The sequence below is a fragment of the Paenibacillus sp. TCA20 genome, from assembly GCF_000732325.1.
Classification (GTDB): Bacteria; Bacillota; Bacilli; order Paenibacillales; family Paenibacillaceae; genus Paenibacillus; species Paenibacillus urinalis.
Map to the genome: position 1 here is coordinate 173,014 of NZ_BBIW01000002.1, position 57,671 is coordinate 230,684.

Annotated in this window: 51 protein-coding genes and 3 pseudogenes (1 of these 54 running past the window's edge); 5 read left to right on the forward strand and 49 right to left on the reverse strand. The window is 44.8% G+C overall.

The annotated features are described in order from the left end of the window. Positions 1–816, reverse strand: the 5' portion of a protein-coding gene (locus TCA2_RS04565; protein WP_047910394.1) for a LacI family DNA-binding transcriptional regulator. 174 nt of this gene lie to the left of the window's left edge; the window shows 816 of its 990 coding nt (coding positions 1–816); it begins with the start codon at positions 814–816; the stop codon falls past the left edge of the window. Positions 817–970: 154 nt separating this feature from the next. Here TCA2_RS04565 and TCA2_RS26040 point away from each other — a divergent pair, with 154 nt between their 5' ends. Then, positions 971–1,996, forward strand: coding sequence for a hypothetical protein (locus TCA2_RS26040; protein WP_052511736.1), 1,026 nt, complete (start codon positions 971–973; stop codon positions 1,994–1,996). Positions 1,997–2,461: 465 nt separating this feature from the next. Here TCA2_RS26040 and TCA2_RS04580 read toward each other — a convergent pair whose 3' ends face one another. After that, entirely contained in the window at positions 2,462–4,621 is a 2,160-nt protein-coding gene (locus TCA2_RS04580; protein ID WP_052511738.1) for a molybdopterin oxidoreductase family protein, read from the reverse strand. Positions 4,622–4,676: 55 nt separating this feature from the next. Continuing rightward, on the reverse strand, positions 4,677–6,695 hold the full coding sequence (nirB, locus tag TCA2_RS04585; protein ID WP_047910396.1) for a nitrite reductase large subunit NirB: 2,019 nt from the start codon (positions 6,693–6,695) through the stop codon (positions 4,677–4,679). A gap of 461 nt (positions 6,696–7,156) precedes the next feature. Here nirB (TCA2_RS04585) and TCA2_RS04590 point away from each other — a divergent pair, with 461 nt between their 5' ends. Further along, on the forward strand, positions 7,157–8,389 hold the full coding sequence (locus tag TCA2_RS04590) for a NarK/NasA family nitrate transporter (protein WP_047910397.1): 1,233 nt from the start codon (positions 7,157–7,159) through the stop codon (positions 8,387–8,389). Between the two features lie 121 nt (positions 8,390–8,510). Here TCA2_RS04590 and TCA2_RS04595 read toward each other — a convergent pair whose 3' ends face one another. The 11 genes and pseudogenes from TCA2_RS04595 to TCA2_RS04640 all read right to left on the reverse strand — a co-directional run bounded on the left by TCA2_RS04595 (position 8,511) and on the right by TCA2_RS04640 (position 15,706). Then, positions 8,511–8,933 (reverse strand): cupredoxin domain-containing protein, encoded by a 423-nt coding sequence (locus tag TCA2_RS04595; RefSeq protein WP_047910398.1) that lies wholly within the window; start codon positions 8,931–8,933, stop codon positions 8,511–8,513. 273 nt (positions 8,934–9,206) lie between these two features. Beyond that, positions 9,207–9,392, reverse strand: a complete 186-nt coding sequence (locus tag TCA2_RS04600; protein ID WP_047910399.1) for a hypothetical protein — start codon at positions 9,390–9,392, stop codon at positions 9,207–9,209. Positions 9,393–9,410: 18 nt separating this feature from the next. Next, on the reverse strand, positions 9,411–10,265 hold the full coding sequence (locus TCA2_RS04605; protein WP_047910400.1) for an SPFH domain-containing protein: 855 nt from the start codon (positions 10,263–10,265) through the stop codon (positions 9,411–9,413). 192 nt (positions 10,266–10,457) lie between these two features. Continuing rightward, positions 10,458–11,030: pseudogene (locus TCA2_RS27440) on the reverse strand (pectate lyase); the annotation flags it as partial. Positions 11,031–11,078: 48 nt separating this feature from the next. Then, a pseudogene (locus TCA2_RS27445) lies at positions 11,079–11,573 on the reverse strand (RICIN domain-containing protein); the annotation flags it as partial. Positions 11,574–11,766: 193 nt separating this feature from the next. After that, positions 11,767–12,294: a GNAT family N-acetyltransferase gene (locus tag TCA2_RS04615; RefSeq protein ID WP_047910401.1), complete on the reverse strand. Its 528-nt coding sequence runs from the start codon at positions 12,292–12,294 to the stop codon at positions 11,767–11,769. A 35-nt stretch (positions 12,295–12,329) separates the two neighbouring features. Continuing rightward, a complete protein-coding gene (locus tag TCA2_RS04620) occupies positions 12,330–13,019 on the reverse strand; it encodes an HAD family hydrolase (protein ID WP_047910402.1) in 690 nt (229 codons plus the stop codon). 20 nt (positions 13,020–13,039) lie between these two features. Beyond that, the gene (locus TCA2_RS04625; protein ID WP_047910403.1) at positions 13,040–14,065 is read right to left on the reverse strand and encodes an aminoglycoside phosphotransferase family protein; all 1,026 of its coding nucleotides are present in this window, start codon (positions 14,063–14,065) and stop codon (positions 13,040–13,042) included. Next, positions 14,062–14,526, reverse strand: a complete 465-nt coding sequence (locus tag TCA2_RS04630; RefSeq protein WP_047910404.1) for a DUF402 domain-containing protein — start codon at positions 14,524–14,526, stop codon at positions 14,062–14,064. The genes TCA2_RS04625 and TCA2_RS04630 overlap by 4 nt, the downstream gene beginning before the upstream one ends. Positions 14,527–14,545: 19 nt before the next feature. Further along, positions 14,546–15,073, reverse strand: coding sequence for a hypothetical protein (locus TCA2_RS04635; RefSeq protein ID WP_047910405.1), 528 nt, complete (start codon positions 15,071–15,073; stop codon positions 14,546–14,548). A 48-nt stretch (positions 15,074–15,121) separates the two neighbouring features. Further along, positions 15,122–15,706, reverse strand: coding sequence for a GNAT family N-acetyltransferase (locus TCA2_RS04640; RefSeq protein ID WP_047910406.1), 585 nt, complete (start codon positions 15,704–15,706; stop codon positions 15,122–15,124). A 358-nt stretch (positions 15,707–16,064) separates the two neighbouring features. On the opposite strand from TCA2_RS04640, the gene TCA2_RS04645 reads away from it, so the two are divergent. Then, positions 16,065–16,835, forward strand: coding sequence for an SDR family NAD(P)-dependent oxidoreductase (locus tag TCA2_RS04645; protein ID WP_047910407.1), 771 nt, complete (start codon positions 16,065–16,067; stop codon positions 16,833–16,835). Positions 16,836–16,885: 50 nt separating this feature from the next. Here TCA2_RS04645 and TCA2_RS04650 read toward each other — a convergent pair whose 3' ends face one another. From TCA2_RS04650 to nirB (TCA2_RS04745), 20 genes and pseudogenes are all read right to left on the reverse strand, one after another. Continuing rightward, positions 16,886–17,494: a TetR/AcrR family transcriptional regulator gene (locus TCA2_RS04650; protein WP_052511740.1), complete on the reverse strand. Its 609-nt coding sequence runs from the start codon at positions 17,492–17,494 to the stop codon at positions 16,886–16,888. A gap of 154 nt (positions 17,495–17,648) precedes the next feature. After that, a complete protein-coding gene (locus TCA2_RS04655) occupies positions 17,649–18,263 on the reverse strand; it encodes an AAA family ATPase (protein ID WP_047910409.1) in 615 nt (204 codons plus the stop codon). 200 nt (positions 18,264–18,463) lie between these two features. After that, entirely contained in the window at positions 18,464–19,591 is a 1,128-nt protein-coding gene (locus TCA2_RS04660) for a DUF2092 domain-containing protein (protein WP_047910410.1), read from the reverse strand. Next, positions 19,548–21,074: a HAMP domain-containing sensor histidine kinase gene (locus TCA2_RS04665; RefSeq protein ID WP_052511742.1), complete on the reverse strand. Its 1,527-nt coding sequence runs from the start codon at positions 21,072–21,074 to the stop codon at positions 19,548–19,550. Before TCA2_RS04665 ends, TCA2_RS04660 begins: the two co-directional genes overlap by 44 nt. Next, positions 21,071–21,808: a response regulator transcription factor gene (locus tag TCA2_RS04670; RefSeq protein WP_047910411.1), complete on the reverse strand. Its 738-nt coding sequence runs from the start codon at positions 21,806–21,808 to the stop codon at positions 21,071–21,073. Before TCA2_RS04670 ends, TCA2_RS04665 begins: the two co-directional genes overlap by 4 nt. Positions 21,809–21,975: 167 nt before the next feature. Next, positions 21,976–22,227 (reverse strand): annotated as a pseudogene (locus TCA2_RS04675) (NucA/NucB deoxyribonuclease domain-containing protein); the annotation flags it as partial. A 148-nt stretch (positions 22,228–22,375) separates the two neighbouring features. Then, positions 22,376–22,771 (reverse strand): DUF6508 domain-containing protein, encoded by a 396-nt coding sequence (locus tag TCA2_RS04680; protein WP_047910412.1) that lies wholly within the window; start codon positions 22,769–22,771, stop codon positions 22,376–22,378. A gap of 18 nt (positions 22,772–22,789) precedes the next feature. Next, complete coding sequence (locus TCA2_RS04685) at positions 22,790–23,275, reverse strand: hypothetical protein (protein ID WP_152557646.1); 486 nt, start codon at positions 23,273–23,275, stop codon at positions 22,790–22,792. Positions 23,276–23,307: 32 nt separating this feature from the next. Then, positions 23,308–23,790, reverse strand: a complete 483-nt coding sequence (locus TCA2_RS04690) for an N-acetyltransferase (RefSeq protein ID WP_047910414.1) — start codon at positions 23,788–23,790, stop codon at positions 23,308–23,310. A gap of 60 nt (positions 23,791–23,850) precedes the next feature. Then, the gene (locus tag TCA2_RS04695) at positions 23,851–24,375 is read right to left on the reverse strand and encodes a hypothetical protein (protein ID WP_047910415.1); all 525 of its coding nucleotides are present in this window, start codon (positions 24,373–24,375) and stop codon (positions 23,851–23,853) included. Between the two features lie 127 nt (positions 24,376–24,502). Beyond that, positions 24,503–25,351: an MBL fold metallo-hydrolase gene (locus TCA2_RS04700; protein WP_047910416.1), complete on the reverse strand. Its 849-nt coding sequence runs from the start codon at positions 25,349–25,351 to the stop codon at positions 24,503–24,505. 154 nt (positions 25,352–25,505) lie between these two features. Further along, positions 25,506–26,504 carry a phosphotransferase enzyme family protein gene (locus tag TCA2_RS04705; RefSeq protein WP_052511744.1) on the reverse strand — a complete coding sequence of 333 codons (999 nt, stop codon included), beginning with the start codon at positions 26,502–26,504 and terminating at the stop codon, positions 25,506–25,508. A gap of 224 nt (positions 26,505–26,728) precedes the next feature. After that, positions 26,729–26,968, reverse strand: coding sequence for a DUF3977 family protein (locus TCA2_RS04710; protein ID WP_047910417.1), 240 nt, complete (start codon positions 26,966–26,968; stop codon positions 26,729–26,731). A gap of 99 nt (positions 26,969–27,067) precedes the next feature. Then, positions 27,068–27,937 carry a serine/threonine protein kinase gene (locus TCA2_RS04715; RefSeq protein ID WP_047910418.1) on the reverse strand — a complete coding sequence of 290 codons (870 nt, stop codon included), beginning with the start codon at positions 27,935–27,937 and terminating at the stop codon, positions 27,068–27,070. A gap of 23 nt (positions 27,938–27,960) precedes the next feature. Then, entirely contained in the window at positions 27,961–28,329 is a 369-nt protein-coding gene (locus tag TCA2_RS04720; protein WP_047910419.1) for a glyoxalase superfamily protein, read from the reverse strand. Between the two features lie 23 nt (positions 28,330–28,352). Next, positions 28,353–28,823 carry an NUDIX domain-containing protein gene (locus TCA2_RS04725; protein ID WP_047910420.1) on the reverse strand — a complete coding sequence of 157 codons (471 nt, stop codon included), beginning with the start codon at positions 28,821–28,823 and terminating at the stop codon, positions 28,353–28,355. Positions 28,824–28,862: 39 nt separating this feature from the next. Continuing rightward, positions 28,863–29,756, reverse strand: a complete 894-nt coding sequence (locus tag TCA2_RS04730; RefSeq protein ID WP_047910421.1) for a serine hydrolase — start codon at positions 29,754–29,756, stop codon at positions 28,863–28,865. Between the two features lie 222 nt (positions 29,757–29,978). After that, positions 29,979–30,761: a uroporphyrinogen-III C-methyltransferase gene (gene cobA / locus TCA2_RS04735; protein WP_047910422.1), complete on the reverse strand. Its 783-nt coding sequence runs from the start codon at positions 30,759–30,761 to the stop codon at positions 29,979–29,981. After that, positions 30,758–31,072, reverse strand: coding sequence for a Rieske 2Fe-2S domain-containing protein (locus TCA2_RS04740; protein WP_047910423.1), 315 nt, complete (start codon positions 31,070–31,072; stop codon positions 30,758–30,760). The genes cobA and TCA2_RS04740 overlap by 4 nt, the downstream gene beginning before the upstream one ends. Positions 31,073–31,096: 24 nt before the next feature. Further along, positions 31,097–33,523 (reverse strand): nitrite reductase large subunit NirB, encoded by a 2,427-nt coding sequence (gene nirB / locus TCA2_RS04745; protein ID WP_047910424.1) that lies wholly within the window; start codon positions 33,521–33,523, stop codon positions 31,097–31,099. Between the two features lie 412 nt (positions 33,524–33,935). Here nirB (TCA2_RS04745) and TCA2_RS04750 point away from each other — a divergent pair, with 412 nt between their 5' ends. Further along, entirely contained in the window at positions 33,936–34,523 is a 588-nt protein-coding gene (locus TCA2_RS04750; RefSeq protein WP_047910425.1) for an ANTAR domain-containing response regulator, read from the forward strand. 21 nt (positions 34,524–34,544) lie between these two features. Then, positions 34,545–35,606, forward strand: coding sequence for an anthranilate phosphoribosyltransferase (locus tag TCA2_RS04755; protein WP_047910426.1), 1,062 nt, complete (start codon positions 34,545–34,547; stop codon positions 35,604–35,606). Positions 35,607–35,740: 134 nt separating this feature from the next. Here TCA2_RS04755 and TCA2_RS04760 read toward each other — a convergent pair whose 3' ends face one another. The 15 genes from TCA2_RS04760 to TCA2_RS04830 form a co-directional block, all read right to left on the reverse strand. After that, positions 35,741–38,296 (reverse strand): glycoside hydrolase family 2 protein, encoded by a 2,556-nt coding sequence (locus TCA2_RS04760; protein WP_047910427.1) that lies wholly within the window; start codon positions 38,294–38,296, stop codon positions 35,741–35,743. Positions 38,297–38,402: 106 nt separating this feature from the next. Continuing rightward, the gene (locus TCA2_RS04765) at positions 38,403–40,175 is read right to left on the reverse strand and encodes a hypothetical protein (protein ID WP_047910428.1); all 1,773 of its coding nucleotides are present in this window, start codon (positions 40,173–40,175) and stop codon (positions 38,403–38,405) included. A gap of 28 nt (positions 40,176–40,203) precedes the next feature. Next, positions 40,204–41,166: a sugar phosphate isomerase/epimerase gene (locus tag TCA2_RS04770; RefSeq protein WP_047910429.1), complete on the reverse strand. Its 963-nt coding sequence runs from the start codon at positions 41,164–41,166 to the stop codon at positions 40,204–40,206. 88 nt (positions 41,167–41,254) lie between these two features. Beyond that, the gene (locus TCA2_RS04775; protein WP_047910430.1) at positions 41,255–42,127 is read right to left on the reverse strand and encodes a carbohydrate ABC transporter permease; all 873 of its coding nucleotides are present in this window, start codon (positions 42,125–42,127) and stop codon (positions 41,255–41,257) included. A gap of 24 nt (positions 42,128–42,151) precedes the next feature. After that, the gene (locus TCA2_RS04780; protein WP_047910431.1) at positions 42,152–43,054 is read right to left on the reverse strand and encodes a sugar ABC transporter permease; all 903 of its coding nucleotides are present in this window, start codon (positions 43,052–43,054) and stop codon (positions 42,152–42,154) included. A gap of 83 nt (positions 43,055–43,137) precedes the next feature. Next, positions 43,138–44,739, reverse strand: coding sequence for an extracellular solute-binding protein (locus TCA2_RS04785; protein WP_047910432.1), 1,602 nt, complete (start codon positions 44,737–44,739; stop codon positions 43,138–43,140). Positions 44,740–45,099: 360 nt separating this feature from the next. Further along, positions 45,100–47,352, reverse strand: coding sequence for a helix-turn-helix domain-containing protein (locus TCA2_RS04790; protein WP_047910433.1), 2,253 nt, complete (start codon positions 47,350–47,352; stop codon positions 45,100–45,102). A gap of 336 nt (positions 47,353–47,688) precedes the next feature. Beyond that, a complete protein-coding gene (gene iolB / locus TCA2_RS04795) occupies positions 47,689–48,495 on the reverse strand; it encodes a 5-deoxy-glucuronate isomerase (RefSeq protein ID WP_047910434.1) in 807 nt (268 codons plus the stop codon). A gap of 22 nt (positions 48,496–48,517) precedes the next feature. Continuing rightward, a complete protein-coding gene (gene iolG / locus TCA2_RS04800) occupies positions 48,518–49,570 on the reverse strand; it encodes an inositol 2-dehydrogenase (RefSeq protein ID WP_047910435.1) in 1,053 nt (350 codons plus the stop codon). Positions 49,571–49,625: 55 nt separating this feature from the next. Then, on the reverse strand, positions 49,626–50,726 hold the full coding sequence (locus tag TCA2_RS04805) for a glycoside hydrolase family 105 protein (protein ID WP_047910436.1): 1,101 nt from the start codon (positions 50,724–50,726) through the stop codon (positions 49,626–49,628). A 30-nt stretch (positions 50,727–50,756) separates the two neighbouring features. Beyond that, the gene (iolE, locus tag TCA2_RS04810) at positions 50,757–51,653 is read right to left on the reverse strand and encodes a myo-inosose-2 dehydratase (protein WP_047910437.1); all 897 of its coding nucleotides are present in this window, start codon (positions 51,651–51,653) and stop codon (positions 50,757–50,759) included. Between the two features lie 57 nt (positions 51,654–51,710). Then, positions 51,711–53,648, reverse strand: a complete 1,938-nt coding sequence (gene iolD / locus TCA2_RS04815) for a 3D-(3,5/4)-trihydroxycyclohexane-1,2-dione acylhydrolase (decyclizing) (RefSeq protein WP_152557648.1) — start codon at positions 53,646–53,648, stop codon at positions 51,711–51,713. 20 nt (positions 53,649–53,668) lie between these two features. After that, positions 53,669–55,132 (reverse strand): CoA-acylating methylmalonate-semialdehyde dehydrogenase, encoded by a 1,464-nt coding sequence (locus tag TCA2_RS04820; protein ID WP_047910439.1) that lies wholly within the window; start codon positions 55,130–55,132, stop codon positions 53,669–53,671. A 65-nt stretch (positions 55,133–55,197) separates the two neighbouring features. Next, positions 55,198–56,181, reverse strand: coding sequence for a 5-dehydro-2-deoxygluconokinase (iolC, locus tag TCA2_RS04825; protein WP_047910720.1), 984 nt, complete (start codon positions 56,179–56,181; stop codon positions 55,198–55,200). 332 nt (positions 56,182–56,513) lie between these two features. Then, a complete protein-coding gene (locus tag TCA2_RS04830; protein ID WP_047910440.1) occupies positions 56,514–57,524 on the reverse strand; it encodes a LacI family DNA-binding transcriptional regulator in 1,011 nt (336 codons plus the stop codon). Positions 57,525–57,671: the final 147 nt, after the last annotated feature.

Below are 57,671 nucleotides of genomic sequence, written 5' to 3' on the forward strand. Positions count from 1 at the left end.
TCCGCTGATCGGAATATCATCAAATCCGACGATCTGCACATCCTCTGGAACTCTTCTGCCTCGTCTTACGGCTTCATGAATGACCGCAATCGCTGCCAGATCATTACTTGCAATAATGCCGTCCGTATAAGGATAAGTATCAAACAGATTCGTAGCCAGTTTATCTACGTTATGAAAAGAAAAACTTGAAGTCTGGATTACATGATATTCCATTCCCGCTTCCTCGAGAGCATGTACAGCTCCCTGATATCGATCCTGAGCCGGTTTGACATGAGCAGGACCCTGCATCACCGTAACTTCTCTACTGCCCCCGGCGATAATTGCTCCCGCGGCAAGTTTGCCGCCCTGCCATCCATCTGCATAAACCGAAGGCTTATCATGTGATGTTCGATCTAGGAATACGACAGGCAAGTTAATAGATGTGTACGTATGCGTATCCGGATTATTTGTGAGCGTGATTACGCCGACCACATTATTTTGAGTAAACGTTTGCAAATATTCCAGCTCTTTCTGTTCATTCTCATCACTGTTTCCGATAATGATACGGTAATCATTCTCTCGCATTTCATCTTCCACACCTCTTGCGATCTGAGGAAAATATGGATTCGTGATGTCAGGAATGAGCAGTCCGATCAGCTTCGACTTGCGTTTATATAAAGATCTCGCAACTTCATTCGGTGAATAATCCAATGCCAGGATGGCATCCTCTACTTTCTTACGTGTATCTTCATGTACATAACCTGCGCTATTGAGCACCCGGGACACCGTGGCCACCGATACACCTGCTTGACGCGCTACATCCTTAATTGTTGCCATCTCTGTCACCTCGACTATGTGTAACCGGTTACAGGTTTAAGATAACACAGTTTCTCACATGTTGCAAGCTCATAATGAACATCTATATTCTGCCATATTATTTCATGGTAAGATGGAGGTAAGCTTTAAGTTTATGGATAGGAGGTACAACGCCATGGGATTATTTAAAAAGATTACTTCCCTATTTGGTACAAATGAGCACAAGCCTAATCCGAAGAAGAGGATTGAAACGCCTGAATTTATCTACTCACATAACCTTCCCGAGCATTTAGGGATCATGTCATCTGTCCATTCACTGAACAGGTTGGCTGCCCGTCTTGAGGATGCATTAAACGATACATATATGAATCAGGTGAGAGACCGAGTCATGTCCAAGCATCGTTATACAGCCGAGAAATATAACTGGATGCTGCTTGAGCTTAAGCGATACTTTATTCTCTGCTCTGTACTCAAAAATGTGCCTATGTACAGCAACGATACAGATGTCATATGGCATGAAATGCTGATGTTTACACGAGACTATGAGGACTTCTGCCGGAAATTCACCGGTGATTTCATCCATCATCAGCCGCATAGTGTACAGCCAAGCGAAGCCGAGCGTGTCAGTGAGAGATCTTGGTACGATCTCCTATACAGTCGTCTCTTTATAATCTTTCCAGAGAACGAGCAATTATCCAGAGCTTTCTTCAAGCATCCTATAGAGGAAGGGATCCTCAGGAGAATAGAGCATGATCCGAACGATGCAGTGATAACCTCCAGACTAAGGGTAACCAATGATCTGGATGTGAAGCAGCTTCAGGAGGAGCTGCTGCTTACACTTAGCCATCAGATCAGAGAAGCTCACCTGCAATTGGATGATTTGTTAAGACAAGATACGTTGTCTGCAAAAAACCAACAGAAGACTTCACCGAATGTGTTACGAAGCAATGCAGCGATGGACCCTATCCTCTCTATCCTGCTCATATCTACGTCTACTTCTTACTTATTCGAGGAGGCTCCACCTTCTGAGGAAGAGCTTCGTAAAGCGCAAGATACCAGCGGTGGCGGCGGATGTTCCGGCTTCCACTCGAATGAACATGAACGATCCGACTCAAATACTTCTGACTTTTCACCAAGTGATACATCGGATGGAGGCTCATCGTGCGGAGGTTCTTCCTGCGGCGGCGGATGCAGCAGCTGAATTCTGCAGATACACATTTCTGTATTCTTGATATAGGCATCTATGTGAAGGTATTAAGGAGTGGTGAGATGATTGGAAATCTAGATAAGTTACTCTTTGTTCTCTGGCGAAGGATCTTTTCTCGATACACAATTAGTATCTACATGTCACACAATCAAGAACACTTCCAGAAAAACATTTATAAGCTAAACAGCCATCAGGTTGATTATAAGACACAAATAACAAATACCGGCTCCTCTGGAGTCAGTTTGGGCGGATTCTCCGCACAGTATGAAATCTTCGTAAAAAAAAGCGACATACATTTAGCTGAAAAAGTGATTAACCATTAAATAGAGCTTTACTCCATTAAATCTGTTCTCTAGAATCAAAGGCTCCTCTCAGCGGAATGCTGGAAGGAGCCTTTGATATTTTTATAAATGAGCTTCGTTATAGAGCCATACTGGATCAAGATGATTCACATTCGTGTTAATAGCTCATTTCGATTCGTACCGCTGTCGTTTTAAATCCCGGCATTTTACAAAAAGGGTCCAGCTCGCCGCGTGTGGCTCGATTCACATTTTGGACCCCTCCCCAGTGCATTGGTACAAATAAGGTATCCTTTCGGATCTGCTCATTGAAACGGCACCGAACCTGGAACTCTCCGTATCGAGAGGTGATTCTTACCCAGCTCTGTTCCTTAATCATATAGTGACGTGCCGTATCGGGATGAATCTCGACGAAGTTTTCGACCTGACGCGAAGCAAGTCCTGGACTCAGCCTTGTCTGTACTCCTGTCAGATAATGAGACAGCACCCGGCCATTCGTCAGCATAAGTGGATATTCTTTGGACAATCTTTCCTTCACCATTTCACTTTCTTCTGCTGTAAATACAGCTCTGCCATCAGCATGTGCAAACCGCTCTTCAAAAATTCTGCCGACTCCCTCTTCGTCTTCCGCAGGACAAGGCCAGTACACTCCTTCTTCCTTCCGCAGCCGATCATAAGTGATGCCATAATAATCGGCAATACCACCCTTACTGGCGATTCGAAGCTCGTTGAATATGTCTTCTGCAGAGGTATAGTCAAAGTATTTACCTTTATCAAGAGCTGCTGCAAGCTCCCGAAGAATCTCCCAATCATGCCTGCAATCCCCGGGCGGCGGCGTCACCGCTTCACGCAGGAGTACCCGCCCTTCCAGATTCGTGAGCGTACCCGTGTTCTCTATATATGAGCTTACGGGTAGAACAACATCCGCTAAGCGTGCCGTTTCGGATAGGAACATATCCGCCACCGCCAAGAAAGGAACCTTCTCCAGAGCTTCTTCGACGAGTGTAGCGTTAGGATTCGAAACAATGGGATTCGAGCCCATCACAAACAGCGCTTCAATTGCCCCTGTATGAACGAGCTCCATCATTTCGTAAGCAGATACTCCTTTTCTAGGAATTTCATCAGGTTCAACGCCCCACACAGAAGCGATGTAATTACGGTCCTGCTCATCCTCAATGGAGCGGTATCCAGGGAGCTGATCAGCCTTTTGACCATGCTCCCTGCCTCCCTGTCCGTTCCCTTGACCTGTGATTGCTCCGTACCCGCAGCCTTGACGGCCGATCTTCCCTGTCGCAAGCAGCAAATTAATAAAATGTCTGACCGCGAGGTGTCCGTCTGTCTGCTGCTCCACCCCTCTCGCCGTTAACACCATACCTGTCTTGGCCTTACCAAACATGTCAGCTGCAAGCTTCAAATTTTCTTCGGATACCCCGGTGTTATCTGTAATATAATTCCAATCGAGCTTATCCAGATATGCTGTCAATTGTTCATAGCCATTTGTTCTATTTGTAATAAAAGCCTGATCCAAGAGCCCCTGCTCCCTCAGCCGTTTCAGCATTCCGTCAGCAAGCAGCATATCCATTCCCGGACGTACAGCAAGATGAAGATCAGCCATAGCTGCTGTCGATGTTCTGCGCGGATCAATCACAATAATAGAAGCACCTTTTTCTTGAGCCCTAGTAAAATACGGCATAAGTGTAGGCTGGCATTCTGCAATATTGGTGCCCGCAAGTATGATACATTTTGCATGCTCAATATCAGCTAAAGGAAAGGTTAGACCCCGATCCATTCCAAACACCTTAGCTCCAGCGGATGCAGCAGCCGACATACAGAATCGGCCATTATAATCTATATATTTAGTGCCTATGCCAATCCGCGCAAATTTCCCGAGCATATATGCTGTCTCATTAGTCAGTGATCCACCGCCGTATACGCCGACTGCATTGCTAGGTACAGACTGTATCTTTCCCGCAATATACTGAATCGCTTCGTCCCAGGAAGCTTCCATCAGTTTACCGTCTTTCTTAATTAACGGGGACGTAATGCGTCTTGCACTTGTCGTATGCTGATGTGCATTCATGCCCTTGACACACATTCTTCCTTCGGAAGCTTTGTTCTGCATCCCTTTGGATTCTGTCACATACTGAAATAACCGGGGTGTCGATTTAGAGACAAGCTCACGGGATTCTACCGTGACCTCCGCTTTGCACTGCACACTGCAGAATGGGCATTGGGTCGTTGCATGATGTATTGCACCCTGCAGTACCGAAGCTGCTTCTTGATTATGATTTATTACTTCTGTAGAGCCTGCTATTTTCATGTTGCATTCCACTCCTTCCTTTTATCTCCACATCTATATCTATCATGTATATCGTTCATGCAAATTCCAGCAGCCTATGCTCCAACTCCATAACGCGTTCTCGAATGCTTCCAATCCCTGCGCGCTCAACCCATTCCCACGTTTTCTCGTTGAACCAGCCTTCGGTACTATAGAGCTCCACCGTAAACTGAGCAGCACGGATCGCCTCTTCTCTCGTGTCCGTAATACATAAGAGCTGTCCCTCTGTTACAGGATGCCTTGCATGACCACCTACGTAGATTTCGTATCCAGCGGGGCACGCCTGAACAGCTATATCATGCAGCAAGATCCCGAACACGGACTCTGCTTCCTCTGAGGCGGCAGCATAGATGGAAGAAGGAACCGGCTGCTCAGCGCACCAGCTTATAAATTTATCAAATGTATCGATCGGCAATGATGGATGCTCAGTTCCTTGCGATCGGTTTCGCTGTATGTAGTATGCAATCGTTTCTTCACAGGTCCGGCATCCATCTGTGTCTGTAGTTAAATCAATCAGCTCTCGTACTTCTGCTGACGATTCAGTGCCCGTCGTACTAATGAGCTGTATCAGCTCCTCGTGTCCGGTTGTCATGCAGGGGCAGATGCTCTGATCTGTAGCGGATTCCAGCTCCATGCCGCTGGTTGGCGCCGAAGCACCGGACAGTGTAACCTTCACAAGTGCCTCCAGCATGGGCCTGCAGCCACCACACGATCCGGATGCCTTCGTCTTCTGCTTTACTTCATCCGCAGTCGTAAGCCCATCCTTCTCCATGACCTTCACAATCGCAGATTTGGACACTTGATTGCAGGCACATACCGTCTCGCCTCCCGGCATCGCGGCAACAAGAGCTTCCATTCGGTTCTCACCAGCTGGTGCGGGCTTTATTGCCGCGAGCTCATGAGCATCTGCTTGACGTTTAATGTATCCGAGCATGGTCTGAGATTCGGTCGTATCTCCATATAAAATAGCACCAGCAAGCTTACCGTCACGTATCGTCACTTTTTTATATTTGAATTGCAGCCGGTCATACTCCTGAACTGCTATGCTGATATCCGGTCCAATCTCCCCAACAGAGAATAGATCGACACCGGACACCTTCAGCTTGGAATAGGGAATTGAGCCTTGATAGGCTTCGGTTTCCATATGACACAGCTTACGTGCCAGCACTCTTGCCTGATCGTACAGTGGTGCAACCAGTCCATAACAGATTCCCTGATGCTCGGCACATTCTCCGACTGCATAAATATATTTATCACTCGTCTGCATGTAATCATCAACAATAATCCCCCGACTCACGGCAAGACCACTGTCTCTTCCGATGTCCACATTAGGACTGATTCCTACGGCAAAAACAACCAGATCCGCCATCAGCTTGCTTCCGCTGGCAAGCCGAATTCCCTTTGCCCGGCCATCTCCAATGATTTGCACCGTTTGCTGTCCAAGCCGGAATTTCATTCCTTGCGCTTCCAGCTCCGTCTGCAGCAGTCCTGCGGACATCGGATCCAGCTGTCTATTCATCAAGTACGCTGCATTATGAATCACTTCCGTCTCCATCCCAAGGTTCAGCAGACCTCTTGCGGCTTCCAGCCCCAGCAGTCCTCCGCCAATAACAATGGCTTTCTTAAATTTCTTGGCGTATTCCATCATAAGAAGACAATCATCCATGCTTCGAAAAGCAATAACACCTTCCTGATCACTTCCCGGGATCGGCGGGATAAACGCTGATGAGCCTGTCGCAATCAGAAGATCATCGTAAGACAGCTTCATTCCAGAGGAAGTTTCTATCGTTTTTTTCTTCCGATGAATTCGTGTGACCTTCTCTCCCGTGTAAAGTTTAATCCCGTTCTGTTCGTACCAGGTCCAGTCATGAATAATAATATCTTCAAATGAAGTTCCGCCCTGAAGCACTTTGGACAATTCGATCCGATTATAGTTCGGCCTAGGCTCTGCGCCAATCACCGTTATTTCATAAAGCTCATGGTTTAATTGAATAATCTCTTCTATACATTTCATGCCGGCCATACCGTTCCCAACGACAATCAACTGCTTCTTCATCTAGTATTCCTCCATCCCATGCCTATCTCTGTAGAGAAACCACGATCTTTTATATAAGTGAAAAAGAACAAAAAAGCCCCTTTTTCATCATAAGAAAAAGGGGCTGCGCTGCCTCACGAAACAGCACTCCGTTGTGCTGAACTTATATATAAGAGAATATAGGATACCTGATCCTATGTCAATATTTTTAACACAAAATGCTTTCAAACGATTACTTTCATTTTTTTCAATAATTTGCGTTAAGTATCTTGACATATCGAATTTCAATTTCTATAATTCAGTGTACAGTCAGTCAAACAGAATACATAGTGATTCACAATGAAGTGAATCATGTGTCACGGCAATGAGGCCGCAGCTCGAACCCTTTTAATTAAGGGGCGAATTGCGGCTTTTTTTGATGCAGTGGAGATCCCTCTTCATGATGGGTCTGATCTATTAAAGATAAAAAGGGAGAGATTAGGATGGAGAAAAAAAGTTTCTGGAAAAGCGGGCATAACCCCACACTCTTCGGTGCATTTTTTTATTTCGACATCAGCTTTATGATCTGGGGCCTGATTGGTCCGCTTAGTGTTGTTATTGCAGGAGATTATCCGATGGATGCGGCGCAAAAAGCAAATCTGGTTGCACTCCCGGTATTGAGCGGCTCTATCCTTCGACTGCTCTTCGGGTATCTGACCGACCACATTGGTCCCAAGCTTACCGCGCAGATCGGGATGATCGTTACCTTGATTCCTTTAGTTCTCGGCTGGCAGTGGGTCAGCTCACTTGATCAGTTGTATGTTGTTGCACTGCTCCTTGGTGTAGCTGGCGCTTCCTTTGCCGCAGCACTTCCGCTGGCGAGCCAGTGGTATCCCAAAGAGCATCAGGGTCTGGCCATGGGAATTGCCGGAGCAGGTAACAGTGGAACCGTACTTGCTACTCTATTTGCCAACCGGCTTGCTACACATTTCGGAAGCTGGGAAGTCGTATTCGGACTCGCCATGATTCCCATCATCATCGTCTTTATCCTCTTTACGATCTTTGCCAAGAACAGCCCGAATCGTCCTGCTCCAAAGACCTTTGCTCAATATGCCCATGTCTTAAAACAAAAGGACGCACTGATTCTCTGTTTATTTTACTGTGTTACCTTCGGTGGTTTTGTCGGTCTATCCAATTATCTAACGATCTTCTTCAATACTCAATATGGGCTATCTGCTGTACAGGCAGCCGATATCGCAACTTTCTGTATTATTGCAGGCAGCTTCTTCCGGCCCGTCGGGGGCATGCTCTCTGACCGCTTCGGCGGAACACGTATTCTGACATTCCTCTATGCAGGAGCTGCTCTCATGCTGGTAGGTGTTTCATTCCTGCCTCCACTCCCGGTCGTCGTTGTGCTCTTGTTCATCGGCATGATGTGCCTTGGTGCGGGTAACGGTTCCGTGTTTCAGCTCGTTCCGCTGCGGTTCGGCGCCGAGATTGGTCTCATGACAGGAATTGTCGGTGCGGCCGGAGGATTGGGTGGATATGCGCTGCCGCTTCTTCTCGGAAACCTATACAAATCGGTTGGAAGCTACACCCCTGGATTCTTAATTTTAAGCGTCGTCGCTGCTGCCGCTTGTATTCTCGTGGTTACCATGAGTCTGCAATGGAGAAAAACATGGCTGCAGAAGCAGGGCAAGAAGACTGCTGCCATCGCTGCTGAAGTCAACGCATAGGAAGTCAACGCATAGATTATTGAATAAATAGGTGGACAACCAAAACTTTAAACAAGCTACAAAAAAAGAAGCAGTGATCTTATCCTAAGCGATAACGATAAGACACTGCTTCTTGCTATTGTCATTTAACGGTTAGTGTTCCAAAGGTCATATACATACCGCAATTGAAATTATAAGTTCCCGGCTCAAGTGTTGTATCCACGGTATAATAATTATCGCCTTTTTCCAAATATTGAAGCATATCAAAATCCTCTGAGACAAGGCTGGTAATATGAGTAAGGTTCGTCACCTTCTTAAAGTTGATCTTCGTTGGTACACCTTGCTTCACTTCGATATGACTAGGAGAGAACCCCTTATCATTAATTTCAACAGTTACAATCTCATAATTACTTAAATCCTCTTCTTCTTGTACGGTCTGTCCTCTATCCAGAGCAGATGGAACCATGCTGTTCCCTTGGAAGAAGATGATCAAACCACCTATAACAAGAATGGCTGCAAGCCCAATTGCCAGGAACGGCCAAGATTTCATTAGCTTTTTGTTCATACGTAAACAAGTCCTCTCGAGAAACTTCTAATGTATTGCTTTGCTTTATATGTTAAGGATAAACCATATTGTCAGTGAACTAAATGACCCTTTGTAGCTATTTCCTAACATTCTTTTGTCAAAATTATAAACATTATGTGAATGAAGCCTTGAAATGCGGAAAAGAGCAGCGTCATCTAAAAGACAGCTCCTCTTCTTCCTATTCCCTATTATATACGTAATTGTTAAGGCTTAACCTAACTGATGCGAAAGTCTTGTTACATTATACTCTTGTCACTCTTCGTTATTGTCAGTAATCCGCTTAGGGCCGGGTAGTCTCCCCGCATCTCTTAGAGCTTCTCTTAACAGAAACTCAATATGACCATTTACGCTTCGGAATTCATCAGCTGCCCAGCGCTCCAAAGCCTCATACGTAGCCTGGTCGAGGCGGAGAGGGAAGCTCTTCTTCTTACCTGCCATTAATACGGATGTCTCTCATTAATAAATGGTGCTGGTGTTAATGACCGGCTGGGCAGAACGATCAGAAACGACAGCAACAAGCAGATTATTAATCATCGCAGCTTTGCGTTCCTCGTCAAGTTCAACAGCTCCTTCTTTCTCAAGCCGTTCAATCGCAAGCTGTACCATTGTTACCGCACCTTCTACTATTTTCTCCCGAGCGGAGATAATGGCAGATGCCTGTTGTCTTTGCAGCATTGCACTTGCAATCTCAGTAGAGTATGCCAGATGTGTCAGGCGGGATTCACGCACGTTAACTCCTGCAATTTCCAGACGAGCCTGCAGCTCATTGGTGAGCTCCATGGCGATCTCTTCCGCATTGCTTCGCAGAGAGAATCCAGCTCCGTCTAGATTATCGTAAGCATATTTACTTGCCACATGGCGCAGTGCAGTCTCGCTCTGAATTTCTACAAAGGATTCATAATCATCAACCTCAAACAGTGCCTTTGCGGAATCCACGACAGAGAAAACAACTACGGCTTCAATCTCAATAGGGTTCCCTTCTACATCATTTACTTTGAGCATCGAGCTGTTGAAGTTACGGACACGCAGCGAAACCTTCTTCTGTGCTGAGAGCGGAATGGTCATATAAAACCCACTGTCACGAATAACCCCCATATACTTACCGAAAAATGTAAGTACCATCGCTTGATTCGGCTGGACAACTGTCATTCCCGTAGACAGCAAGACAGCAACGACAGCAAGAATGGAGCCATTAATATATCCTGCAGTTTCACCTGTACTAAAGGCAAAGACTCCTGCAGCGATTAGCACAAAAACTACAAGCAGACCTACAAATCCATTTACACGAAATACTTTTTTCTCCTGGAACAATAAACATCACCGCATCTCTCTACAATATTGTTTTGATATATTTATGATATCACTTTTTACTTTAATTGTAAACCAAACTTATGAATTAATACATTATTGAACATAAAAAATGGAACGCTTCTGTGTGTTAGAAAACGTCCCATTCTTTATTCGATCATATCATTTTATAAAATGCATTACTGCACCTATTATTTAATACTCCGTGTTATTATTCTCATATACATTCTTCACGTTGTACCATTTCTGACCGACATTCGAATAGATTGTATTCGTCATAGATACCGTACTGGTTGTGCTATCTGTTCGGAATATCGATTCATCCATATTGGAGATGTCAGAGCTATCAATAAAGACTTCAACTTTAAAAGTAGATCCTCCAACTTGACGGATGAGCTTTCCTGCATTGCTTGAGACAAAGTTGTATACATTCAACCGACCAGGAGCATTTAACATGATGACCTTGTCTGCTCCGTTGTAAGCTGCTCCACCGTTCAGAGTAACCGTTCCAGAGCTCTTCAGAGTGAGTGCATCTTCCCCAATGTCCTCCCAGACAATATTGGCTAAGTAAGCGTTACCATATACGTGAACACCATCCGCTGCTGGAGCACCAATCACAACATTTTTCAATGTTGCTCCATTCTCCAGACGGAACACTGGATCTTGTCCCTCATCCTGACTGCCATCACCTAGTGCCGATCCAGCGACATAGCGCCGTCCGAGCCCATCAAATACTTGTCCTGCTTCAACGACAATCGTCGAATTTACGGTCGTTGTTCCATTCGGTGATACTTTGACCAGCTGCCATTGCTGGTTAGGATTCCCTGTACTTGTCCACTGTACGACATTTGCTCCATCGGCAGTCGAATGATTATATACCTCAAGAGCTTTGCCTGAATGGCGGTTGATCAACTGAACGTGTCCGTCAATATCGACCAATCTCCAGTGCTGATTATAATTCTGTCTAAAATTCTGCCATTGTACTACATTTCCACCGTCTGCTGTAGACCAGCCTAATACTTCAAGAGCACGGCCACTATTCGCATTAACCAAAGAATAGTAACCGCTTCCAACACTAACAAAGCGCCAATACTGATTGTCCCCATTTAGATCAGCCCACTGCACCGCATTTCCGCCGTTGTCATGTGAATACTCGAAGATTTCAAGCGCCTTGCCACTGTTGCGGTTAATCAACTGATAAGTTGCATTGTTTGTGATGCTTGCCGCCTCAGCCGGCTGATGTGGAATAAACAGAGAAGTTGCAATAAGCGTTACGGATGCCAGAACTGAGAAGAGTTTTTTTCTAATCATCGAGACACCTCCTATTATTTTCGAATAAATAAATCGAACGCCTGCAATCTCCTTTCTTTGGATAATTGAAACATTATCAATATAACATACAATTAAACAATTATGGAATATATATGAAACGTTTTCGAAGTAATATCTCTAAAAAAATTAATTAATTAACATCGATATTAACTACCATAGCATGAAGCCGTTCCTAAAGCTTAATCCTCATATGAATATCTTTTGGTTCCTTGTTAAACAGCTCTTCATCGATTTCTTTAGTTAAATGACTTCCATTACTCTGGTAAAAAGAAACCGCTGAGCTTGTCTCTGTTGACGAGATGTATAAAGCGGCAGCTCCCCTTGACCTGGCCTCTTCTGAAAGCCTATCCAACAGTTGAGTACCAATGCCTTGTCTCCTATATTGTCTCGACACATACATAAGATCCACTTGTAGTTGATCCTGTCGAACACCTCTAGGCTTGTGGGCAAGCACTCCGAATCCGACCAAGATATCGCCTGCAAATGCACCAACGGCCATTCCGCCTTTTTCAAGCTCGTAGATGAACCTTTCCTCCATTTCACACAGCAACACGTCGTCCCAGTTTGGACACTCGTGATCCGTCTTGATCTCAACTAGCTGATCATTGTCCATTTCGTATATGAGCTCAATATGCTCAGAGCGATCAATCTCCTTTAATTGATGTACATCTGCAGGGGTGAGCTCTCGATAAGTTATCATGGTCAACCTCCAATTCTCTAATTAGTTATAGCAAGCTATAACTGCGATTGTATAAACGGATTGAGTTGTTGGTGATTCAAAGATAAGAAGTCGCTCAATTCTTCCACACTTTTTACATAGTGTGTTGGCTGCTCTGCGGTCAGCTCTTCCTCGCAACCGTACCCAAATCCCACCGCAATGGAGGCGATATGTTGATGATGAGCACCGATAATGTCATGTTTACGGTCGCCAATCATTACCGTTTGGACTGGATCCAAATTGTAATTATCCATGAGATACCCGATAATTTCAGCTTTGGCAGATCGTGCACCATCCAGCTCGCTACCACATATGTATTCAAAATAGGAGCTGAGCTCGTAGTGCTCCAATATTTGCTTCGCATATACTTCCGGCTTGGAAGTCGCAATAAACAACCGCATCTGTGGGTCGCTGCTTAAACGATCGAGCATCTCTCTAACTCCAGGAAATACAGCGTTCTCGAACAGTCCGGTAACACTAAAATATTCTCGATAATAATCAACTGCAGCTTCAATCTGTGCCTCATCCAATTGATAAAAATCTTTGAAGGAAACACGCAGCGGTGGTCCGATGAATTTGTTCAGCTCCTCCAGACTAGCAACAGCAATATTCATTTTATCCAGCGCATATTGAACCGACTTTGTAATACCCAGCTTCGGATCAGTTAATGTGCCGTCCAGGTCAAACAATAGGTTAGTGTATGGCATCTCAATTCTCCTTTTTACACTCATGTATTGAAATCGTATTGCAACCATTTCTCTACGGTAGGGATTAATTCGATATAATGTCGGATTTCTGCTAGCGTTAATATAACCTGTTTTTCTCCTAGATGTTGTTCCTGTGCATCCCTGCACCCCATACACAAAGATCGTTTTAAATTATATTCCAGCCAATCCAGCTTCCCTACCATTCCATTATACAGCACAGGTCGCCAGTCTATCTCCATCGAAGCTGGTTGCTTTTTGTATCCTCTCATGAAAGCTGTGAATTTCTCAGGAATTATTCGTCCATTTGCATCAACAGACCAATAGAGTAACGTCTCCGTCATATCCTGCCATTGATTTATGTAACCCGCTGCTTCCCAGTCAATAATTATAGGCACATCATCATGCCACATTATATTCTTGGGATCCAAATCTCGATGGCTTATAACCCGATCCATTGCACTTAATACCTTAACGGCAGCCACTGCTCGAGCATTCCACTCATACATTAGATCCAGATTTTCTTCTAACAGCTTAGCCCAAACCGCACTAGCGGCCTTTCCATTTTCTAAATAATAGTTCCAATTGATAATGGAAACATCTTGTGAATTATGATCAGCAACACCTATAACCGCAAAATCAACAGCATGAATCCTTGCCAGCAAATCCCCAACGATCTCACAATGAGTCGGCCGTATTTGGTCCAGACTCAAGCTTCCACCTTCAATCCAGTCAAATAAGAGATAAAAGTTAGATCCAACCAGATGAATAGACTCGTCATCGACTGAGATCGCCGGCAATGCAGATATTTGATTCATTGCAGCCATTTTGGCAATACGTTCGGCATCTTTGTAATTCCGAAGTGCTGTGGGCCTCTGCATTATTTCAGGATTTAACATCTTTATTGCATAGGTTCCGCGGTCAGTAACAATGGAATACATCTTGTGCAGCAATCCACCAGTAACCTGCTCTGGTGTTCGTGCAACTATGCCCAGCTTTAATCTGGTGCATAATTCCTGAATTTGTGCAAAATCCTTTGCATCAATCATCGGCAGTTGTCCTCTCCACCAATATTTACTTTGCAAAGCTCTTCAATCTGTTTAGGAGGGAACACTTTTCCTCTATGAAGATAATTTTCAAGAAACATTTGAACCTGAGCCAAGTGCTTGTTCATGTCCTTTATGTCGATTAAACCTTGGCTTACCGCATCTGCATATTCTTCTAAGTCAATCAATCTGTAAGTCGGTCCTTTGCCTTCTACAACTATATCTATGTACAAATCAGTTAACTTGATCTCACCGTCATTATTCATTTTAATATCTACTAAATCAACATACCATTCGTTTGTCCATCCAAAAGGTTCGTGCATTATTTTGACGCCTTCATGCATGAGAATATAGTGGCGAATGACTTTTTGGGATAGCTCGTCATAGCGATCAAAAAATACAACCTCGCTTGTACCATATCCTTGAAACTCGCCTAATCGGGAAATGACAGTGAATGTTTTCAATCTAGCCCCTCCCAAACATTCATTGTAATCCAATTTTCTTCAATATGTACTGCGTGATTTCATCTGCACAGAGTTTTTCGGAATCAATATGTTCTGCGAAGGCACTAGCTTGAAGAGCACTCAAGCATTTTTCTGTCTGTTGAAACTGCCATCCGCCTACAGTATCTCCTCGAATGGTTAACCTCTCATGGATCGATGCCTTAGAAGCCATCAAGGTGAAATGGTATACTGTATCCAGCTTCTCAAACGATTCTCTAATGTAGCTATAATTTTGTGATTTATACAGCGTCATTGGCACAATAAGGGTTCTGTCGTACTTGAGCTTGACCAGCTTCGCAACTTCTACCACAAGCACTCTCCACAAGTCCAAATCTTGAAAATCTCCGCTTCGCTCATGCTCCTGTCTCATCGATTCAGGTATTAACTCTCTTAGCAAATAACCAGACAACTCTAGATCTACTATCATGCTGTTAGGAATAAGCTTTGCTAAATTTTCTGCTTGCGTTGTCTTTCCTGCCCCGAATGCCCCATTGATCATAACGATCATTGCTTTTACCTCCTGTTGTTGATTTCAAAATTTGAGAGCTTTGAGAACTTATAATGTAGAACTAATGTTAACCCTATCAAAATCATCCCTTAAAATGGCATACATTCTTTGATCCACGAACTCTCCCTTCATTTTCAGCTGACCTCTTAATATCCCTTCCCATCTCATTCCCAGCTTCTCCATTGCCCGTGCCGAGCCAGCATTATTATAACTGCATCTCCCTTCAATGCGATTAAAGCCCAACTGCATAAAACCATACTCGATAATCAGGCGGGTGACTCCCGTAATTATACCTTGATTCCAATACAGACGCGAAAGGGCAAATCCAATCTCAGTCCTCTCGTGAGCCAAATCCCACAGAATAAATCCTGTTCTGCCGATCAGCTTATTTTTGGCTTTATCAATAATGCCCCAGTGATATGCTTCCTTCTCGTTATACTTCTGAATTAATTGTCCTAAAAATGCTCTGGAATCTGTAATAGATTGATGCGTGTCCCACAATGTATACTTGGCAACAGCGGGGTCAGAAGCTAGCTCATAGTACGCATCTATATCATCCAGCGTTATTTTTCTTAATAACAGCTTACTCGTTTCAAACTCCGGTTCAGTTTCGAATAGCTTATCGATGTTCATGTTCCGTTTCCTCCACCTCTCTAATCTGCAAAGATGTTCATCTTCAACGCATTTAATATCACTTGATCGCATAAATTCTCCATATCGGCCCCCTGTATTCTGATAATAAGAACAACACAAAAATAAACACTTTACTATGCATCTGTTCGTTTTCTTACATATTACCTAACATAATCATCACAACTGTTTTATGTATTGCTTAAGCAACAAAAGCGCTTTCATTTGCTGATTGAGCTTCAGTAGCATTCAAATTATACTAATACCGTAACACGTAGGGTTAGGAAATTCGACGTTCTACACGTATGGAATACACCACTCTTATACCTTAATGATGTATTAATAGAAAGGATGTTTGAACATGGGAAGATTAACAGGTAAAGTAGCAATCATTACAGGAGCAGCTAGCGGCATGGGTCTTGCTGGAGCCCAACTCTTTGCAAGAGAAGGAGCAAAGGTGGTAGCTACTGACGTCGTCCAAGACGTCCTGCAAGAAAAAGTAAACGAAATTATCGCTTCAGGAGGAGATGCCGTCGCACTTAAGCTTGATGTATCAAATCCTGAATCATGGAATGTCGTTGTAGAAGAAACGATCGCTAAATATGGAAAGATCGATATTCTAGTGAACAATGCCGGTATTCATATTGCTAAAGGCATACTCGATGCTGAAGTAACCGATTGGAATAAGGTTATGGACATTAACACTTCTGGTGTATGGCTCGGTATGAAAGCTGTCATTCCACACATGCAAAAGAACGGGAAGGGTTCTATTGTAAATACCTCTTCGATTGCAGGAATTATTGGCGGTATCGCTGACGCACAAGGTGCTGCATATAGTGCTTCTAAAGGCGCAGTCCGTTCATTGACGAAGCATGCAGCTCAATGGTTCGGAAAAGATAACATCCGTGTTAACTCTGTTCACCCGGGAGCTATATTCACTGGAATGGTTGAGAAGGCCGGCATTAAATCACAAGTAGAGATGGGTGAGAACTACAAGAATTTGGCGCCCCTCCCTCCTCATGCAGGGGAAGCTATGGATATTGCTCATGCTTACTTGTTCCTTGCTTCCGATGAAGCCAAATTCATCACTGGGGTTGAACTACCTGTCGATGGCGGCTGGACAAGCAACTGATAAATAAAGCTATGTAAGAGCTTCGGTGATGAACAACCGAAGCTCTTACTTTAAGCCTCACTAAAATTTGTATGATATGTTTCATTCGAACGATTAAGCCTTGTCAATTCCAGCAGCTGCTCAGCCATATACGTAGGATTATATTTATAATTACTTTGCACCCATTCTGTAATCATTCCCAGGACAGCATTGGCCTGATAGCATGCCATGAGTTCTTTATCAATCGCCGGGTTAGGAGAAATTATCGTTACATCCTCCATATATAAACTTTTTAGCGCTTCGTATATGCGAGTATAATACTCCGGCAATATACTTGATTTTACTAATAAAGTATAGAAGGAACGAAATTGCTGTACATGGTCGAAAATTTTAATGGCTGACGGATCTAGGCTTTGTATATTAAAGTTCTGATAATTCATATAAGGGCTCCGATACGCGTAGATCAGATCAGATAGAACATCCTCAAAAACTTCCTCCAACAGCTCCTCTTTACAGGAGTAATGCTTGTAAAAAGTACCTCTATTTAATTCTGCTGAAATTACAATGTCCGTTATTGTAATTTCATTGAATGATTTGAATAACATCCACTTCAGCAGAGCCTCTTTTAATGCCTGTTTGGTCTTAGTCACTCTCCGATCAACTGGCTGCGTTTTAATCATAACCATTCCCCTTTAATTATCTTACAGATTTACCAAAGAAGCGTTCTAGTTTTTGTTCATTCTATTAATAGATACATTTATTATACTATTAGAGGAAAAATAATAAAACGACAGTAGTTCCAATTTAAAAGTAATTCTGAATAAACAACTGTATTCACAATTCTCCGTCCTGTTCTTGCATTTTCCTGGCTGCTTTATCAGAAGGCGGCACATGTAGATTAGCCAGATCAATAATGCAATGAATGGCTTCACGGATTCCATCAGGATGAGTTACATGAAACAAATAATTTGCTTCTCCTTCGGATGGTAATACCACATCGGCATTCCTTGTCTCAGCTTGCTGTCGGTGAAGCACCTCTTTAAAAGATGACGCACTTCTAAATATCGCTGTATCCCGCTGACTACGAGCAACTCGCTCCTGAAGGACATGATCCGGAGGATCTAGATGAACAATGACACTGATAAATCCATTTTTATGAAACCTGGTTAACAAATCTAAACGACTTCTGTAGCTCCGATTCGAATTGCATAGAATGAGATGATAGTCTGTCTGCTCTACCGCGTAGTCGACAATGGTTTGAGTGACAGCGAATTTGATATGGTTAGGCCCATGTGTAGGCAGTAAGCTTCTATAATATGTATTGATAAATGCTGCATGATTATCTTGGTCAATGACGAGGGAACGATGAAGCTCTTGCTCCAAAGCTCGGGCAAACGTCGTTTTTCCACTATGTGTCTTACCCACGGTGATGATGACTAACCTGCTCACTGATATACCTCCTCCTTCCTTAACTTATATCCATTTTATTACAAGTGAGGCTTGCTTTTAAAGCAAGAATCTCTAGTCTGATCAAGCCTATACTTCTATCATCCAAGCCTGAAGTATAAATTACGTGCAGTCATGAAAAGAACGACCCAGCATACGCTAAATCGTTCTCTGTAACCGCTATGGAGTATGGTAACTTGTATTCATTCCCGTTCCTCTGTCAGTAATTCCGCCCATTCTAGTAACTGATCGATCTCGGTTTGAGCTCCCTGCTGATCGGCCATTAGACTGTACCTGAGACCTTCCTCATCCCAGCTGATGATATTGATTTCTTTCATATAGTCCCCTTTTTGACCTCTTACTGTGACCTTCTCTCCAAATTCACCATCCTGAACATCATCCCCGGGAGATTTGAAAATAGACAGACTTAGCGGTGTCTTACCGTCTACCAAATAGTTGATTGAAACTTCATTTCGATCCAGCTCTCCGCTTGCTTCGTACATTTCTACGGATACTTGATCAAATCCTTCAGCAGGCATTTGCAAGTAAGATTGACCTAAGGCCTCCCTGGCTTCTTCGATCGTTATCGTTTGAGGCCCCATATTGTCCAAGGCGATAATTTCTGCGTCCTCAGGAATATTCAGTTTAAATGTATCAGGTGTAAATTCCGGGGACTTATCCAGCAAAGTATAAGCAAATTCCGTCGTAATATCTCCTGAGGTGACCTTTGATTTCACAACCATCCAATCTTTAGCATTCACCCAGTATTCCTGTGAACCGATCAGGCTATTCGCATCCTTATCTGATGGAGTGGCCTTAATATGATATACATCTTGATCGAGCCACTTCTCTTTGCCTACGGTTTCAATGGTATGTGTACTCCGCATACGTTCAAGCTGGCTTAACACTTTATCCTTTGGCGAGCTTTGCATCGCTTCGTTTTCAAGAGACTCCATTGTGTAGGCAGTATTTCCGCCTTCCTCATACACAGTAACTTGCTGTCCATCGTTTACTGAGATGCTCTTCCCCGTATCCGGTGTAACAATTTCATTGCGGTTGTTGCCATTATCAGCGTTATACCACTCTTTGATCGTCATGCTTTCTGTTTTCTTTTCTCCTTCAAAAAGGGTCATCTCTCCTTCGGCATAATAAGAGACGGGCTTATTACTTTCTTGGATCGCTTTCTCCACCATCTCTTCACCTGTATAGGCTAATGCTTCTCCAGACTGACAGCCGGTTAACAGCATCCCTGTAAGCAATACACTTCCGAGGATTCCCATCACCTGATTACCTTTTCGTGTGCTCATCGTTGCATACTTGATTTGTCTCATTCATTCTCATCTCCTTATTGTGAAGAGGCAATCCGCATACAACCAGTGTCCCATACGGCTCCTCTGACATCAGCTCTATCATTCCTTCGTGCTGTTCAATGACTCTCTTAGCAATCGTCAAACCTAGTCCAAAGCTGCCTGAACTGGCTTGATTCCTCGACGCTTCTCTCTGATAAAACGGCTCAAACAGCCTGTCCTGAATTTCGAATGGTATGGACTCTCCTTCATTCTGAATGAGCAGCAGTATGTTCTTAACCGGATCCTTTAATTGCTGTTCTACTCTGGATCTATACGGAGGACAAATCCATTCCGGGACGCTGCACCCAGGGGATAACGCTGCAAGATAAAGCACGCTTCCCCGCGGTGAATATTTGATGGCATTCGCGATCAGATTATCCATCATCCGCAGGATCAGCTGAGGATCCAGTTCAATATTCCCACTCACTGAAATGGACGTTTCCAGATGAATGTTATTGGTCCACGCCAGTGACTCATAACCCGCCAGCAGCATTTCCATGAACTCCTCACTATCGACAAGTGCACGCTCTTTATTCGTTATTTTGGATTCCAGCGTTGCATAGAGGTTCAAATCATCCAGCATGTGTCTCATCCGATCCACCTGCCCCATCATGAAGCCAAGATACTCCTGACGCTCTTCACTTGTAAGCTTATTCGTATCGAGCTCCTCAGCATAAGCCCGAATGGAGGTGAGTGGTGTCTTCAAATCATGGGAAAGAGCGGCCGTCATGAATGCCTTCTCTTCTTGCTGCTGTAAAAGCTTCTTCCGTGAGGATTCTATGGTTTGTCTCATATCCTCAAAGTGAGCCATCAGTTCACGCATCTCCCCGCCCCCTCGGTACTCAGATGGAGGAACCGGCTCATTTGCAGCAAAGGAGCTCATTTGCTTGATAAGTATACGCATGGGAAAAATCAGCTTGCGACGGGTGAGGAGCAGAACAATAACAAACAGAACAGCTATAAATACGCCAAGAATTCCAGCTACCCATACCGTCCGGCTTCTAATATCCGCTCTCCATTCCTGGCGAGCTAGTGTGATCTGGTAGATCCCAGCCAGGCTGCCATTCTCAAACACTGGTTTTTTTAACATATAACTGCGGGGATTGATCTGCATTTCGTACAAGTTGCTGTACAATCTTTCGCTGGTTTGCACGAACCCTGTATATTCACTATCTTCCATTGAGGAATAGATCAACACACCATAGGGATTAAACAGTTCAACCTTTAACGCGTCATTCGTGAGCAGATCAAGCTCTTGTACATCCCATACCGTTCTGAAGCGATACAGCTCCGGGTTCTGCAAATGGGATTCCGCTGCAGATATTTCCGATGAAGCAGCCATATAATCTGTAAAAGAACGCTGTTCATCCAGTTTACCAATCAGCTGATACAGGACGATTCCAGCCGCAAGGGGAAGCAGCATTAGAATTACAAAGGCAATCAACAGCCATGTTCTCAGCTTCATTCGGGCTCACCGATAAAGCGATATCCACTGCCCCATACGGTCTGAATATACTTGGGATCTCGGATATTATCCTTCAGCTTCATTCTCAGACTCTTAATATGCACGGTTACCGTATTTCCACCGTCTATCGCCTCCTGCTGCCATACATGTTCATACAGCTCGCTTTTGCTAAATTGTCGTCCAGGATGCGAAGCAAGCAGCATGAGCAGCAGCCATTCCTTACTCGTAAGCGCAATAGGTTCATTTTCAACCATAGCCTGTTTCAGCACGAGATCAATAGTGAGACCGCCGTAATAGGTTAAAATAGGAGATTTTTCCTCGGCGTCCTTCTGATATTTACGATACTTTCTCAGGTGAACCTCCACTCGCAAAGAGAGCTCGGTCAAGCTGAAGGGCTTCGTAATATAATCGTCTGCACCAAGTCCAAAAGCTCGGACCTTGCTCTCATCCTCACTCCTCGCGCTCGTAATCAGCAAGGGAACCTCGCTCTTGAGCCGAATATTTTTGCACAGTGTAAATCCGTCCATTTCAGGCAGCATTAAATCTACCAAGACCAAGTCATATTCCCCGCTGCAGAAGTCCTCCCAGCATTCCAGACCTGTTGTCGCCCAGGTTACCGAGTAGTTGTCCCGCCGCAAATGATCCCTCACAATCCTTCCTATTCCAGGATCATCCTCAACGATCAGCAGATTGCCTCTGGTTTCGAGATATGCATTGCCGTTTGTCTTCTCCATGCTGTATCCTCCCCTTGACCTTCATTCTACGTTGTCTAACTGCAGATTTTGAAAAGTTAATAAATTCTTTATAAATTGAATCTAGCTGCTGAAATCAATTTTTTGAAATGGATTCAAGTCGAGTAAAAAACAAAAGGAGAGATAGATTCTATCCCTCCTTTAAATGTTCAATTAAAAATGAATTCAACTCTTGTTCTGCCCGCTCCCCGATTATCTGACGGATCTATGTATTCAATGCTGGCTCCTTCTCCGCCTTCCGCACACATGGCCATGGGCCACTCATCACGCTCATAACCACGCTTCGTCGGGATCCCTCTTAATGATTCTTGCCTGTTCTCGTCTGCCCCGCCGCGATCAATGGTACATGTATGGGACAGACCTTCATCTATTGCGGCTTGGATATGCTCTGCTGTCTCCGGACTTCATCCTATGTATAATCTGGATGCGATCGTGCTCCTTTTTCGTATCCATATGGCAGTTTCATCATATCTCAAAAAAGGAATTCTTTCCAACTTTCGAAATGAAGACGTTATAGCGGTACGATTTCCTTCGTGGTTTTAACTAGAGCTACAATATTTTGTAAAGTTCTTTGGTTCTACACAGTATATGCGTGATATGTCCTTTAATTATGGCTTGTATAAACAACCCTTCATTGAATCGATCACCACGGATGTAGCTGGTCATTAATTTTCTAAGGGCTTCCATATCTAACTTCATAATGTGGTCTTGAACATCGTGTTCCACATTTCTATAAATCTCATGTTCACTGATCCACGCTGTCCAATCAAAGACCATGAGAAATCCGGTACGATCCAATTCTTTGCGGAACCTTAACACTTCTTCGCTTTCAAGCAGATACCCATTTTTCTCAGTGAAAAAAATAGAGTCGGGGTCTTCAAAATAAGGAAGATACTCTACCAATATATTTATTTCTTTACTCGTTATTACGGCATCGTATGGCATATGATCATATCCCTTTCATTATAGCCGGATCAATTCATATATTTTTGCTGAGAAGCTGTCCCAATCTCCAGAGTACCCTACGTGCATACCCCATCCGACTGACCTAAGATTATTTCTGAGTTCTACAAGTTCATTCATATCACTAGCAGTTAAATCTGTATTAGGATATCCGGAATACGTCGGAAACTGTGAAAAATAACGGGAAAGATTCCACAAATCTTCTTCCTGCTCTTCTGAGATCAAGGCCAATGCTTTACCGGTATCCATTAACGTATCAATATCCTCATTGATATCCTCTATTTTTTCAATTACGGTGTCCGCTTCTGACCAATCCTTCTCTATTTGGTAACCAATTGAGCCCTCTAACTGAATCAATTCATGCTGAAGGTTGAAGGACATGCCCGAGTAGACATCTTCCATATGATCCGACCTTGAATAAATGTAAGCAATCAAGCCTAGATTTAATAAAATAGAAATGATGATAACAATGTTTTTAATTTTCATGTTTATCCTTTCTTTCTCCGTTTTATAAAATTTCAAATAAGCTCTTTGTGCATATGTATCGTTATCAATCTCTCATTTCCAAAGTTCATTAATTTAATATCGAACGGTTTGAAGCCTTGCTTGGTGTAAAAAGCTAAACCTCTCGAGTTGGTGCTGTGACATGCTAATCGTACCGTATGATACCCCAAGTTGTATTTAGCCTTGCTCAGCATGACTTCAATTAAATACGGAGCTGCTCCTTGACCTCTATAAATAGGCGAAACAATAACGTTACCCAGCCAGCAAATACTTTCGTCCGAAATATCCCTATAAATATTGGCATAGCCAACCACTTCGCTAGTTTTTTGATCCAGTACTACCGTTAGCTCTAACCGACCTTCAGATATTTGAAGTATTTGCGAGGGTGTTAGTGGATACGTGAATTTGGGACTTACATATTTTAATTCTTTTTCAGTTTGCGGAAATGAACTAATGATCTCAAGATCCTGTTCTTCCAGACTTCGATGAACATACATACCATTCACTCCTTATACTATCATGGCTACAAAGCAATTAATGGATAGCCCATAATCATTTTAAATTTGACTTAAAATCTCTTTCATCGTTTCTTCCGGTTCTCGATCTTCGGTATATACGATTTGCTTGGCCAGCTTATAATTCGATTCATGGTCAACAAAATGTCGGTTGAAGTCAAGCCCTGACCGTTCACATAGAATTTGCGCTGACTTCTCCCGATCCTGTGATGGAATTAACAAGAAGACAAAAGGTTCATTTAACATTGCTTTCTCAACTTTCCCAAATAACTCTGGATCTTCATATACAGAATGACCTGCTCCAAAATCAATAATATGATCTCTGTATTCCTCAAGGACCCTGACCACCAAGTGAGCTTCAAACGGTTTCCAATATTTATATTTCTCCCAGAAACCATGCTTTTCTTGTAACTTCAACGCATGATCGTGGTCATAACCTAATTCTTCATAATATTTGAACCTTATATCATCCAGAGAACATTTGGGAAGCCTAGTTTCACGAGATAATAATTCAGCAATTGTTGATTTCCCTGTACTAATGGGTCCTATTAATATGATATTTGACATTCAAATCTCCTCTACGCCAAAAATGATATTTGCTCTGTCTCTGCCTTATATGGGTATATACTGTATAGATTCATAACCACCAGCCCTAGATATTTCTTATCCAAGGCTGGTGGCTGCCAACTACTTTTTATTTCGATATCAATATTTGATCATTTACAAAGGCTTTCAGGAAGAAAAGCTCGTCACCCTGAGGACTTCTAAGATTATTTTGTTCAAAACACTCAATCGCATGATCCAATGATATGGATTTCACAGCTCTATTGCACGAGGTGAGTTGATTCCAGAATACGTTCATCTCATCCAGATCACAAATGGATTCATGGCCGAGCAGAAAATGATTTACATCATACTTTTGGATATCTTCGATCATAGGTAGTAATTGAGAGGCTTTATAATGAAATATAGCATCCGTAGTCGTCCCATACACACTATCACCTAGAAAAATAGTCTTATCATCGGGGACATAAACGATTGTAGAATCATCCGTGTGCGTACTTCTAATCCGTTCGAGAATACAGACCTTATTCCCCAAATCAACAGTTAGAGATTCTTCGAACACTATATCGGGATAACTCAATTTAAATTGCTCTCTCTCCGGTATTTCTTGCTGAATTATTTCCATACAATGCAAAGTTATTTTATTAGAATCTACATACTCTTGAAGTGAACGATCATCATAGGAATACTTTCGCCAAACCTCCATTTTTTGATGGGTTAAGCTATTCACAATAACCGTCGCATTGAATTCATTCATACCTAAGAAGTGATCCCAATGGGCATGAGTTATAACCAAGTATTTGATAGGCGGTACATCTAAATGTTCGATTTCCTTCAAAAATTGTCTAGCATGTACAGCGGAGTTCCCACCATCGACCACGAGACTATACTTTTCTCCACAAACTAACCCCAATGTTGGTCTTTCTTTATCATTTTGATTAGATAAATAATAAATCGATTCACTCAATTTTTTCAGCATGTCAATTCTCCTCTTCAATTGATTCTGAACTTATAAAGAGAAAATCTGCATGCTATTTCACATTTAGATTCTCTCATCTTACTTAATTACCAATGTAAACACCTCACTTTTTCATATTCGAATACCGCTGGCTTCCAATCTATCACATTCTCAATTAGCCGTTAGACACTTGTTTTTGTGCGACAATCCCTTGAACCTCACACCAATTCCGCAAGAACTTTAGATGTTCATCAAAATAATGATCATTTTGCCAAGCTCCCCAAATCGGTGCATTACCTGTATGAAGACCCATTAGCCAAATATCTCTGATCGCTACGAATAAAGGAATAGCGCTGAGTTCCGTACTAGACAGGGGTTTGATCTTTTGATAGGAGTTAATAAATAATGTCCAATTCTTGTTCTCAAAAGCATCCTTCTCTTTATGCATCACTTTGTTCCAAAGATACACCGAAACGTCATACGATCGGTATCCATATCCACAGCAATCAAAGTCAAACTGCGTCAGCGTATCTTCATGAAAATGTACATTTCCTCCGTGGAGATCGCCATGACATACACCCCACTCAAGATCATGTGATAATTCTTCAATTCGACTTCGTAGTTCGACGGATAACGTTTGCAAGAAATCGAAGTCCTCAGGTCTATGCGATAAAAAAGGACGAATATTCTGTAACGGCTCATCCAAAAGATGATTCAAATCAATCTCAAATCTGGTATGTTCACTTTTAAAATCATCCATAGCAAGATGCATTCGAGCTACCTCTTCACCAAACCATTCACTTTTATCCTCTGCTTCAGAATACTCACCGTCTGCGTATGTAAATAGCACCATGTAACGCAAACCTTCAGGTGCCTGTAAATCATACAGATATTCGTTATTTTTTGTTGGTACCGGGGAAGAAACGGATATTCCCTTTGCTTTCAAATCATTCAGAAGCTCCACCTCGAACAAAATATCTGCTTTGGTGCGCCAATGGGCTTTGTATATCCTCAGAACATATTGTTCTGTTGAAGTTTTCACTAAATATGTATCATTTAATCCGTTTACTAGAAAGCGACACTCCTTCACTTCCCCAATTGGATACAACTCACTCACCAGATCTAGTAACGAATTTGAGGAAACTACTGAGTGGTTATAAGTTACTGTCGTCATATCTTATGATCCTCCGTCTCATTGATACATTATGTATTCCTATCTGACACGAAAGAATCATACCATAATTTTACTGGTAATATTTGATTATAACCAAACTTTTGTTCGGGTACGATCAATACGGAAATGAATTCAAAATAACCCTGTCTCAGATAGGTCATTCTATCTTAGGCAGGGTCATTATATCTATATATATATTGAAACGACTTAGTATCGAATTTTTATCAAATCCCATAAAACCCAACTAACAATTTAAGTTTTTTCTTTCCCTTCCCTACCCACTTTATTCCTTCCTTTGAATCTATTATCAGTACTTTCTTGCCTACCCAAATTCGAATATATACCGATTTCAGCTTGAAGGGTCTCGTAAAGCCCTTGATTTCACTTTCCGATCCATCCTCATGCTCAAATTCGGTTCGGATGAACCATCGATTGCCGATTCCGATTTCGGTAAACTTCTTCAACCTAATCAGCCTCCAAATTAAATACAGTTTATCTCATATAGTTTCTTATAAACCGCATACTACTCCATCTTGAGAGTCCTCTATCTTACCTTTACATACTTACTCATCTAAAGCTTCAGTCCATGCCTTATAAAACTCTTTTACAGAGCTATATCTCTCGTGCCTGTCCTGACTAGTTGCTTTCCGTGCCACCTTATACAGTGCTTCATTTGCATCCCATCTCTCAAGGGTTCGCTCAAGCTCACCACCCAATAACACGAACGCCGTCGCTCCCATGGTATACACATTGGTTCGACTATCAATTTCTGCGCCGAGTTCAAACTCTTCTGAAGACATGAATCTGGATGATCCCCATAATCTTCCCATCTGATTGTAAAATGGTTTCTTCTCATAGTAATCAATGTCACAAATTTTAGTTTCGCCATTCACAAAATCATATAGAAGACTTCCATCATAGAAATCAATGGCGACATAGCCTTTTTCCTCTACAAAAACATGAAAGTCAAAGATACGGTTTAATGACTGCAGTCTGTTCTCAATGGATAAATGCTTGAACCTATAGAAGGGAGAGTCAGGATCTGTATATTTGGCTGGGGGAGGATAAGCCCAGTGAGAGTGAAGGCATTCGCCATCAAACCATCTGAATATAGCCACATATCCTGAATCGACTTCATAATGATCGATAAGCTCCACTAACACCGGATGGTTTAACTCCTTATATAACGAGGCAGCTTCCATCAATTTAGCGACTGCATGCTGAGGGTCTCCTTCGTATTCCATCGTCCGGGCTCCGGCAAATTTTACAAACCGCTTCTCTCCTGCCTGCTCAACCCCAAAGCTGATATTACCTGAATCCTGCTGATCAAACACCGTAAATACAGTTCCAAGCTGACTAAGCCAACTGAAATCAAGATGTTCCTTAAGGCAAAAGGAAACCTGATCTATTTGATAGACGATAGGGCTGCTCATTCTTCACCTCCTGCTCGTAATACTTACTTAACTGTGGACCCGTAAAAAATAAGCCTGTTTCCAAATGGATCAATGACACAGCATTCCTCACTGCCCCATGGCATGCTTTCTAATCCAGGTCTGGAGAAGTGATATTGTTTGGCTAGCAGATATTGATGAAATTGTTGAATATCATCTATTTCGATTCGAATGGCTCCTCCTGGACTGCAATCTCCATAATGCTCGCTTAAATGTAGCCTAAGTCCATTCTTAGATATTTGCATATACAAAGGTAGATTCATCTCAAAACGATGCTCCCAATCCACCTGAAACTCTAAGTATTCGATATAAAACTCTCTTGCCTTCCTCTCATCGAAGATCCGTAGGATAGGAATCACTTCTCTAAACTTCATGTGCATGAATTCTCCTTTTAAACTTACAATTGTTCTGCTTTATCGGCTTCAGACCGGAGACCTCTTTTCAAATCTTCAAATACGGGCCTTTGCACTGAGCTTACATCCTCTATTACAATCTCTTCAAGGAATTTAAATTCAAGAGTTAGAGATTCCTGATTGACATCGTTATAAATAAGAGTACGGTCGTCTTCAGCAATCCTGCCCTCCAAGTCTGCTTCAGCATGAAAAATAAACATGACAAAAACGACTTCATTTCCATCTGGATACCGATATTTCATTCGTGAGCCGCTATAAACGGAATAAAGCTCATGCTGTTTCACCAAAAGGCCTGTTTCCTCAAAGACTTCTCTTATCATTGTCTCTTCAATGGACTCACCAGCCTCCATTCCACCACCTGGGAGACCCCAATCCCCATAATCCGATCTTCTCTGCATTAATATCCGGCCGAGCTTATCTCGTATAATTGCTCCACCTGTTACGATAATTTTCATCTTCGTTTATCCCTCTCGCAGCTTCCATGAGCCCTTATGCTAAACCATAATCTTATTATCCAAAATATAATTTTTATAATAATGGATTGGACTTGAAACATCATCGGTTAGATTACTTGTAAACACAGCAGCTAGCTGTCTCTGTTTGTTAACAAAGATGTATTGCCCGCCCATACCCATGGCATAGAAGGTCTTATCCTCTTCGCTTAAGGTATTCTTGTCTCTTAATATCCACCAATGGTAGCCGTATGACGTTTCCTCTACCGCCAGGCTTCTTGTTGATTTATCAATCCACTCGGCGGGAACCAGCTGTTTCGAATTCCATTTTCCGTCATGTAAGTATAGCAGCCCGAATTTCAGCATATCCTCTGTCTTCATTGCCATGCTGAATCCACCGATCGCAATCCCGTGTGCATCCTGATACCATTTAAAATCTTCAATACCTAACGGTCCAAACAGATTCTTCTTCGCAAAATCAACTGTATTCATTTGTGTTGCCTTCTGCAATATAGCGCTTAACAGATGCGAATTACCACAGCTATATTTCATATACCTGCCTGGCTCCGACTCAACGGGCTGTTCGAGAACAAACCTCACCCAGTTCTTGGATGGGATCATCGCTTCATTACCTGGCCATTTCAAGCCGGAGGACATCGTTAGTAAGTGTCTTATCGTTATGTTCTTCTTTGTACTATCCATGTCTTCGAAATAATGACCAATCGCAACATCCTCGTTCTCAATATAGCCTTGCTCAATCGCGATCCCGAACAATGCGGACGTAATACTCTTGGTAACCGAATTGATTTTGAAGGGTTTCTCTTTGGCTTTCCGGTTTTTGTAATATTCAAAAATGACAGATTCACCTTTATATACAACACAGCTAACGATCTTATCTTTTCTAAGTGCTCTTTCAAGGGTGTCTAAACTACTCAATCGAACAACTCCTTTCGCTCAATCTATTAACTTAGCAAATAGTGTTTTCAGGACGAAACAAACTAAATTATAGCAATATAATGTAAATATTGTAACTCGCAATCTCATGTCCATCTTTTCACGCCTCTAGCATACTAAAAAAGCACACCAAGGTAGACGTAATCGCCTATCTCTTGGCATGCTCTTCAAAATGATGGTTTATAAACTACCATAACTATTCCCTTAACCAATTTGCTCCATTCGAGCAGGCAGCTGCTGCTGTAACCGCATCAGCTCTTCCCTCACCTTCACAACCTCACCAACAATAATGAGAGCTGGATTCTCAATCGCATTGATCCTGGCAGTTTCCTCAAGCTGATCCAATGTTGAAACAACGATACGCTCCTGCTCCGTAGACCCTCTCTCAATAATTGCAACCGGCGTATCTGCTCTTTTTCCAGATGTAATCAGCTCAGTGCGAATAGCAGAAATATGATTCACTCCCATGTATATGACTAAAGTGTCCACGCACATGGCAAGCTTCCCTATCTCCTGCTGGTCTCCACCCTCTTCCTTTCGGCTTGCCGTTATACAAGCGAACGATACTGCTGTACCACGGTGCGTAAGTGGAATAAGAGCGGAGCTGCCGGCTCCAATCGCAGAGGTAACACCAGGAATTACTTCGTAAGCAATTCCTCGTTCAGCCAGAGCAAGCGCCTCTTCGCCTCCCCGGCCGAAGACGAACGGATCTCCGCCCTTCAATCTGACGACATGAAGGCCTGCTGCTGCGTATTCGATAAGCTTCTGCTGTATCTTTTGCTGTGTCATGGCATGAACACCAGGCGCTTTTCCGCAATAAATCCTTCTTGCTTCAGGCCGCGCATATCCGAGAATCTCTTCGTTAACTAGACGATCATACAGAATAATATCTGCCTTCTCAATGCACCGAAGCGCCTTTAACGTGAGCAGCTCGGGGTCTCCGGGTCCTGCGCCAACTATGCTAACATATCCGCTGCTCTTCTTCATAACGTTACATAAACGGCACCGCTCGCCGGATCTACCTCGAGCGCATAGGCTTCAACCTTACCCTCATCCGGTGCTTGAACCTCTCCACTGCAGAGATGCACTTTCCAATCATGAAGCGGGCAGTGCACATTACTGCCGCATACCATCCCTTCTGAGAGCTTCCCCCCCTTGTGGGGACAACGATTTTCGAGCGCCTTAATGGTACCGTCACTCAGCTTGAACAGAGCAACCTCTGTGTTCTCAATCATCACGACTCTTGTTCCTAGGACATCAATATCGGATTCGTATGCTACCAACAATTTCTGACTCATGGCTTATGTCTCCCCCTATTTATCCTATTCGTGTGAGAGCTGATAACGATTCAGCGGCTCGAAGTTCTTCCGAAGCTCTTTGTTCTGAGCGATCTCTTTCCATGGATCTACCGTTTTTGCCAAAGTTTCATTGATCCGTGACACGAGTTCTGCTCTATACTGTGCATCAGCCAACGCTTCCTTGATTGATTCGAGACCAACTTTCTCGATCCAATCTGAAGTACGCACACCCCAGCTTGCTTGTTCTCTATAGTATTGAAGGAATGCAGCAGACCATTCGATTACTTCATCCTCTGTCTTCACTGTGCATAACAGCTCCCCGGCTCGCACCTTAATCCCGCCGTTTCCTCCGACGTAGATTTCCCATGCTCCATCCAGTGCGACCACGCCGACATCTTTAATTACGGATTCGGCACAGTTACGAGGACAACCGGATACCGCCATTTTCACTTTATGCGGAGCATTTAATCCTTCGAATGTCTTTTCGAGCCGGATTCCCATCCCGATCGAGTCTTTGGTTCCGAAGCGACAGAAGGTGGATCCCACGCAAGTCTTGACGGTACGCAGTGTTTTACCATAAGCATGACCAGAAGGCATATCGAGATCCTCCCACATGCTTGGCAGATCCTCCTTCTTCACACCAAGCAGATCGAGACGCTGTCCGCCCGTGAATTTGACCATAGGCACTTCATACTTCTCTGCAACTTCTGCAATGCGCTTCAGCTCACCTGGGGAAGTAACACCGCCATATATCCGTGGTACTACCGAGAACGTTCCATCCTTTTGAATGTTCGCATGATAACGCTCGTTCGTGAAACGGGACTCCTTCTGATCTACATAATCAGACGGCCACAGCATGCCAAGATAATAGTTCAGTGCGGGTCTGCATTTGGTACAGCCTTCCGGCTCATTCCAGCCCATGACGTTCATGACTTCCTTCACATTTTTCAGACCCATTTCCTTAATGCCTGCAATGATCTCCTCACGATCAAGTGTTGTACAGGAACAGATCCCTTCCTTCATCCCTGTCTTGGCCGCATCTCCTGCATAAGCGGTAATCAGCTGTTCAACAATTGGTTTACAGCCGCCGCATGAGGCTGATGCTTTGGTACAACCCTTGACTTCGGCAACACTATGACAGCCCTGACCTATGGCATCGACGACAGTCTGTTTCGTAACGCCGTTACAGCCGCAGACGATTTCGTCCATGGGCATATCCATGATTTTGGCTCCTGCAGAAGCCGTATCCAGCTTCATTCCTAGAAGCAGCTCTTTCTCTCGTCCAGCAATCGACTCCCCGCTGCGGATAAGCGAGAACAAGGACGCTCCATCATTTGTATCTCCGAACAATACCGCTCCAACCAGCTGATCACCGCGGAGCACGATTTTTTTGTAAACACCGTCAATATCATCTTGGTACCGCAAGGAACGAGTATCCTCTGCATCCAGATAATCTCCTGCCGAGAATACATCCACACCGGACACCTTCAGCTTCGTAGAAGTGACAGAGCCGTGATAACCCTGATGCTCCACACTCGCCAAATGCTTAGCCAATACATTTCCCTGCTCATAGAGCGGCGCGACCAAACCATAAGTAATTCCATTGTGCTCTGCACATTCACCTACGGCATATACATCCGGGATACTGGTTTCCATACTGTCATTCACGATGATCCCGCGTTTCACAGCAAGTCCGGCACTCTTGGCAAGTGTTACATTGGGCAGAATGCCGACCGCCATGACAACCAGGTCTGCTTCCAGCTTCTCTCCATCCCGGAATTTGAGCCCACTTACACGCCTCCGTCCGACTAGCTCTGCCGTTTGCTTATTCAGTAAGAACTTCATGCCCTGACCTTCGAGCTCCTTGCGCAGCATCGTGGATGCTGGAATGTCGAGCTGTCGGTTCATTAGATACTCACTATTATGAATAACCGTAACATCCATGCCCAAATTCAGGAGACCCCGCGCCGCTTCCAGGCCCAGCAATCCTCCCCCGATGACGGCCGCCTTCTTATAATTAGCGGAAGCTTCGAACATCGTTTCGCAGTCCTTCACATCTCGGAAGCCGATGACTCCTTCCTTATCTGCCCCAGGCAATGGAAGGATAAAGGCTTTGGATCCTGTAGCAAAAATTAACTGATCATATGGCGCTTGTACTCCTGATGCGGAAGTGACCGTCTTCTTCATCGTATTAACTTCAATAACAGGATCCCCTGTGTATAGGCGAATATGGTGCTCCTCATACCATGACCATTCATTTATAATAATGTCATCCACAGATGTTCCACCTGCGAGTACCGAAGATAACATAATGCGATTGTAATTGGGGTAAGGCTCATCACCAAAGACTGTTATTTCGTATTTCTCCGGTGCAAGCTTGAGCAGATGCTCAATGGTTCGAATACCTGCCATCCCGTTACCGACAAGTACTAATTTGCTGCGTTCAGACATATTGTACCTCTCCCTTCCGAAATCCCTCTCTTTATGAACAAAAAAAGCCTGCCGCGCTATCAACAGTGAACACAGTTGTTCCCTGGATCTAACGAGGTCAGGCTTCGTTGCCATTCCTAGACGAATACGCCATTGTATTCGAAGACGTTTATGAATTTGATGTTATTACTATAATTTGTTTTTTATTTAATGTCAATATACTTTACGCAATGATCAATGTTACATTAATATATACGAATAACAACCAAATCTGACGTGAGGTTTTCTCACAAATTTAATGAATGCAGTGCGTTTTTTCACAAAATAAGGATTGCTTTTTGGAAACAAACGAGAGAAAATGAACAAAATGATGAAACGGAACCAATCCATGTCATTACGATTTTTCAACAAATAAGGAGGTGCCCAGGCTTCCATGCGTTCTTTATTACTTGTAGAGACCCATGTCCAAGATGACGGCCTGTCACAAGAGCATACTCGCCCCGAATCCCTGCTGGAGTCTAGTGGTTATCTTGTTCTCGCTGCGGGTAATGAAGCCGACATCCACGCTCACATCTCCAAGGCAGATGCGGCCGTACTTCACCTGCCTGTGTACGAGATTCAGTCGTGGAGCGAGAAGCTGATTCAAATCAAGCCTCTGCCTCTCTTGTGGTGGTGCAGTGCGGATGCAGCTAGTGCTTCCATAACTTCCTGTGAGGTCGAGGCACCCATCGATGGGATTTTGACTCCTGCTATGAAAGAACATGAACTCGATTGGACGCTGCACTTTAGTGAGAAACGGTTTTTCGAAAGACAAGAATGGGCAAGTGAACGCAAACAGCTGCTCGCTAGGATCGAGGATCGTAAATGGATTGATATGGCTAAAGGAATTCTCAGTGATATTAATCGTATTAGTGAATCCGAGGCTTACGACCTGCTCCGCAAAAAGGCGATGAATGAACGTAAACGGATCGTAGACGTCGCCGTCTCCATCGTCAAGGCCCATCAAATGCTCAAAGCTTAAGCATCGTAAGGAGGTAACCGTATGAATATGAACCATTTTCTTGTGGAAGTGGGCAGAGGTAAAAGAGGCTCTCGTGATTTGACCTACGAGGAAGCTGCTATGTGTGCAGAGTTAATCTTGTCACAAACGGCAACGCCTGTTCAGATCGGTGCTTTCCTTGCATCGGCAAGACTCAAAATGGAAAGCACGGATGAATTAAAAGCATTTGTTGACATTTGCCGCAAATATGCTGATCGCAATTATTCCCATGAAGGCATTGATTTTGCCGGACCATATGATGGACGCAGCAATTCTTATTACGCTTCACTAGCGACGGCATTTGTCGTTGCAGCTGCCGGAGTCAAAGTAACACTGCATGGCTCTGAGCCGCTTCCTCCCAAATGGGGCGTAACCTATCCGGTATTATTCAGAGCTCTAGGTATCAACACCGACACTGCTGATGATACCCGCTGCCAGCGGGCAGCGGAAGCTAGCGGCGTACGCTTCATACAAGCGGATAGGTATAGCGGTAAACTGAGCGGGCTCCGTCAGCTCCGTGAGGAAATGGGGCTGCGCACCATTTTTAATACCGCAGAGAAGCTGATTGATTACAGTCATTCTCCTTATTTAGTATTTGGTATCTTCCATAATACCGTCTTTGAGAAGACAGCCAAGCTGTTAACAGATTTGAACTATCGAAGAGCTATGATCATTCAAGGCTCGGAAGGCTCAGAAGACCTGCATATCCACAGACCTACCCGAACCTATCTTGTAGAGAACGGTCAGACCACACTGCTCATGCTTGATCCCGAAATGTATGACATTGATTCTTATGTTCCTGATACCAAATGGACCGCAGCCAAGCAGGCTGAAGTCACACTTGAAGTTCTGCAAGGCAAAGGAATGATGCCATTTATGAATCAGGTCATCTTTAATGCAGGGGTCCGGTTATATGTCGCAGAGCATGCACCTTCGATCGAGGAAGGGATATATATCAGCAAATCTCTGCTCGAGAGTGGAGACGCCTGGAACACCTATCAGCTGTTTCGTGAGCATATCACCTTGAACCCGGAGCCGGCAAGTGTGATGACGGAGTTACAATGATTCAATGTAAGGTAAAACGAATAACAAACAAGCCCTCTCTCCAGCAGTCGTTGGAGGAAGGGCTTGTTTGCTGCATGCAGCATTTTTAAGCTTTCTGTATGGATTTTACTCCAGCTGCCGCTTCTTCAGTAAGTTTAATGAATACGACTCGTCTGCTTCACTTGAGTAGCTGATGCCTCGTTAAGTGCACTGACTCTAAGCTCTGACCAAGGCAAATCTTCTCCGTGACGATGGGTTATCGTTACAACTTTCTGCTCACCAGGAAGCAGATCAAAGTAGTTGTCACTGAATTTGACATTTCCCTTAGGCAATTCCAGCTTGACGAATCGAGCCATATGATCAATTGCCGTAATCGTTACCGTGCTATTCATCTCATCTACCTGAACGTGAAGGTGAGTCTTCTCCAGACTAAGATCCTTCGGGTCTCTTAAGTAAGAGCGATTGGCAGGAACTTGCAGCGAACCGGATGACAGCTCGATCATCACTTCACTTGGACCGAATCCTTGCAGGATTTCTGCTTCATCAAGGACAGCATACATCGTCGACGAGATTGGATCTGCTTGTGCGTCATAGGAAGCCGCATACACGATCTCTCCATCAAAAGTATATACCTTCAGGTCAATCACTCCACTTACGGAGTCCGGCGTATCATTGACAAGCCATAAACGAAGCGGTTCACCTGCTTCATATTCTAAGGATAACAGGAGTGGGTGAAAGAATCGTTTACCGTAGTAGTACGAGGCTTTGGGAAGAAGTTCATAATCAATCATCGCCCAGCTCGTTCCCGGCCAGCTGTCATTCAATTGCCAGACAAGTGCACCGCTATTGCGGTCATTATTTCGTCTGAAATGCTCTATGCCATACTTCAGTCCTTCCGCCTGTGTAAGCATAGAGAAATTCATGTACTCTTCAATATCGGACGGAATGCCTGTATAGCCTTCCATTAACAATATCCCCTTCTGATGATTGGTGTCCTTATTCCGGTAAGCCATTTCCTGGCTTCCCCAATAGAACTCGCCTGGGGGCATATTTTTCTCAAGTGTATAGCGATTAGCTGAGGCATGCATGCCAAATTCACTGCTAAACAGCGCATAATCTTGCTTATAATTCTTGAAGGTAACACCTTGAATACTATAATCCAGCACGGGCTCTTCCCCATACTGTCTTGGATAGACGGATCCGTGCCATACCTGCCAATTATGCCGATCCCCTGTAGCGGGATCATTCGCATCCTGTCCTGACTCAGCGCCATAAGGTGATGAAGGCCAGTACGGACGCGAAGGGTCCAGCACTTCAAGCACTTCAGGAATGAGCTCATGATAAATGCTCTCCCCGTAGAATGGACTCCGGATATCTCCACTGGAGGTCTTCATATCATAGAGCCAGTCAATCTCATTATTTCCACACCACATTGCTAGAGATGGATGATTCCGCAGCCGCAGCACATTATCTACCACTTCACGTCTCACATTATCCATGAAATCCCGGTTAAAATCAGGGAAAAGTGCATTAGCAAAAGCGAAATCCTGCCATACGAGGATGCCCTTGCGGTCACATGCTTCATAAAAAACGTCCTTCTCATAAATGCCGCCTGCCCATACACGCAGCATGTTCATCTGTCCCTCTGCCGCAAGATCAATCAGATCACAGTACTTCTGATCCGGAATCGATCCGATCAGATGATCGGCAGGGATCCAGTTGGCCCCCTTGGCATAGACCTTGACTCCATTTAATATAAATGCAAACGAATTTCTACCTTGCGAGTCCTTCAGTGCAAGCTCAAGTGTTCGAATACCTAACGCTTCTTCGTAAGTATCGAGCAAGTCATCGCCCTCATATAGCTTGACCTCAATCCTGTACAAATAAGGCTCTCCCAAATCATGCGTCCACCAGAGCCTAGGTGAAGGAATATCAAGCTTGAAGCCTACACCCGTTTGTTCGACTGGCTGCTCAGCTGCAGCAGCGATGCTCCCATCACGCTCGATTATATTTATTGTAAGGCGATAATCCGCCTGCTTTAAGAACTTTTTAATAGCAGCACTCACATGAACCTCTGCCTTCACTTCCGATAGAGCTGTGGTCACAGTCCCGATATGCTCAATTTTGGCGTGTCGGTATTGCTTCACATGGACTTTACCCCACACACCGACAGTAACCATACGGGGACCCCAATCCCAGCCAAAGTTCATCGCTGCCTTCCGGATCCACGGACGTTCTTTCGTATAGGAAGACCAATCAAATAACTCCTTGTCCTTATGGTGCAGCGACAACGGATCAAATTTAATGGCTATTGAATTCCAGCCCTTACGGGCAATTCGAGTAATGTCAAAATGATGCGACATCAGCATATTGTCCGTCCTGCCAATCTCATGTCCATTCACATAGATGGTCGCGAACGTATCCAGACCTGCAAAATGAAGCTCTGTCTTCTCCCCGGCCTCGCTGACCTGATCCAAGGTGAACGTTGTACGATACCACCATTCTTTTTGCTCAATCCACCGGCTCTTGATGTCATTATGACCGTAATACGGCGGATCAATAATCCCTCGTTCCACTAAAGCCGTATGAACATCTCCCGGTACACTCGCCCCGATCCAGAATCGATCATCGAAGCCGGGTGCAGCAAGCTCAAGCGGATTCTTCTCGCCTACGTCAAAATGCATCAGCTTCCATATCCCTGATAGTTCCATCCCCAGTATGCCACTCCCTATATTTTCTTTTATTGACTCCTCCTACTAGTTTACATCGGAGCATTCTTTAATGGAAGCGTTATCAGAGAAAATATCCATAGTATATTTAAGGCGCCTTTACCTGTTTATCTGTATTTCTTAACGAAGGAGATATTGTGACGTGTATCGTCTTGTAAAAAGGAGTCATCGCATTGGCCAGTATAACCTTACAGTTCGCGGGCATCGAAGCCTCTCTTACTGAAGGTGCCCTGTGTTCAAGTCCATTGACACCCTTCAGCTCGATCCAGTCTTCACCGCAAGTGTACCTCAGCGTATCCCCGGTCCATATATAATGTCCTTCCTCCGTTATCAACAGATCCCCGGAAGTCAGCTCCCCTTCATTACCAAATACAAACGATATCTGCGTCATAATATCTTCCAAGCCACTTCCTTCCAAATGCATCGTCCAGCCATTCTCATTACGGATTACATCGATCTGCACTCGGAATGTCTGCTCATGTGTCAGCAAACGACTTTGGTGCGGAAGCAGGTACCATGGACTTACAGGAGTCTTTGACGTGGCAGGAAGGAGACCTTCAGCTACAGGACCGTAGTAGCCCTTTTTTTGTTCACCAGACATACGGTATCCGCCCGCCAGCTTCGTGATTTCCTGCATCGGTATGTAGCCCGGATTAAAGAAGGATGCGAGTTGAACGCCTAACAATCGTACAGTCCCATGACGCAGTGAGAAGAAAGAAGGTGTCTCGGTCATCAGCGTAGCACTGGTCCTCTCCTCACGGATGCGAACAACAGGAGCGCCAAAATCCGTATGGAGCCGGCTGTGGAATATACGTCCATAATGACCCGCTTCTTCCATACTTACTAGGTAGTTCCGACGAAGAAAGTCGCCGTTCAGTATTTTTTCGTAACGGTCTGGTATGAATTCGATATGATTGGAAGCTTGCCGAAGTCCCGGCTCCAAGAGCATCCGTACGAGCACATTGACTGAGCAGACTCCTGGGTCTGTTAGTACGCTCCCCGCCATCTCAGCCATTCCAGCGAACTGAGCATTATCATCCAGCTGAGCCATAATGGCGTATGCCAAATAGTAGGGCGACAAATCATGGTAACGCCCGAGATCCTGGCGACCAGAATAATCAGTAACAATCTCTCCTGTTGGATGCACAAGATACATCATCATCCGCAGATTCAACCGGACAGGATCAAGCAGCTGCGAAAAATTCAGCAGCCGGGCAGCATGAATAAGCATGATATCACTGACCGCACTATATATGCCGTTGCTCCTTTCTGTCCATTCTCCATCTGGAGTCATATCCATACCTTCCGCAAGCCATTCCTGTGCGCGATTTACCGCCTCCTTTAATCCGAACAGCTCATGCAAAAAGCCGAGTGCAGCGCATAGCACCCAGCGATGATTTGGGGTGTGGCCTCCCCCCGTCAGCAGAGCCGGAATAGTCCGTTCCAGGAAGAGGAGCATATTCGCCCGCACAGTGGAAAGCGGCTCCCAATCGTGCTGTTTCAGAAGCTGATACAGCTGAGCATAGCCGACAACGACAAAAGCCGTATCCGGAGGAGAATGAAAATTCGTCCATCCGGGCGAGATGGTTCCGTCCTTGTGCTGCCTGCGCAATACAAATTCCGCAGCAAGCTCGAGCCTCGAGAGTAATTCCATATCCCGATAGTAATCTGAATCCGGATTGACCAGTGCAGCACCCCAATAGCTCATGATTGATGGCGTCCCTGTTGTATGGTTAACCCATGCGATCCCCGTTCCAGGGTCCACCGTCCCTCCATAGTAACGACTGCCTGGATCAAGCACCTGTCTGGACAATCCTTCCTCTACTGCTTTGTCATTGAATGCTACCAGTTGTTTGTACAATTAGGACTACCTCCCTATCTGTTCAAATTCACTGCGAATGTGAATGGGAATTTCCTTCGTTCAGCTTAGAAACAAGCAGCTGATGACTCTCATGAATCTGTTCCGGCTGACAGGCAGCCTTCAGTTCATACACCTTGATCTGAGCCTGCTTAATCATCGGCAGATAAGCATCATAGAAGGTTAAGTCTTGGCTATGCACATAGGGACACCAATGATCGGACAGACCGATCGTTTCGTGGATATGGACTCCTACAATATCATCCATCAGTCCCTCCATCTCATTTACGCTATCGTATAATCCGAGCCGATCCATCATGATGGCATGCCCAGTATCATACCAGATACCAACAGGAGCACCTTTTAAAGCGTTGATAATCGCTTTTGCCTCTGCAAGTGTAGGAATTTGCTGCGGCTTAGAGCGGGTTTCAATACCAAACCGCACATCAAGCCCTTTGGACAGTGCACGATTACACACTTCATCCAAGCTTTCTATGATGGACTGGACATAACCCGTGCTAAACTCCTGCCGCCGCTCCATCAGCTCAGCCCATTTCTGGCAATAGGCACGAGATTGATTTCCTTCGCTGTTATAAATGGTGTACAGCTCCTTGCTTATATCCGTTGGAAATGGCACCTCGCCGGGGTGTACTACGACGGCCCGAGCGCCATACCGGTGTGCGTACTCTGCCGAGCCAACAAGCAATTTAATAGCCCGCTCCCGCTTGTCCTTGTCTTCAAAGCCAAGTAATACGGAATCTGTTCCATAATCAGGATCAGGAATATACGGAAACGTATTATGAACACTCGAGATTTCCATCTTACCTTGCTCGACCATCGGTTCTATTGTAGCCAGCATTTCTCGAGTCACATTGTAATTCAGCTCGACCCTGCGAAAGCCAAGCTCAGCTATTTCAGTGAGCATACTGTCCCCGACAGAGTGACGCTTGATATTCCAGCAAGTAGAAAAAGAATATTCTCCTTTGTCCTGCATCCTCCGAAATCTCCCTTCTGAAGCTGTACCTCTGTGCAAATGCAAATGATTAGTTCATAAGCTGTTCATGCCAGTACTCATGGAATGCTTAGCCTTTAACTGCTCCAAGCATAACCCCGCTGACAAAATATTTTTGCAGCCATGGATATACGCATAGAATAGGTACCGTAGCAAAAACGACGGTAGCCGCCTTCAAGCTCTCCGGTGTAAGCGGTGTACGGTTCGCCCCCTCCATCTGAGTCAGCTCACTTACCATGTTGTTCTGTACCATCTGATACAGCTTTAACTGAAGCGGGTACAAATCGGGGTTGGTAATATACATCAATGAATCCTGAAATCCATTCCATCGTCCAACGGCGTAAAAGAGAGCCAGCGTGGCCATTACCGGCATAGACAGCGGCAATATAATTTTCAGCAGGGTGTGAAGATGGGAGCTGCCATCAATCTCGGCTGACTCTTCTAAACTGGACGGGATATTGTTGAAGAATGAAATGAGGATAATCAAGTTAAACGGACTCACCAGCCCCGGTAAAATAAGTGACCATACTGAATTGATCATCCCCAGATCTCGAATCAGCAAATATTCTGGAATGATCCCGCCGCTAAAGAACATTGTAATAATGATGACGTACATGAACAGCTTGCGCCCTTTTAAATTTTTTTTGGTCAGCGGATAAGCGGCAGCGATCGTAAACAGCATGCACAGCACCGTTGTAGCCAGGGTCAAAATCACTGTGAATCCAAGCGATCGAATCATGGATTGGTCAGAGAACACTTGTTTATATGCGTCCCAGTTCAGCTCAATCGGAAAAAGCGTCACTTCACCGGAAGTAATTGCTCGGTTAGAGCTCAATGAAACGGCAATCGTATGCAGGAATGGAGCCAAGCAGAATAACACAAACAGAGCGACAAACGTAATATTAACGATGTCAAAAATCCGGTTTGAAGCACGTTCACTCATTTCTTCATCCCCTTTCTCACCTTGTTACAGGATTCCGTCACCCGTTACTTTCTTCGATATATAGTTAGAGCCGAGAATGAATACGAGTCCGACTACAGCCTGGAACAAGCCGACTACGGTGGCCAGAGTATACTGTCCGGATTCTAGACCGATCCGATAAACAAAGGTGCTAAGGACGTCAGAATATTCACGTACCGCCGTATTTCCGATAATATACGGACGGTCAAAGCCGATGCTGACCATTTTTCCTAGGTTAAGAATCAGCAAAGTAACGATGGTCGGCTTAATACTAGGCAGCGTAATATGCCATATCTTTCTCAAACGAGTAGCCCCATCCACCTCTGCCGCTTCAAACAATTCCTTATTGACTCCTGTCAGGGCAGCTAGATATAGAATCGTTCCCCAACCTGCACTCTGCCAAACTCCTGTAAATAAGTAAGTTACAAGCCAAGAGTTTTTCTCGGTTAGAAACGGGATAGGATCGAGTCCCATACTAATGAGCACTCCATTGACCATTCCTGATTGATTGCCGAATAGCTGATAGACGATCCCGCCGATGATAACCCATGAAATAAAGTGAGGGATGTAAAGAATGGTTTGAGATATTTTCTTGAACCACGCCGATCGAATTTCATATAGCATAATAGCCAGAATAATTGGGGCCGGAAACGAGACAAGCAGATCAAGGAAATTCAGCATAAACGTGTTTTTAAGTGTTGTGTAGAAATCCCGCATGGCAAAGACTTCACGAAAAGCATCGAAGCCGATCCATTCACTGCCGCTGATGCCTTGGAACAAGTTAAAATCCTTAAATGCGATCTGTACCCCATACATCGGGCCGTAGCGGAAAATGAGAAAATATAGGATGGGCAGTAATAGAAGCGCGTACAGCTGCCAATAACGTTTTAAGTATGCCGCTTTGGTCAAATCAGTCTCCTCCTATTGAGAAAAAAACCGGGACGATCAGCTGGACAACACCACTCGCCCCAGTTTCCCTTAACATTTTGTTGTTACTCAGCTGGAAGTTCTTGAAGAGCCTGCTCCAATTCTTTCTTCAGCTCTGCTCCGCCAATAGACATATAATCATTCATTTCCTGTTCAAATACCTTCTCGAATTCCTCGGGTTTTGCCATGGCAGTCTTAACGATAATAACGTTAAGCTTGTCTTTTAATGCCGTACCATACTTGGACTCAGCTTCTATAGGCTTATCAAAGATAATCGGACCCACCGTATCTGTATTGGCGATGTCAATGGACTGTCTTAACAGCTCTTGATTATGTTCAGGGAAGCCCATAATCCATGCTTTTTCATTCGTAGCCTGATCTCCGATGTTCTTACCATTTGAAATAATGGCCATATCACCTGCGTTAAAAAGTCGATCCGCAAACTCTTGAGAAACATCGGACTTCACCACTGGAATACCGTCTACCAAATCGTAGTTTTCACCTTCAACCCCGCTGTATATATCGATCAGATTGTTCTCTGAAGCCATCCAGTCCAGGTATTTGATCGCTTCTACAGCACGTTTGCTGCTCTTCGGAATCATGATATACATACCATTCGTTCCATAACGGGATTTGATGTACTTGTTGTCTGCGTTAGCATTTGTATACACATCTACAGGAAGGACCTCGCTGCCTTCTACATTTTTATACAGGTTATCTAGTGTGCCGTCTTTGTAGAATAGAACATCGACATCCTCCGACCAATATCCAACATTTCCGTTTTGAATATCCTTCACCAGCTGTGACTTATCCTCATCCAAGCTGAAATCCTTGCTGATTAATCCCTCATTATACAGCTTGTTCATAAACTGCATCGCGTCCTTAAACCCTTCATGAAGCGGCAGCTCATACCGCTGACCATAGGTCAAGTCACCACTTACCGGTTTGATAAAGGAGTAGATCAAGGTTTCAAACTGAGCAGGAGCAAGCGCCATGCCCATCGGTATATTTTGGCTTCCCAGATTGCCGGGATTCTGTTCTTTAAACGCTTTCAAGGTTGTATACAGCTCATCAGTTGTTGTTGGTACAGGAAGCCCTAACTTATCCAGCCAATCTTGACGAATGTAAGAGCTGTAGCGGCCGGTAATCGCACGCTTCCCTGGAATCGCAAACTGCTGTCCTTCAAGCTGGCCGAATTTAAGAGTATCCTCACCTAGAAATTTTTTCAGATTCGGTCCATATTGATCAATCAGCTCACCGACATCCGTCAGTCCGCCTTGCTGTGCATAGCGATAAAATACGCTTGAATCGTATACAAACACAATATCAGGCACATCGGTGTTGCTTGCCATAAGAACGTTTAGCTTGGTCACTTCCTCTGAGCGCTGAATGGGAACATATTCGACATCAATATTATTCGGGTCTCCAAATCGCTCTTGCACAAGATTGCTTAGATAGTTATTCGTGATCGTATACGGTGCCGGGCTGTTCCCTCTGTCAAACACTTCTACTTTTAAAGTAACTCGCTCCCCTTCACCAACACGATCGCCTGATGATCCTTCATTAGAGCTTGCTGAGCATCCAGCTAGCATGGACACGATAAGAGCAGCTGTCATGCTAAGTCCAATTGCCTTTTTCAAGGCTCGTCGGTGTGCCGTTACTTTCATTTTTCCATCTCCTTCAAGGTTTGATGTGCTCAAAGTATTTCATAGAGGCTGCCAATTTGACAATAAACTAGTTTCGGCTCACCATCTTTAAGAGGAATTGGACTTTCGGTTTATGGCTTCAACTGTTTTCGCAGGGCTAACCATATTCGCAAAGTGTCATTTACAGCCATTCTGTACTACCCAATAGTCCAGGAATAAACCATTTTCTCAAACTGCTTATATTCGCAAAGTGATTCATATTAATAAAATTGCTTAATAAAAAAGCATCCAAGCTTCGCCTTCTCTATGAGCAGAGGCTTGCATGGATGCATATTACTGAGAGTCTAATCATTGAGTATAGATTTGTGACCAGCGGCATTTTTATGTCTCAGTGACAGACGGTAGACGTTTTAATCTTCGGAAATCCCCTGGTGTTATTCCCTCCAGCCGTTTAAACACTCTTCCAAAAGATATTGCATTCGCATAACCAACCTGAAGAGCTATTTCTTGCAGCGAACAGTCTGTAGTAAGGAGCAGCTTCTGTGCTTCCTTCATTCGAAGCTCGGTAACAAAATCCACAAACTTCATGTTGAATTCCGTTTTAAATAAGTAGCTTGCGTATTTACCAGATATTTGAAACCGGTCGCTCAGATGCTTTAAGGAAAGATCGGGATTCGTGAAGTGCTCTTCTATGTAATCCTTCATCTCATTAACCATTGCTCGATAGCTCTTGGTTTCACTGACTGAAACATAGGTGCGAAACAGGTCAGTTAAATATTCACTGAGAATAGACTTGATCCCATCTAGCGTTTCTGCCTCATCCAGCAGCTTCATGGTGTTCTCAATACTCTCTCCCGACAGCTCCTCCTCCAGCTGTTCTGACATAACGGCGACTTCCCTGCTGAGCATTTGCAGCATAGCCTGAATTAGGGATCGAATATGCTCATCAGGTAAGTAATGCTTCTCAAATGTTTCGAAAATACGCTCTAATTGATCCCGCCAGTTGCTGCTGGACATACGAAACTGCTTAACAAATTCAGCGATCATTTGTAGATAGGTATATGTCTCTAACAATTGTTGGGTTGATTCACCAGTCCCGGAGAGTGTAATATCACCGTTTCTCAGTAATTTGTGCTGCATTGCTGATTCGGCAGCTATATAGGAATCACGGATTTTGGACATTCCATTCGCCGCTTGCCCAATGCCAAAGCTGAGTGAGATTCGCAAATTTTGCTCTACCCAGCTACGGCATTCTTCAGCAACTTGTCTGATGGTTTCCTGCACATCTTCATTCACTTCCGTCGCATGAAAAATCGCAGCTGAACGGTCATGGCCGATCCATTCTACCCAGCATTGCAAATTTGCGCCTCTTGCTTGTTCCTGAAACACATTAATCAGCGCAAACTTAAGTGCGTTCTGCTCGACTCTCGAGTACCGCTCCTCGAAGACTTTCTCATAGCGATTAATTTCACTCACGACGACAGCAAAACGAGATGAAGATTGAATATCCGTAAATGGAGACAGCTCACTAAGCCTTACAGCCATGTTGTGGACTAAATGTTCACCGTACAGCAGGTCAGAGAACAGCTTGCTGCGCTGAAGCAATAAATTTTCTCTGCTTTTCTTATCATAGTCGGACATATGGTGGATTAAATTTTCAAGAACACCATCAATAAGCTTCATTTCATCATTCTTTGAATCAGACAAGTCCATTGTACGGATTTGAAGAGCCTCTATTCGTTTCATTATGACCTGGATCGGCTTGTAATTACGTCGGGTAATGTACACGAGATATATAATGGCAACCAGCACCGTCCCAAGGGCAATAGCAACCCACAGATAAGATATAACCGATACCCAGCCGAATAAATTTCCAGCTTTAATCCCGCTTTCGATCGTCCACCCAAGCCTATCCAAGGGAAGAGAATTAAGTACTTTACCGCTCTCTGTTTCTTCTCCGCCAGAATGTGCGCGGTAAATGACTCGACCTTCCCGATCCAATATATGAAGAAAAGACAGCTGACCATTAACCATACTGTCAACGATCTGCTCAATGCCACTCATTTTCACATTAACGACGAGCACTCCGTCCGAACCAAATGGTAAAGGCAGGCCCTTGTTAATGCTGAGCACACGTATCGGCGTGCGCTGAATAAGTCCCGCATCGTAATCCCGGACGCTTTGCCAGCCAGAAGGCATCTCACCTGTTGTTATATTTCTAATCCAGGCTTCATCAGAGAAGCCGTTCACTTCTTCCATTCCACCTGACGTTAAAACGCTTTCATTATTCTTGTCATACAAATACACCGACTGAACAAGAGGAGAACTGGAAGTAAGCTCGCGTAGACTCTTGGCAATCGCATAGATTTCATCCGTATTGGCCTCATTTTTGTTAAAATACTGCTTGTAAGCTCCCGTGCTTTCAACTGACTCCAGCACAGACAATTCGATTTCCTTCAATGTCCGGTCAATGCTGTCTACCAGATAGCTGGAAGCGATGTGATCTGCCTTCCTTGTCTCCATTCTCGAAATATCGTTAACAAAAACAAAGGAGACAAATATAAGAATCGTTACCGTCAGTAAAAATATCGGAAAATAAGAGAGCAGCAATCGATGATACCAGGTACGGGACAATAGACAACAACTCCTCTAACCTCGTGTGCTGAATACACCTCTTTATAACGCTTCCACTCCGTGCAGCTGGTCGATTATTATGACATAGTATGCTGAATGTTAATACCCGTTTCTAGTTTTTGTAATTATAGCATATTGCTGTCCCATTGAGCCATACAAGTATATCAATAAGCTAAATCACTATATTACGTCAAAATCACGTCAAAACTTTGGCTATTTTACCGATAACAAAATGTATAGTACATATGCGAAGAGACTTCATCTATCGCTGATTTAGCGAAGCTGAAGCCCCTCTCTAGCTTGTTAATCTTCTTTAAGAGATATAGAAGAATAATTTTATTTTTGCTCAAAGAGCCATTCATGCTCCGGATCGTTTCGAAATACCCAGGTCCGTACCGGCCCTGCCATTACATTTAGATAGTATGAAGCATAGCCGGGCGGAGCCGCTACCGGATGATATCCTTCTGGGACAAGCACGACCGACCGGTCAGTAACTGCCATGGTTTCGTCAAGACTGCGATCATCATTGTATACTCGCTGAACTACGAAACCATGCGGCGGATTTATTCTGTGATAGTAGGTCTCCTCCAGATAAGACTCGTCTGGAAGCTGATCCACATCATGCTTGTGAGGCGGATAACTGGACCAATTACCCCCGCCTGTATGCACCTCAACAACAAGCAGACTCTCCGCTTCCTTATGCTCAGGCAGAATGTTGATCACCTGACGTGACATGCTTCCTGAACCGCGCTCTTCTATTTCCATTTCAGAAGGAGTGATGAGTTTCGCTGAATATTTGCCTGTAGCCGGAGCTAAGCAAACTGCCAGTTCCACCTCAGTTAGTGCTTTTACACTGTAGCTCTCCTCTGCAGGAACATATACAGCATATGGTGGAATATCCTCAAACACCGTCATCCGGCTGCCTATTCCCGTAAACTTCTGTTCTCCTGCCTCCACGTCAGCCTTTCCCGAAAGAATAACGAGGCAGGCCTCATTTCCATCCGTAAATCGGGGCAGCGTGTCTCCAACCTGCAGCTGATAAACCTCAAAACCTACATATTTCCAACCAGCCATTTCCGGAGTAACGGCCACAATGCACCCGTCCTTATCTGGTTCACCGGCCTTTATGATTAATCGTGACATAGACTCCCCTCCCCCATCGTGATCATAAATTCACTGAGCTGCCGCTATCAAAAGAGTGAGCGATAAGTGCCGCCAGCTTAACTGGCAATCCAGTCCTCAGCGATTCCTTCGCCGCTTCCGCAATCCTCTCTGCATGTAAACCGTCAAACCCTGTGCAAACAACAGGTTTATTGCATGCAATGGCTTCTGCAAAGGCTGCTACCTCATCCATATAGGCCTGGTTATAGCGCTCTAAGAAAAAGTGGAACGGCTTATCACGCAGAACGGCTGAAGCAGTAAATAATTCTACCGTTGTGGGACGACAGTTATCCGCAGAAGCCGCACCGTGGTCACCAAATATCTCCACTCGCTGATCGTATCCGTAAACTGCCTGACGGCTGTTATCGATTACACCGATAGCTCCACTGGCGAAGGTAAGAGTTATAATTGCTGTATCTATGTCCCCATGCCGAGCGAACATTGGATCAATCAAGCTTGCACCTTGCACGTAGACCTCTGTAACTTCCTCATTCATTAAATAACGCGCCATATCAAAATCGTGAATGCTCATATCCATAAACATTCCGCCAGACGTTCGAACATACTCTTCGCTGGGAGGCATGGGGTCCCGTGAAGTTATTTTCAGGATATGCGGCTTTCCTACCTTGCCTTCCTCCACAAGCTGCTTCAATTTACGGAAGCTGGGGTCCATCCGCCGGTTAAATCCGATCTGAAGCTTTACTCCTGATTCCTCAACAATATGAAGAACCTCGGCTGTATCTTTCTTTGACATACTGATCGGCTTTTCGCAAAAAATATGCTTGCCTGCTCTGGCTGCTTTTTTGATCCATTCGATATGAGTTAAAGTAGGTGTACAAATAAAAACCGCTTCAATATCCGGGTCATTAACCACTAGTTCACCATTGCTTGTTACCTGTGTAATTCCGCGAATTCGAGCCCATTCCATCAGTTCTTCGGTCACAGACATCTCTGCGATCATCTTCAAAGAAAATGCAGGCAAGTTAAGCAAATTATCTGCATGCAGCCTGCCGATTCGCCCAGCGCCGATAATACCGACTCCGATTGACTTTCCCATTAAGTCTTAGCCTCCTGTACAGAGATAATATGGAGCAGAATCACATCTGAACGCATCAGTAGAAATACAGCGCCTCTCCAAGGAGAACAATCGCGAGCGCCTGACCGTAAGCCATTGGAGCGATAATAATGTTCTTATAATCCTCTTTGACAGCTCCGATTGGTGTTCCGCCTGAGACCCCTTGGACAACACCTTTTTCATCCACTCTCTCGATTACAGCACGAACCGTTTTGAGAGCTGCCTGCTTATAGGAGACAGGAAGCAATCCTTTCCGCACACCAAGCAGAATACCTGCAGCGATTGCAGCAGATCCGGATGTTTCTGTATAGCTGTCTGGATCATCCAGCAGCGTATGCCACAGCCCAGTTTCATCTTGAAGTGACAGTAGTGCATCGACTTGAGCCTGAAACGTATGCTGCAGATATAGAAATACCCCTTCGTCAAGATGAGGTCGCATCAGATCCAGATACTCAGGCAGCCCAAGCGTAAACCAGCTGTTCCCCCTGCACCAGAAGGCTTCGCTGAAATTGTGCCGCTCACCAAAATGCCAGCCATGGTAAAATAATCCTGTATGTTTATCAAATAAGTATTTGATGTGCACAAGCAGCTGATGGATTGAAGTATACCGCCATTTCTCGTTATCGTGTCTTACTCCCATCTTGGCTGTAAATAAGATCGCCATAAACAAGGTGTCAATCCAAATTTCATTTTCATGGAGACTCACCTCGCTTGGAGCAGCACCTGTTGTAACATGCTGATAACCATCTTCTTCTGTACGAGGAAGTTCATTCATCAGCCAATTCATCCATTCCAGGCTTAAATTCCGGGCTTCTTGCAGATCCATTAGTGAGAGAAGCGGAGCCGTGGTATTAATGTTGCGGCTGGGCAAGCCTTTGTTCAGCTGCTTTTGCAGCCAAGGCACTGCGTAGGAGGCGTACCTGTCGTCACTAAAGTAATGGCCAATTTTGCTTAATCCGTACAGTCCAACACCTTGAGGCCAATCCCACTCCTCCATACCGAAATCACGGGCATAATACCCTCGCCGCTCTGCAGCTTCCCCCATCTCCCGAAGCTCCTGTTCATTCCCTGGCCGCTCCAGACTCATGAGTTTATGAGTAATTACATCCAGCTTGCTGATCAGTACGTGTTTATCCATGTCATGCTCTCCTTGTGCCTCTGCAATGAATTACAACCCGCAGCGCTCCTTAATGTAACGTCTTGCTTTGATCGCATATTCAAGCGGATTGGCAATAGCAGGATCCTGTTCCGCCTCAACGACAAACCAGCCTGAATATTCTGAAGCAGCAAGCGTCGAAAAGATAGGATCAAAGTCAATACAGCCGTCACCAGGAGTTGTAAACGCACCGGCCTTTACCGCCTGCAGGAAGCTAAGTCCCTGCTTTTTAACCTGCTCTACCTGTTCCTTACGAATATCTTTCAAATGTACATGCTTAACACGGGAAAGATGAGCATTCAATACTACCAAAGGATCTTCTCCTGAAAAAGCAAGATGACCCGAATCGAATAGCAGCGATACTTCGTTTGGATCTGTCAGCTCCATTAATCGACCAATCTCTTCGGCTGTCTGAACACCGGTACCCATATGATGATGGTAGACGACTTTCATTCCAATATCTCCCGCCAGCCTGCCGAGCTTGCCAAGTCCTTCTGCCAGCAAGGCCCACTCAGCATCGGTAAACACGGGCTTATGGGCAAAGAGTGGTGTCGTCATCTCACCCTGAATGCTCCGGCCCTGCTCGGAGACGACAATGACCTTCGCACCCATGGCATGTAGAAAGTCACGATGTGCTATGAACTTCTCGGCTGTTTCCTCATAAGGTCTGTTGGTAAGATAAGCACTGAACCAGGCGCTGGCGATCTCCAGACTCCGCAGTTCTAGAGCCTGCCGCAATTCAGCTGGATCGCGCGGATATTTGTTGCCGACTTCACTGCCTTGGTAACCGGCGAGTGCCATCTCACTAATGCATTGCTCGAAGGTATTGGTTCCCCCTAGCTCAGGCATATCATCATTTGTCCAAGCGATGGGAGCAATCGCCAGTTTAACCGCATGTTCTTTGAACATTTCTTATTCGTTCCTTTCCAGGTAAGGTGAGCAAGACTTCTTTACTTTGCCTGTTCATTAATAAAGCCTGGCCCGTTCCAGTCCCTGAAGTTTCCGTTTATGAGCTGCTCGAACCGTGTCGCTGTCCGTTTCCTCTGCAACTCCGACATGCCACCACGATCCATACCCATGTGTCATTGTCTTTGGCAGCACCTTAACGTCAATCAGGGTTGAAACGTTCTGCAGGCGAGCATCTCTAATCGCTGCCTTAAGCTCTTCAATGCTAGTAACCCGGTAAGTTACTGCTCCATATCCGGCTGCGCTTGCTGCATAGTCAATCGCCATCAACTTATCGTTTAGCGTTCCGTCACTTCCCCGGTAACGGAATTCTGTCCCAATGCTGCTCATTCCATGTTCCATTTGCAGATTGTTTATACATCCAAACCCGCCGTTGTCGAGCAGAATTATATTTATTTTTTTCTGTTCCTGAAGGCTCGTCACAAGTTCTGAGTGAAGCATTTGATAACTGCCGTCTCCGACAAGGGCGTAAACTTCACGATCCGGTTCAGCAAGCTTTACACCCAAAGCCCCAGCGATTTCGTAGCCCATACAGGAGAAACCATACTCCATATGGTAGGTGTCAGTGACGGTGTTTTCCCACATGCGCTGCATGTCTCCTGGCAGGCTCCCTGCCGCACCAACTACAATCGCATCATTTGGAATCATATCATTAACTACAGCGAGCACACGGGTTTGGGTGAGCGTTGATCCCAAAGCTCCAGCATATTCGGCAAGCTTCTCATCCAAATGGCCCGCAATTTCAGGCATGAAGCCTTCGGCGGAATATTCCACTTCAGCTAAACGCATCCGCTCACGTCTCCACTCGGACTTAACTGCAGAAATCTCATCTTGATAGTCTGGACTGGTCTGGTAACTTCGCTCTGCTAGAGCAGATGTCAGCGCATCTAGCCCTTCAGCAGCATCACATACAACAGCTGTTGCATCCAGCTTTGAAGCGTGAAACGAAGAAGCATTTAACGTAATAAATTCGACCTCCGGGTTACGAAACAGACTTTTGGAGCCCGTAGTGAAATCCGTAAAGCGAGTTCCTATTCCAATAATCAAATCCGCTTCAGATGCAAGCTTGTTTGCAGCTGCATTGCCTGTAACACCAATGCCGCCAAGATTGTATGCATGGCTGCTCTCCACCGCGCTTTTACCTGCCTGCGTCTCTGCAAAAGGTACTCCAAACTTTTCAGCAAATGTCTTAAGGGCTATTCCGGCTCCGGAATAGCGAACACCACCACCGCAAATGATGACCGGCTTGCACTTCTGTATAATCAAATCTGCTGCCTCTGTAATATCACGAGGATGTGGAAGGCGGCGTTCGATCCGGTGAATCCGCTTCTGAAAGAAGGACTCGGGATATTCCCATGCCTCCCCCTGAACATCCTGAGGAAGCGATATAGCTACAGCCCCTGTGTCCGCAGGATCGGTAAGCACACGCATCGCGTTAAGCATCGCTGCCATAAGCTGTTCTGGCCGGGATACACGGTCCCAGTATTTACACACTGACTTGAAAGCGTCATTCACAGTAATTGCCGCACTATATGTGTGCTCCATCTGCTGCAGCACAGGATCTGGCTGCCGTGATGCAAAGGTATCACTTGGCAGCAACAATACGGGAATCTGATTAGCAGTGGCTGTTGCCGCTGCCGTCAGCATGTTGGCGGAGCCGGGACCAATGGAGGCAGTACAAGCCATAATTTGTCTTCGATTGTTTTGCTTAGCAAACGCCATAGCAGCATGTGCCATTCCCTGCTCATTTCGACCTTGATAGGCAGTAAGCTCACCCGAATCACTTTCGAGAGCCTGGCCCAAGCCAAGCACATTACCGTGGCCGAACACCGTAAAGATGCCTTGAACGAAGCGCTGAGTCCCACTCTTCGTTTCAATGAACTGTTGATTCAAAAATTTGATCAGTGCCTGAGCCGTCGTCATTCTGATTTTAGTCAAATTACTCCCGCCCTTCGTAGTTATTGCTGCCACCTGGCAGTGACCATTTTTTTACGAGTATAAAACTCAACGCCGTCACTGCCATTCGCATGCAAATCCCCGTAAAACGAGTCTTTCCAGCCTGAAAAAGGAAAGAACGCCATAGGTGCCGGAACTCCTACATTAACTCCAAGCATCCCGGAATCGATATTTTCACGGAAATAGCGAACTTTTCCGCCGTCATTCGTAAAAATGCAGGCCCCGTTAGCAAAACGTGAGTTGTTTGCAATCTCAACCGCTTCCTCGATACCTTTAACACGCATAATGGACAATACAGGAGCAAACACTTCGTCCTGCCAAATCTTCATTTGCTGGGTAACATCATCGAAGAGGGTTGGACCTATGAAGTACCCTTCACCTTGAACAGCGCTGTCCGTCCGTCCGTCACGCAGCAGCGTGGCCCCTTCGGTAATTCCTTGTTCAATATAAGCAATGGTTCTGTCCTTATGGCTCTGACGAATCACTGGACCGATAAACGTATCGTCATTCAAGCCATTACCGATAACCATGTCATCGCATTCACGTATCAACAATTGGATCAAATCGTCCGCAACTTCTTCCTGAACGGCTACAACAGAACAAGCCATGCAGCGTTCTCCAGCAGAACCAAAAGCAGCAGTAATGATCTGCGAGGCCGTACTGACCAGGTCAGCATCATTTAACACAATAGAGTGGTTCTTAGCTCCTGCCAACGCCTGAACGCGTTTCAAGTGAGCTGTCCCCTTCTTGTAAACATACTCAGCCACCGGCTGAGACCCGACAAAGGAGATGGCTTTAACGTCCGGATGCTCCAGCAGACCGTTCACCACAGCATGTGCGCCGTGCACTATATTAAATACTCCTGCGGGGAGCCCTGCTTGCTCAAGCAGCTCGGCAAGACGCGCTGCCAGGAGCGGTGTGCGCTCGGACGGCTTCAATACAAATGTATTTCCGCAGGCAATGGCGAGCGGAAACATCCAGCAAGGCACCATCATGGGAAAATTAAAAGGAGTAATGCCGCCCACAACGCCTACTGGGTAACGATACATCCCTGATTCAATGCCGCCGGCAATATCCGGCAGCTGCCTTCCCATCATTAAGGTTGGAGCTCCCGCGGCGAATTCAACACATTCAATACCGCACTGCACTTCCCCATAAGCCTCCTTATAACTTTTTCCGTTCTCCATAGTGATCAGCTTTGCCAGCTCCTCCCAGTGCTCTACCAGCAGCTGCTGGTATTTAAACAGGATGCGGGCTCTTCTTGGCACCGGTGTCTTGGACCAGGGACCGAAGGCTGCTCTTGCCTCTTCAACTGCACGGCCCACCTCTTCCGCAGTGGATAACGGAACCTCTGCGAGCGTTTCTCCAGTGGCAGGGTTAACTACCTTCTCCGTTCCTAATGCTGAGGCTTGAGTCCACCTCCCCCCGATATAGTTATCCAATACTTTGACTGCCTGCTTCTCCATGCGACTCTCCTCCGCTTCCTAATTTCTTGCATTTTGCCTCATCTGTCTGGATTAGCTCTGGATAGCTATGTTTTCTGAACTTCTTCTACAACTTCCTCATTGTTCTGTATAAAATGGTCCAGCTCTTCTGCTGTAGGCATTGCGTCCGAGCAGCTATGGCGAGAGATTACGATGGAAGCAGATGCTGCACCTCGTTTCATCGCTTCTTTGACGCTGTCTCCTTTCATCAGTCCGTATATAAACGCAGAGGCATAGGAGTCACCTGCTCCGAATGTTTTTAATACTTTGGTGTGAAAAATACCGCTTCGATGCGCTCCTCCGTCAGCAGTATATGCGATAGATCCATTTCCTCCGTGCTTGATGACAACAAGCTTTGCACGATGCGAGAACCAATGTGCTGCAGTGGACTGATCATTAGAGCCTGTGTCGCCATACAGGCTTTCCATCATGTCAAACTCTTCGCGTGTGCCAATAATGTAATCGCATTTCTCAGCAGCCAGATTGTAGTACACTGCGGTCTCTGCATTCGATTTCCAGGTATAAGGACGATAATCAAGATCAAAAAATACGGTCGTACCATGCTTTACAGCAAATTCCAGTGCCAAAAACACCGCTTCTCGGGAGGGGCTTTGTGCTAAGGCAGTTCCAGATATAAGCAAGGTCTTCGTATTACGAATGTAATCTTCGGAAATGTTGTCTGTACTTAGTAGAAGGTCAGCTGCATTGTCACGGTACATCAGTATGCTGCAATCTTGGGGGCTTTTTATTTCGGTAAAAGCAAGACCTGTAACCGCGCCTGTCGTATCCTCAATAACCTGGCTGTCGTCGATGCCTTCCTTACGAAGATAGTTTCGAATAAAACGACCCATCGGGTCAGAGGCAATTTTGCCGATAAAGCCGCAGCGTAAGCCCAGTCTTGCCGCGCCTATCGCGATGTTAGCCGGTGATCCGCCAACATACTTCGTAAAGGTTACTGTTTCTTCCATCGGGCGTCCTGTCTCGTTAGCGTTCATGTCAATGCATAGCCGACCTAGGGCCACTAAATCCATTGATCGTTTGGGGTCGAGCTTAAGAAGGGGGGCAGAGTGGCTTTGTGTTATTTCCTGTTGTTCGAAGTGATCCGTGACCGGGCCACCTTCAACATTAATAGGCTTTTCTTTCATTGCTATTCCTCCTTATGGATAGAAAACAACAATCTTAGGGTAAGCGCTTAACCTTTTCTATGGCAGATTATATTCTATATGTAAGCGATTTACAATACAATTTTTAGATTAAGCGCTTTACTATGAATTTGGTTGCTCTGCAAATGTGAATTGGATAGAAGCAGAAATAAGCATTTTGATTAAATGTAGAGTGATATGGACAAAAAAAAGACCCCTGTCTACTCAAGGGCCTTGCTGGTAGAATTACGAATAACAAGTTCGGGGGGTAGTGAAATTTTTCGTTTAGTTGCTTCCGGATCGTCGATAGATTCATTGAGCAGTTGCATTGCCTGCTCAGTCATGTCTCGGAGAGGCTGTGCAATACTGCTTAAAGAGGGATGGCAAATATCTGCAAGCATGGTGTTATCGAACCCGATAACGGACAGGTCCTCGGGAACATTCAAGCCTGCTTCACGCGCCTCCTGTAACACCCCGATCGCCAGCAGGTCGTTGCAAGCAAAAATGGCCGTTGGCCGTTGGCCACCCTCTTCCCCCAGCATTCTATGGGCGACCTTGCGGCCATTCTCGAGTGTAGCCGAGGTCTGTACCATATGGTCTGGATGATCAAGAGAGACCCCGTGTGCCTCCAGTGCATCCAGAAATCCTTGTTCTCTATACCTGCTTCCAGGCAAATTGTCAGAAATAATCCCCAGTCTGCGATGGCCGAGGGCCAGAAGGTATTCTGTTGCTATATATCCGCCTTTATAGTCGTCCACTGTAATGCTGTTACAATCAAGCAGCCGTACGTCAGCAGAGAAAAGAACGGTAGGCACCTTATTCTCAAGCAGCCGATGAATCAGCTCGGGATTGCCCACATGTGAAGCAATGATAAGCCCATCAACACGTTTTCGCTGCAGGAGAGAGATATAGCGGGCCGCTTTTTCATCGTCACGATCCGTACTGCAAATAATAAGGTCACTGCCTGCCTGCTGCGCATAATCCTCAAAGAAACGGGCAGCCTCTGCAAAGAATGGATTCGCAATATCTGGAATCATAAGTCCAATGGTTCCCGTCCGCTGACTGGTCAGTGCTGAGGCGACCATGCTGGGCTGATAATTTAATTGTTCCATGATAAGGTGAACTTTCTTCCGTGTCTTATCACTGATGCGGCCATTGTTATTCAGCACCTTTGATACAGTAGCAATGGAAACGCCGGCCTCCCTTGCTACGTCATATATGGTTGGTTTCATACTTTCCGCTCACTTTTAAGTTTTGTCGTCTAAATTCAAGAGTTGTTAAGACGCTAATCTGCATGTCTGATATTATAGGAAATTTATATCGTATTGGCAAAACTTTGATTATTATGACTCCTTGCTTCAGAGAAATTAAAAACCAGC

Coding starts and splice junctions, on each gene's coding strand:
- nirB (WP_047910396.1), bottom strand. CDS start 6,695: ATGAAGAAGCAGTTGATTGTCGTTGGGAACGGTATGGCCGGCATGAAA.
- TCA2_RS04720 (WP_047910419.1), bottom strand. CDS start 28,329: ATGAAGTTTAGAGAAGTGATTCCTATCCTACGGATCTTCGATGAGAGG.
- TCA2_RS04640 (WP_047910406.1), bottom strand. CDS start 15,706: ATGAACATCGATAAGCTATTCGAAACTGAACCGGAGTTTGAAACGAGT.
- TCA2_RS04580 (WP_052511738.1), bottom strand. CDS start 4,621: ATGAAAATAGCAGGCTCTACAGAAGTAATAAATCATAATCAAGAAGCA.
- iolB (WP_047910434.1), bottom strand. CDS start 48,495: ATGTCACGATTAATCATAAAGGCCGGTGAACCAGATAAGGACGGGTGC.
- TCA2_RS04725 (WP_047910420.1), bottom strand. CDS start 28,823: ATGAAAATTATCGTAACAGGTGGAGCAATTATACGAGATAAGCTCGGC.
- TCA2_RS04715 (WP_047910418.1), bottom strand. CDS start 27,937: ATGAGCAGCCCTATCGTCTATCAAATAGATCAGGTTTCCTTTTGCCTT.
- iolG (WP_047910435.1), bottom strand. CDS start 49,570: ATGGGAAAGTCAATCGGAGTCGGTATTATCGGCGCTGGGCGAATCGGC.
- cobA (WP_047910422.1), bottom strand. CDS start 30,761: ATGAAGAAGAGCAGCGGATATGTTAGCATAGTTGGCGCAGGACCCGGA.
- TCA2_RS04805 (WP_047910436.1), bottom strand. CDS start 50,726: ATGGATAAACACGTACTGATCAGCAAGCTGGATGTAATTACTCATAAA.
- TCA2_RS04665 (WP_052511742.1), bottom strand. CDS start 21,074: ATGAAGCTGAGAACATGGCTGTTGATTGCCTTTGTAATTCTAATGCTG.
- TCA2_RS04750 (WP_047910425.1), top strand. CDS start 33,936: ATGCGTTCTTTATTACTTGTAGAGACCCATGTCCAAGATGACGGCCTG.
- TCA2_RS04600 (WP_047910399.1), bottom strand. CDS start 9,392: ATGGCAGGTAAGAAGAAGAGCTTCCCTCTCCGCCTCGACCAGGCTACG.
- TCA2_RS04620 (WP_047910402.1), bottom strand. CDS start 13,019: ATGCCATACACTAACCTATTGTTTGACCTGGACGGCACATTAACTGAT.
- TCA2_RS04590 (WP_047910397.1), top strand. CDS start 7,157: ATGGAGAAAAAAAGTTTCTGGAAAAGCGGGCATAACCCCACACTCTTC.
- TCA2_RS04670 (WP_047910411.1), bottom strand. CDS start 21,808: ATGGAGAAGACAAACGGCAATGCATATCTCGAAACCAGAGGCAATCTG.
- iolE (WP_047910437.1), bottom strand. CDS start 51,653: ATGTTCAAAGAACATGCGGTTAAACTGGCGATTGCTCCCATCGCTTGG.
- TCA2_RS04660 (WP_047910410.1), bottom strand. CDS start 19,591: ATGAGACAAATCAAGTATGCAACGATGAGCACACGAAAAGGTAATCAG.
- TCA2_RS04740 (WP_047910423.1), bottom strand. CDS start 31,072: ATGAGTCAGAAATTGTTGGTAGCATACGAATCCGATATTGATGTCCTA.
- TCA2_RS04595 (WP_047910398.1), bottom strand. CDS start 8,933: ATGAACAAAAAGCTAATGAAATCTTGGCCGTTCCTGGCAATTGGGCTT.
- TCA2_RS04690 (WP_047910414.1), bottom strand. CDS start 23,790: ATGTATGTTCATCGAAGTCTGGAAGAACAGGATCTTGAGATCATTAGT.
- nirB (WP_047910424.1), bottom strand. CDS start 33,523: ATGTCTGAACGCAGCAAATTAGTACTTGTCGGTAACGGGATGGCAGGT.
- TCA2_RS04785 (WP_047910432.1), bottom strand. CDS start 44,739: ATGAAAGTAACGGCACACCGACGAGCCTTGAAAAAGGCAATTGGACTT.
- TCA2_RS04685 (WP_152557646.1), bottom strand. CDS start 23,275: ATGAAAATTAAAAACATTGTTATCATCATTTCTATTTTATTAAATCTA.
- iolC (WP_047910720.1), bottom strand. CDS start 56,181: ATGGATTTAGTGGCCCTAGGTCGGCTATGCATTGACATGAACGCTAAC.
- TCA2_RS04695 (WP_047910415.1), bottom strand. CDS start 24,375: ATGTCAAATATCATATTAATAGGACCCATTAGTACAGGGAAATCAACA.
- TCA2_RS04830 (WP_047910440.1), bottom strand. CDS start 57,524: ATGAAACCAACCATATATGACGTAGCAAGGGAGGCCGGCGTTTCCATT.
- TCA2_RS04625 (WP_047910403.1), bottom strand. CDS start 14,065: ATGATTGATGCAAAGGATTTTGCACAAATTCAGGAATTATGCACCAGA.
- TCA2_RS04760 (WP_047910427.1), bottom strand. CDS start 38,296: ATGGAACTATCAGGGATATGGAAGCTGATGCATTTTGACGTAGGCGAG.
- TCA2_RS04700 (WP_047910416.1), bottom strand. CDS start 25,351: ATGCTGAAAAAATTGAGTGAATCGATTTATTATTTATCTAATCAAAAT.
- TCA2_RS04635 (WP_047910405.1), bottom strand. CDS start 15,073: ATGATCGTTATGATCAATGGGGCATTCGGGGCAGGAAAGACAACGCAA.
- TCA2_RS04705 (WP_052511744.1), bottom strand. CDS start 26,504: ATGACGACAGTAACTTATAACCACTCAGTAGTTTCCTCAAATTCGTTA.
- TCA2_RS26040 (WP_052511736.1), top strand. CDS start 971: ATGGGATTATTTAAAAAGATTACTTCCCTATTTGGTACAAATGAGCAC.
- TCA2_RS04615 (WP_047910401.1), bottom strand. CDS start 12,294: ATGATAACTTATCGAGAGCTCACCCCTGCAGATGTACATCAATTAAAG.
- TCA2_RS04775 (WP_047910430.1), bottom strand. CDS start 42,127: ATGAGTGAACGTGCTTCAAACCGGATTTTTGACATCGTTAATATTACG.
- TCA2_RS04650 (WP_052511740.1), bottom strand. CDS start 17,494: ATGATTAAAACGCAGCCAGTTGATCGGAGAGTGACTAAGACCAAACAG.
- TCA2_RS04755 (WP_047910426.1), top strand. CDS start 34,545: ATGAATATGAACCATTTTCTTGTGGAAGTGGGCAGAGGTAAAAGAGGC.
- TCA2_RS04645 (WP_047910407.1), top strand. CDS start 16,065: ATGGGAAGATTAACAGGTAAAGTAGCAATCATTACAGGAGCAGCTAGC.
- TCA2_RS04770 (WP_047910429.1), bottom strand. CDS start 41,166: ATGCAGGACAAAGGAGAATATTCTTTTTCTACTTGCTGGAATATCAAG.
- TCA2_RS04680 (WP_047910412.1), bottom strand. CDS start 22,771: ATGCCATACGATGCCGTAATAACGAGTAAAGAAATAAATATATTGGTA.
- TCA2_RS04820 (WP_047910439.1), bottom strand. CDS start 55,132: ATGGAGAAGCAGGCAGTCAAAGTATTGGATAACTATATCGGGGGGAGG.